This window comes from Thermicanus aegyptius DSM 12793, assembly GCF_000510645.1.
Classification (GTDB): domain Bacteria; phylum Bacillota; class Bacilli; order Thermicanales; family Thermicanaceae; genus Thermicanus; species Thermicanus aegyptius.
On record NZ_KI783301.1, the window covers coordinates 34,711 to 91,702 of the forward strand.

Sequence of the window (56,992 nt, forward strand, 5' to 3'; positions counted from 1 at the left end):
CGGCAGCAGGATCGGCGGTTTCTTCCGCTTCGTTAAAGAGGGGAAGTGTTAGTTGAGCCTCATCCGTTTTCTCGCTGGATGAGCCAAACCGCTTTTTCTGGTTTAGGAGAAGTCTCTCCTCATACCATTTCAGCTTTAACGTTAGTTCAGCAATTTGCTGATTTTGAAGTGCAATTTGCTGATTCTGTTCTTCTATTTGATTTTGAAGTTGTTCGATGGTTAGGGTCGTCGTTTTGTCCATACTTTCTTTATTCGACATTCCCCCCTTAAACCCTTTTAATAGCGAAAGAAAAGAAAAAATTCTCCCGGGATTTAAAGGATGGTACGCGCCGTAACCGGGGGATGCGCCTGTTTTTGGTCAAGGGAAAGCCCATCGAGCAGCCAGCGCAACTGACGCTTCGTCACATGCATCGTTTGGTCTGTCACGTGATCCGGCCATTGAAACCTCCCCCGTTCAAGGCGCCGGTAATAGAGCCAAAAACCATTGTTTTCCCAATAGAGGATCTTTAGTTTGTCCCGTTTCCGATTACAGAAAACAAAGAGGGCATTGGAGAAAGGATCAAGCCGAAAACTCTCTTTCACAAGTACAGCGAGTCCATCGATCGATTTACGCATATCGGTACTGCCCAAGGCAAGATAAACCTGTGCCGCACTCACGTCTGGGATCATAACGCCTTCAGCACCTTGATTACATCGGCGAGGAAGGCAAGATCAATTCCGGGCCTTACCTCGAGGGCGACATTTCCCACTTTTAAAGTCAAGGCATCATGGGATGATGGACCTTCCATTGGGAGGCGAACCCATTGAGGAGACAAGGCTTTCCCACTTGATTTAGACAGTCTGGTGGATTCAATCTTTCGAACCCAGTACCATAACTGATGTAGCTTTAATTGATGTTCGTCACACCATGCTTTCGCTGTCTTCCCACTTGCCCTAAAGTCAGCCACCCGAGCTTCCCATTCTTCACGTAAAGTGAGTTTCGTCATGAAAAAGCCTCCATTCTATTCTTTTTGGAGGATTATCTCACGAAGGCGGTGAAGATTGTAGGTGGGTTTTATTTGACGCTTACCGCACTGCATCATAGCGGAGAAAATGGCGACTCGGTTTATGATGAAAGAGGGCTGTTGTTTATATAAATTTGCGAAACGCTCGCACATTGAAATACAATTAGGTATAATATATATGCAGAAGGAGGCGTTTTGAAATGGCAAGAACCGCTAATATATTTGCCCGCGTTGAGCCTGAAATTAAGGAGCAGGCCGAAAAGGTGCTTGAGCAGCTTGGCATTCCGATGTCCAACGCAATCGGGCTTTTTCTGCGCCAGGTTGTGCTTCAGCAAGGAATCCCGTTTGAAATGAAGCTTCCTCAAAACAAGCCGCTGTCGGTTGAAGAGCTCAGCGAGGAACAGTTTAACGCGGAAATTGAGAAAGGCTTGGCTGATTTAAATGGCGGAAAGGTTGTCCCGGCGGAAAAAGTTTTTGACAGGATGAGCAAGGATTACAGGCTATGAGCGCTTGGAAAGTGATTTATACCGAACAGGCGGAAAACGACCTGCGCGGGATTTACGAATACATCGCTTTCTCGCTGCTTGAGCCTGAAATTGCAAAGAGGCAGACGAAACGGATTATGGAAGCTGCGGCAAAACTAAATGAAATGCTTTTCCGCTGCCGCTTGTATGAAAAAGAACCGTGGCGCGGCAAGGGGCTTCGGGTTTTGCCGGTTGATAACTACCTGGTGTTTTATTTGCCCGTTGAAGATAAGGAAACAGTTGCAATAATCCGTATCATGTACGGCGGGCGAAATATCGAAAAACAGTTTAAATAAACAGACTGTATTACATCTACCGGCGGGACAGCGAGGAAAGCAGGACAAATCCAAAAGTGGGACTGGTAAAGCGGCTGGGCATACACATATTTTTGGGTCATCACGTAGCTAAGCGCAGAGGGAGAAGCTAAGCTCCCTGGAAATACTGGCGTAGGCATGGGTGCCGTGACGATGGGGGTGTGCGCTTCATGGTGATCTTGAGTGGCGGCAGGTATAAACGTGCCGGACATGCTTTACAACCTTCACTTGAGCAGGAATGACCTTTAACTCTTGCCGGACCTCTACGCTCATTTCATGCAGGGGATTCACACAGGAAGAACAGGTTTGTTCGTTCTCAGGTAAGAGGTAATCGATCACTTCTACCGGCAGGTCTTTCAGCTCTTTCTCGTGCTTTCCACTTTGTTTATGACGGCTGTAGGTAATCGTTTCAATCGTCGGCTCTTCGGCAGCGGGATCGGCGGTCTCTTCCGCTTCGTAAAAGAGGGGAAGTGTAAGCGATCCCTCATTCATTTTCTCGCTGGATGAGCCAAACCGCTTTTTCTGGTTTAGGAGAAGTCTCTCCTCATACCATTTCAGCTTTAACGTTAGTTCAGCGATTTGTTGATTTTGAAGTGCAATTTGCTGCTTCTGTGCCTCTATTTGGTTTTGAAGTTGTTCGATGGTTAGGGTCGTCGTGGAGGATTATCTCATGAAGGCGGTGAAGATTGTAGGTGGGTCTTATTTGACGCTTACGTATATATTTAGTCAACTTTTATTATTGTTAAGTCCTAAAAGGCGGAGGGCGACACATCGTATTTGTTCAACACTGTAAACTCAACGCATGTGGAGTGCTGTGTGTTGTTAAAATTGAAGGGGGTAAGTGATGAAGCCCCTTGATTTTAATTTCTTTATGCTTGTTATGGGCGGATTATGATGTAATCAATCATGATGGAACCGTGTGGTTACGCTTATTGCAGTAGCCGGTAGGATCATTCCATCGAAAAAAGGCTTATGTATATCAGACCGTGGGTAAGTCCAATTTGTTTTCGTCATTTTGCTTTGATATAATCATCGAACAATGCAAAAGGAAAGGGACTTAATGATGATTAACAAAATCGGGAAAGTAACCGTATATGTAAATGACCAACAACAAGCGAAAGACTTTTGGATCAATAAAATCGGCTTTGTTTTGAAAATGGAGCAACCTATGGGACCGAACTTTTCTTGGATCGAAGTCGGACCAAGTGAAGACGAATTTACCACCCTGGTTCTTTACTCTAAGTCAGTGATGCAACAACAGAATCCATCTAAAGTTGCACATCCGTCCATTCTTTTCAGCACGACGGACATTGAATCGGCGTATGAGAAAATGAAACGTAATGGAGTAGAAGTAGGGGAAATGATGAAGATGCCATTTGGCACAATGTTTACATTTAAAGACCAAGATGGGAATGAGTATTTGTTAAGGGAAGATAAGTAGGAAAAAAGTCCTTGACGACCTGATAAACTCCGGCGGTTAGAATGCCGGAGTTTCCACTTTTTTTAATCCACCCCCGTTGTAACGAATCTTGATTGAACGGTTTAATCCACAATCCATAAATTGTATAATGAATGAAGAGTAATTCAAATGAAAGAAAGGATGATCAACATTTATTACATCTGAAGGAAGGTTGAACATATAGAATCCATAGGTAAGTGAAAACTTTTTATCATTATTTAATAAGAAAAACAATAAAGGAGAACATCACATGACAAGGAATAATGAGATCAGGAATAAAAAAGAGTTGTCCCCCGAACAACGCGAAAAACTACTTGAAACATTGAAAGCCCGTTTTGAGAAGAACATGAACCGCCATGAGGGCCTAGAATGGGCTAAAGTACAGGCAAAGCTCGAAGCGAATCCTGAAAAACTGTGGTCGCTCAATGAAATGGAGAGAACAGGCGGTGAACCGGATGTGGTCGGTTATGATAAAGAGACGGACGAATATATTTTTTTTGATTGTTCGGCGGAAAGTCCTAAAGGCCGCAGAAGCGTTTGTTATGACCGCGAAGCGCTGGAGTCAAGGAAAGAACATAAACCGGAAAATAACGCAGTTGACATGGCTTACGCCATGGGCATTGAACTTTTAACGGAAGAACAATACCGGGAGCTGCAGAAACTCGGAAATTTCGATACGAAAACATCGAGCTGGGTGAAAACACCCGAGAATATTAGAAGACTAGGCGGGGCTATTTTTGGTGATCGCCGTTACGACACCGTTTTTGTGTACCACAATGGAGCAGAATCCTACTATGCTTCCAGGGGGTTCCGTGGCTCGTTAAGGGTCTAAATTTGGCTGAAAACCGACCGGATTAAGGTGTGATCGCCGTCTCATTTGGCTCGAGAATTTATTTTCCAACTTTAAACAAAATAAATGAAGCAATCGAGGGATAGATGTTTAATCCCTCCTTTTCTTCCAGTATTTTTCAATAAATTCATCCCGGCCTGATTTCTTGCGGTCTTCCTTATAATGCTCGGGATTCTTTTTATAATAATCCTGGTGGTACTCTTCTGCGGGATAAAAGGTTGAAGCCGGAAGTATGGAAGTAACAATCGGTTTATCAAACCTACCGCTCTGTTCAATCTCTTTTTTGCTCTCTTCCGCTAACCGACGTTGTTCTTCCGTATGATAAAAGATAGCGGTACGGTAAGAGGAACCGCGATCGTGAAATTGTCCCCCGTCATCTGTTGGGTCGATTTGGGACCAGAAGATTTCTAATAGTTTTTTATAAGGGAATTGCTCAGGATCAAAGGTAATCTGGACCGCCTCGAAATGACCCGTAGTTTGGGATTTGACCTGTTCATAGGTCGGATTCTCCACATGACCACCGGTATATCCGGAAACCACTTTTATGATTCCCGGCAATTGATCAAATGGAGTTACCATACACCAAAAACATCCTCCGGCAAATGTTGCAAGCTCTGTCCTCATGTCCTGCCCCTCAATTCTATCAAGATAGTCTTTTATAAATTATACCAGAGGGCATAGAGGATATGTCTACAAATTTATACCAAATTGACGCGTTCGATCCTTTTGCGGTAAACTTTTGGGCAAATAAAATAGGGGATAGCAAAATGAGAAATATGAGGGACAGTAGATATGGTGAAGGAGTAATTGCCATTCTCATTTCCACCTTGGGATTTGCACTTTATCCCATTTTCGGAAAGATCGTTTTTGCGGGCGGAGCAAGTCTGGCAACCGTATTGTTTTTTCGTTTTGCGATTGGGGCGTTAGCCTTTTGGGCTTTATTGATCTGGCGGGAAGGCTTCACGCATTTAACAAAACGCAATCTATTCGCCCTTTGGTTGCTCGGGGGAATAGGCTATGCCGGTCAGGCAGGGCTATATCTTTCAGCGGTTAAACTTATTCCGACTTCGATGGCCGCTCTTCTTTTATATGTATATCCGATTCTGGTCACGCTGTTGGCATTAGCAAGTAAGCAAGAAAAACGATCCATTATTAAAATCATCGGTTTATTCTTTTCAACTCTGGGATTGATTCTTGTATTAGGATTGACCATGGAGGGGCTTAACCTACTTGGTATCTTGTTGGCACTTGGTTCGGCTGCGGTATATGCGGTGTATATTTTGGTAAGCAATCACGTGTTAAATTCCGTTAGCCCGTTGCTAAGTTCGGCAGTCATCTCCACTGCAGCTTCTCTAACTTATGGGTTATCGGGTTTAATCCAGGGTTTCACTTGGAACATCTCGGCCTCAACATGGCTGGGCATTTTGGGGATTGCCGTTTTTTCGACCATAATAGCGATCATAACCTTTTTTTGGGGACTTCAGAAAGTCGGACCGACTACAGCCTCAATTGTAAGTACTTTAGAGCCGGTGATGACTGTAGGTTTAGCTTACGTGTTCCTCGGTGAATATTTAACCTTGGCGCAGATGATTGGTGCGGTGTGTGTGGTGTTAGGTGCGATTTTGGCAGCCTTGCCTCGTCCTGAAAAAATCAATTGATCAAAGAAGAAGATATTGCAGATTGTGAAGTGCGTGCTCTCCTGAAAAAGATCTTCTCCGAAGCTAAGGACCAAGTGATTGTTGCGAACCGAGCTTCCAAAGCGCTCCAGGAGACCCACGTGCAAGGCATTGGACACGAGTTTTGGGTGAATGAGACCACCGGTTTTACGAAAGAGGAGTAGGTAGCACTCATCAAGTATATGTTATCCTTAGGTTTTTCCTCTAAACATCCGTGGACGGAGTTGATTTGAGGGGCAGGGAATATGAAGAATAAAAATCTTTAATCACTTTTTCCGCCGGTTTGCCATAAACACCATACCCGCCATCACAAGCAGCTTCTTCCTCGTCATATAATAACGCGCTCCAATCCCACAAGGCGAATCCCTTTACCCACTCTTTTGATCTCGTTTTTTCAAACATCACTTTATAATACTGGGCTTGTTCCTCTAAATTTACTTTTCCTTTTATACTCCAGTCATTGGGAATGGAGGATGAACCGGTTCGGCTCATGCATCCGGCTTCCGCGAAAAAGAAAGGTTTGTTATAGGTCAGGATAACCTTCTCGATTCGCTCTAACTGGTTATCCCAGTCCTCCATAGGATAATATCCGCTTGAAGAGATCACATCAACGGCATCCCACCACTTCACGTGATCCTCTTGATATTTATCCGTGTTGTATGAGATCAGTCCACGATAATTTTTTCTAACCTCCTCGATCAACCTTCTCCACTCTTGTTCCCGGCGTTCGGCTTGCACCATCTCGCAGCCCACAATCAACATCTCACAATGGGTCCCTTCTGCAATGAGGGCATAATGGCATTGGTACCTGGTATAACTTTCAAACCATTCACCCCATGTTGGTTCGTTCGGAACATCCAAATCAAAAAAGTTGATATGGGCCCGCCAAGTCCCGTTTCTAACGTTTACTGTGGGCTTTAAGATGGTTCGTAAACCCAAGGATCGGGCATATTGAATCATGCCGATTAATTCCTCGTCGCTTACCATATGATCCCCGGAAAAATCGATTTCGGTCGATTGGGGGGTATCTTGGAGGGCGGCCAATGCAAAAATAACGGTGTTTATCGCGGTTCTTTCCTTCAACAGACGAAGGGAATCCCTTGCCTCCGGTTTGAGAAAATCACCTTTTTTGCTCATCCAACCGAATGTAAATCCTTTAATGTATTCCATTTTTATCCTCCTCACCTTGTAGAGGAAACGGTTACAGCTGTTTTAATGACTCTTATAAGATTGCGAGATCAAAGCGCCATCTCCAAATCGGCCGCTTACTTCATGCGTTCCCCTACGGTACTTTCATGTCGCTATTATATTAAACTTACTTTATACCATCAATAAAAAAATAAATCGATAACTTTATATAAACTTAAAACCCTAAAACCTTTTTGAAAAAAAAAAGCAGAAGGAGGAACCTATCAAAAATCGGCGCCGCCGAATGAAGATCGTGTCGTCTTCGAAGAGATTGACAAAGGAAAAGAAAGCAACGTATAATTAAGCGTAACGATAAGCTTATATTAATTTATTATCTTAGCTAATATTTTACCTAAAACAGAAAGGGGGACTCAGGCGGCGTGAGGAGACATAAACAATGGAAGAAGGGAGGTATGTATTGAAGTTGCGGTGGGGCATTTTTGTGCGAAATCTAGAAAGCGGTTTCAATGATCGGGACGTTATTTTTTCCAGAATTGGTCTCAATTTAAGAGATACTTACCACTTGTGGGAGGGGATGAAGATGAGAAGTGGTAGGAAATGGATATCCACAGTATTTGCTTTGTTATTGGTATTTTTCACGATTCCTCATGCTTATATGGAAGGAACCGTTCCATCTCTCGGAATATCTTCTCCGTTGATCGATGTGGACGATCACTGGGCTCAAAACAGTATCGAAACATGGCGGGGGTATGGTGTAATGACCGGATATCCGGATGGATCGTTTCAGCCGGACAAGGCCATTACTCGTGGGGAATTTGTAAAAGTGATCAATATGATTTTTGGGCTTACCGCAAAATCGGATCGGCAGTTCTCCGATGTTTCTCCAAACGCCTGGTATGCGGATCAGCTTTCGATTGCCAGAGAAGCCGGTTACTATATAGGATTTCCAAACAATAGGGCGAAAGCAGAATCGGAGATCACGCGGGAGGATGCGGTAACTTTGGCGGCACGGATTTTTCATTTAGAGCCGACGGAGGGTTCCACTTTCGCAGATCGGTTTAAAGATGCCGATCAGATTTCAGGGTACGCCAAGGATGCGATCAATGCCTTGTCGGGGATGATAAACGGTTACGGTGATGGGACATTGCGACCAAAAGAGCCCATGACCCGAGGAGAATTTGCTGCTCTCCTTGACCGATTATTATCCGGATATTATTCTCAGGCAGGAGAACATTCGGGGAGCACATTTAGCGGTAATGTATTGGTAAACTCCGATGGGGTGGCAATGAGGGATACGGCGATTGCCGGAAATTTGTATCTCGCGCCAGGCATCGGTGACGGGGAAATTACACTGGAAAATGTAAACGTTAACGGCAGACTCTTTGTATCGGGAGGAGGGGAACATTCGATTATCCTCAAAAACTCTAACGTTAAATCGATAATCATTAATCGTCCTGACGGCAGAGTCCGGGTTGTCACAGGAGGGAATACTCAAATCGGCGATATTGTGATGAACAGTGATTCACGCCTGGAACTAAATGACCAAACCCGTGTGACCTCTATTGCAGCAAACAAACCGGTGGCGCTTACGATCGCTGAGGGGGTGGAAGTCTTAAGGTTTACGGCCAACCGTTCTGCTCAAGGATCCACGGTCAGCGGAAAAGGGACGATCCGGTTGGCGGTCATTCAAGCCGACCATGTTACACTAAACGGTATTGGCATGGAAAAGGGCAGTTTCGCTATCCGTGAGGGCGAAGCGATACCGACAAGCGGAAACTACTCAAACATACCGAATGGAGACGACATTAGCGGCGGAGGAAGTATTGGTAAGAGACGGGTGGAAGATTTGGTTGACCCGCAAGCGACCGATGAAACAAGATCGTTGTTTGCATATCTAAAAGATATTCGGGGCGAACAGGTATTGTTTGGACACCAGCACTCCACGGATGTTGGGATGACGCTTACCGGGTCGGTTCAACCAGAATCCGATGTGAAAAATGCGGTGGGTGATTTCCCGGCCGTATTTGGTTGGGATACCTTAAGCCTCGAAGGAAAAGAAAAACCTGGTGTACCGGGCGATATTGAGCAGAGTCGGGCCAATCTGGTCGCCTCGGTGAAGGCGATTCATAAACTTGGGGGAATCTTTACGTTCAGCGCTCACATGCCTAATTTCGTAACAGGGGGAAGTTTCAACGATACGACAGGCGCGGTGGTGGAGAATATCCTTCCCGGCGGAGAATATAACGATGAGTTTAACGCTTTCTTGGACAACATCGCCCTTTTTGCTAAAGAGTTACAAGATGATGAAGGCCGTCCGATTCCTGTACTATTCCGTCCTTTTCACGAACAGAATGGCGGATGGTTCTGGTGGGGAGCCAAAACCACGACGCCTAGCCAATACATCGAACTTTACCGATACACGGTTGAGTATCTCAGGGATAGGAAAGGCGTTCACAATTTCCTGTACGTTTACTCACCGAATGGTCCTTTTGGAGGTGATGAAACCAATTACTTGGCCACATATCCGGGCGACGATTATGTAGACATTCTCGGGATGGATCAATACGATAATCAGTCAAATCCTGGAACGGAACAGTTCCTTAACAATCTGGTGAGCGATTTGGCGATGATCTCCAAATTGGCCGACGCCAAAGGTAAGATTGCAACCCTATCTGAATTTGGTTACAGCCCTCAGGGAATGAAGACGACAGGTAATGGGGATCTTCATTGGTTCACTCGTCTCCTAAATGCCATAAAGGGAGACCCGGATGCGAAGCGCATTGCCTATATGTTAACGTGGGCCAATTTCAATCTAAATGGGAACCTTTTTGTCCCGTATAAAGGGGCTCCTGAATGGGGTGATCATGAACTGCTGCCTGACTTCATTGAGTACTACAAAGATCCTTACACCGGATTCCTTCATGAGGTGAGTGGAGTTTATACCAAAAAAGTAGATACCGTGGAGAAAAAGCCATTCATGCATATCGCTTCGCCAACGGATGATGCGACGGTTAAAACGACTACGACTAAAATACGGGCGCGTGTGCTGAATTTCACTCCATCGAAGGTTGTTTACGAAGCGGATGGAACCGATGGCGAAGTGACGATGAGACTGGATGAAGATGGTTATTATACAGCAGATTGGTCTCCGGCTGCTCAGTTGAATGGTAAGACGGCAAAAATTACGGTTAAAACCTATTCCGGAGATAAGATTCTCTTTGAACAGACGGTGACGGTGTTTATCAAAGTTCCAGAGATCTTAATGAAGGAATATCCATTTGACGGTGATATTAACGGTATTCTGAACAACGGCACCTATCCAAGTTCCATGAAAATGAACCTGGCGTATGCCATGCTTAGCGGCGACGGCAAGTTGAAAATCACAGTAACCGGCATGGTATATTCCGACACATGGCAGGAACTGAAATTGGAACTTGCAGGAATTCAGGATTTAGTTCCGCTGACCGATGTGAAACGGGTGAAATTTGAAGTGCTTGTTCCTGTCTCCGCCGGTGCACAGAACTCCAACGCCAGCCTACGGGGAATCGTTATGCTTCCTCCCGATTGGGATACAAAATACGGAATGACGACAACGGAGAAAAAAATGTCTGAATTGGAGAAAGTGACCATCGATGGGATAGAATATGCCAAATATCCCGTTTCCATCGATTTAAACGATCCGGATAAGTTAAAGACTGCAACTGGGTTGGCCCTCTCTGTCGTCGGAAATGGTTTAGGGTTTGAAGGAGAGGGAGTGATATACGTTGACAATATCCAATTGCTGAACACTTATGTGGAAGCGCCTGCCGACCCGGCCCTGGTGGATGATTTTGAGTCTTATCAGGGAAGCGATACGTCGTTGCGCACCAAATTCGTGAAGGCGGGAGGAGATGATATATCGGTTTCCTTGGATGGATCCCATCAAAGTGGCGGGATGTATGCCATGAGGGTGGATTACAGACTGGCGGGTTCGGGGTATGCAGGGGTTACGAAATCGCTGGGCGGGGTAGACTGGTCCGGGTATAACAAACTGAAATTCTGGCTGGTGCCGGATGGAAGCAAACAGAAACTGGTGATCCAGCTTAAGATCAATGGTATCTATTTCGAAGCCTATCCATCGCTCGCTTCCACTACACCGGGGTGGGTGGAGATTCACTTTAACCAATTTTCCGTTGCGCCTTGGGATACGGCAAATCAAGGAAAACAGATCGATAAGGAAAGTCTAAAAAACGTACAGGAGTTTTCCATCTACATTAATTCGGTCGACGGTACCACCAAGAGTAACACCCTTTACTTTGATGATATTAAAGCATTGAATGACGGGACAGGGGGGGTACCTAATGGTGGCACCGGCCCAGGGAGTACGCCCGCAAAGCCGGGAACGCTGTACGATTTTGAAACGGGTGTGGAAGGATGGATCGTAGAGGTGAATCAAGCCGATGCCACATCACCAACCGTCACTTCCGATGCGGCCGCAAAAGGAAGCTACTCGCTGACGTCCAGTTTTAATGTAACCAAGACGGCAGGATTTGAGCTTACAAAGGTGGAGGCCATCGATCTATCCGCTGTTAAATCGATCAGTGCTAAAGTAAAGCTCTCGGCCGGAAAGGCAAATGCACGCCTGTATATTAAGACGGGCCCAAATTGGGAGTGGCACGACAGTGGTTTCGTCATCGTTGATGCCGGTGAATTTAAAACGTTAACGATTCAGCTTGATCCGGCATGGGGGTTGGATAACGTGAAGTCGATCGGGGTTAAAATCGAACCGACGGAGGGGTCCGGTACGGTCAATGTGTATGTGGATGACGTGTCACTCTCCGATGCATAAAGTTGGATCTCAAATCAGATGATGTCGTTTAGGCATCCCCTCGTCACGATCCCTATGGGCTTTCGTGGGGATGCCCCTTCTTTTTTCATTTTACCCTCTTTATTTTAAGTTATCGATTAAGATATAATTAGAGATGCTGTACCGATTAGAAACACAGGATTAAGGTTAGTAGATGTGTAGAGAAAAAAGATCACGGGGAGAAACGATCCATGGAAGAGAATGCGGAAGAAAAAAGCAGGGAACGGAAAGCTTTTTTCCATACCATGCTTTCATATGCCGTCCCCATTACGGTTCAAACCCTCATCATATCCAGTCTCAACATGATTGATACATTAATGGTAGGTCAATTGGGTGTGGATAGCATTGCAGCGGTGGGTGTCTCCAATAAGATCACCTCCATCTTGAACCTTGTTTTGCAAGGCTTCGCCAGTGGGGCGTTGATTTTCTCATCGCAATATTGGGGGCAAAAAGATAAGGTTGGGATTTCCAAGGTCTTTGTGATCACTTTCCTGATCGTTACTCTATTTTCTTTACTGTTTACGGCGATCATCTTTCTCTTTCCCCACCAACTGATCCGCCTTTTTACAGACGAACGGCAAGTGATTCAATTAGCCGCCGGTTTTATTCGCATTTTATCCTTCAGCTATTTATTGACGGCATTTACCGTCCTTTTTTCTGCCATCCTGAAATCGATGGGAATCGTTCAAATTCCCATGTATATTAGCGTTTTTGCGATTTTGCTCAATACAGCACTAAATTATGTCCTTATTTTCGGCCATTTCGGCATGCAGGCCCTGGGAATCGATGGTGCGGCGATTGCAACGGTGGTCGCCCGACTGACCCAAAGCCTCATGTTATTTCTCCTGCTCTGGAAAAATGAATTGATATCAATGTCGTTAAACCTTAAGTGGAAGGAACTGTTTAACCATAGCCTGTTTCATCGCTTTTTTGCGATCACGGCGCCTTCGGTGTTAAATCATATTCTCTGGACCTTGGGAGAGACCGCTTTTTTTTGGATTTATGCTCAAATGGGAACGGAAGAGATCGCTGCCGTTACGCTTATTGATCCATTAACCTTTGTGTTTATGGCTCTTTTTATCGGCGTTGGTGATGCATCCGCGGTGATGGTGGGGAATAGTATCGGTGCCCAGAAGAAAGAGATGGCCTACCTTTATGCAAAGCGATTCCTCGCTCTCACCTTGCTACTGTCGTTGCTCGCGGGTGTGGGGATTCTGTTGATATCACCACGATTTATCTCTTTATACAACATTTCTGCCGAAGTAGCCAGCGTGGCAAACAACCTCCTCATGGTGTACTCTTTGATCCTAACGGCCAAGATGCTTAACATGGTGAATAACATCGGCGTCTTGAGGGCGGGAGGAGATACCAAATTCGTTCTTTATCTTGATGTATTAGGGGTGTGGTTGGTGGGCATTCCCCTTGCGGCTCTGTCCGCATATCTGCATGCACCGATAGATCTGGTCTTTGCGTTGGCGAACTTCCATGAATTGGTACGAGCTTTTTTCGGCATTAAAAGAACGCTCACCCAAAAATGGATCAACCATTTGATCTAACCCCATACGGCATATTGACAAAAGGGGAAAGGTAAAGTACGATTTAATTAAGTTAACGATAAACTAATACATGCGGGGGACTATCCATTGGTTAAACTACAAAAAATGAAAGAGGAAATCAGGGAGGAACTGGTTGGCCATATCCTGCCTTTTTGGATGAAGCTAAAAGATGAGGAAAACGGGGGCTTCTACGGTTTGGTTCATTATGATCTGAGCGTTGACAAACTAGCGGACAAAGGGGCGATTCTCGCAGCCCGCCTGTTGTGGAGTTTCTCGGCAGCGTACCGCGTCACTGGAAACTCGGAATACCTCGATTATGCTCATCATGCCTACCGTTTTTTGATCGATAAAATATATGATCATGAGTATGGTGGCCTTTATTGGATGGTAGATTATCGGGGAAGACCGGTCGATGACCGGAAACATGTGTATTCCCAGTCTTTCGGAATCTATGCCCTAAGTGAATATTACATTGTAACAGGAGCTCAGGAAGCATTAGATTATGCCGTACGGTTGTATCGGCTCATCGAGACAAAAGGATTCCACCATGAACGCAACGCATATAAGGAGGAATTTAGCCGTCACTGGAAAGTAGTACCCAATGAAAAATTAAGTGAAAACGGCCTCCTGGCGGAAATTACCACAAACACCCATCTGCATATTCTGGAAGCATACACGAACCTGTATCGGGTTTGGCCGGAAGAAGAAGTAAAAGATCGGCTCATCAACTTACTCGGCATTTTTTATCATCGGATTTTCCAAAAGGAGACCAAATTCCTGAAAGTTTTTTTTGATAAAGATTGGAATTCCCTGACGGATCTAAAATCCTACGGGCATGATATTGAAGCGAGCTGGTTAATGGATGATGCATTAAAAGTTCTTCATTTGGAAAAAGAAGAGTATAAACAAATGGTGATCGATATCGCCTATAACATCTCGGATCACGCCGTTTTACAAGATGGATCGCTGGCCAATGAAAAAGAAGGAGACCGTACGGATGTTACGAGGGTCTGGTGGGTTCAGGCGGAAGCGGCCGTTGGATTTTTAAACGCCTACGAGCGAACCAAGGATGAGAAATTTCTTGTTTTGACTAAGAACTTGTGGGAGTACATCAAAAATCATTTGATTGATCAAAGGCAAAACGGGGAATGGTTCTGGTCCGTCGAAGCCGATGGTAAGCCTGAACAAAGACCTGTGGTAGATCCCTGGAAATGCCCATACCATAATTCGAGATTTTGCCTTCAAGTGATGGAAAGGGTGGGAGAAGGATGATCCACGAAAAATATTATGAGCTTCTGGAAAAACAAAACGAACTATTAAATCGAAAAAACAGGAAAAAAACCGATTTCTACAATGGAATCTATGACCGCTATGAGTATCCGGTTCTAACACGCCATCATGTCCCCCTCCATTGGCGGTATGATCTCAACAAGGAGACGAATCCTTATTTTATGGAGCGTTTGGGTGTAAATGCCACGTTTAATCCGGGGGCCATCTACCTGAATGGGAAATATTATCTGGTGGTCCGTGTCGAAGGGGTTGACCGTAAATCCTTTTTTGCCATTGCGGAGAGTGACACGGGCATTGACAATTTCCGTTTTTGGGATTATCCGATCCTTTGGGAAGATAAAATAAAGGATGAGACCAACATGTACGACATGCGTCTTGTACAACATGAAGACGGCTGGATCTACGGAATCTATTGCTCCGAACGAAAAGACCCAAAGGCCTCACCCCACGATACCTCAAGTGCTGTCGCCCAAGCCGGACTGGTCAGGACCAAAGACCTGAAACATTGGGAACGATTGCCTGATATTAAAACTCCTTCGCCGCAACAGCGCAACGTGGTTTTACATCCCGAATTTGTTCGGGGGCATTATGCTTTCTATACACGTCCACAAGATGATTTTATCTCCACGGGAACAGGAGGGGGAATTGCCTTTGGGTTATGCCGGGATATCTTACATCCTGTCATTGAGGAGGAAAAGGTCATTGATGAACGAAAATATCACACCATCAATGAAGTAAAAAATGGAGAGGGCCCGGCCCCCATTAAAACCGAAAAAGGGTGGATCCATATCGCTCACGGAGTCCGGAATACCGCAGCCGGTTTGCGATATGTTTTGTATACCTTCGCAACCGCTTTGGATGATCCTGCGAAGGTAATCGCAAAACCGGGAGGGTATCTCATCGCCCCCTATGATGAAGAGCGAGTTGGCGATGTGAGCAATGTGGTATTTAGCAATGGGGCGGTCGTAAACGAAAAGAATGAAGTCTTCATCTATTATGCTTCCAGCGATACGCGGGTGCATGTAGCCACCACGACCATCGATCAACTCGTGGATTATACCTTTAATACCCCTGAAGATCCTCTCCGTTCTTTAGATTGCGCGAAACAGCGGTTCGCATTGATAGAGAAAAATCTGCGCTTGTTAACGGACATGAACCGGCGAAATGAATGAATTCTCAGAGAGATCTGCGGCGAAGGCTTTACCACTTCATCCACATTTCATATAATTTAAAGCAGCAAGAAACCCGTTTAAAAAAATGTGGAGGCGGAAAGTCGGAGGTATCCTCATGAAAACCAATGTGACGATGAAGGACATCGCGGAAAAAATCGGGGTAAGCAGCGTAACGGTTTCAAAAGCGTTAAACGATAAAGAAGGGGTAAGTGAAGAACTTAGGGATCGGATTAAACGGGTCGCCTCGGAGATGGGTTATCGCATTAACACAACGGCGAAATCGATGAAAGAAGGGTACACCTACAATATCGGCGTGATTATTCCTGAGCGGTTTATCGGGCGCAACCAATCCTTCTATCTTCATTTTTACCAACAGATAACCGCAATGCTGGAAGAATATCATTATTATGGCATATTGCACATGTTAAGCTCTGAAGATGAAGAGAATTTAACCCTTCCCAGGATATACTACGAGAAAAAAGTGGATGGATTCATCATTTTAGGTCAAATCAGCAATAGCTACGCTGAGTTATTGAAAAAAACGGAAGTTCCTTTTGTTTTTTTGGATTTTTACACCGACCAGGCGGAAATCGATTCGATTATCTCCGACAGCTTTTACGGTGTATACGAATTGACCAATTATCTAATTGATCAAGGCCACAGAAAGATCGCCTTTGTGGGTAACATTTACTCAACAAGCAGCATCCAAGATCGGTTCTTGGGTTATTATAAATCTTTATTGGAGCATAAGATAGAACTTAATAAGGATTATATTATCCCGGACCGCGATGATCGTGGAGAGTATATCGATATCCGGCTTCCGGCCGACTTGCCCACCGCCTTTGTATGCAATTGTGACGAAGTAGCCTATAACCTGATCAACAAGTTAAAAAAAGCGGGCTATCACGTCCCGGATGATTTTTCAGTGGTAGGGTTCGATAACGACATTTATTCGACAATATCCGATCCGAAAATTACAACCATTGAAGTGAATGTAGCGGAAATGAGCAGGATAGCTGTCAGAACCATCATTCATAAGATAAAAAATAAAGAACGGAAATTTGGCAGGCTAATGGTGAAAGGGAAAGTAATTTACAGGGATTCCGTAAAGAATCTCCGAGCGAGGTAGAGTGATCTACCTTTTTTTATTAGAGTCGATCTCGGTTCCGGTTAGTCACAAGAAGGCTGATAGGATGCAGGTTCCCTCAAATTATTTCTTTGTTGCAGTTGACGGGTAAGCGCTCACATGATAAGATTAACATGTAAGCTAAACGATAAACTAATTGGGGGTGTTCAAATGAGGGGAAAGCTACTTTCTATTACCTTAGTAGCTGTATTCGTCCTCAGCCTAATCGCGGGTTGCGGCAGTACACAAAACGGTAGCGGCACTGGCACGAACACGAACGGAGGTGAACAGGGAGTTTCCCAGAACGCCGGAGGCAATGACATTAAGGGAGAAATTACCGTTATTACTCAAAGGACCGACATCGTGGATACGGTTTTTAAAGAGTACGCCAAGAAATTTAACGAGAAGTATCCTAATGTAACCGTAAAGTTTGAAGCGATAGCCGACTATGAAGGTCAAATTTCCATCCGCATGAATACGAAAGATTACGGAGATGTCCTCCTAATCCCCACCAGTATCCCTATCGCGGATATTCCGGATTTCTTTGAACCGCTTGGGGATTTGACGGATATGCAACAGAACTATTTGGGCATTGAAGAAAGGGCCGTAAATGGAAAGGTTTACGGAATTCCGATCGCAATCAACTATTCAGGGATTGTATACAACAAGAAGGTATTTGAGAAAGCAGGCGTAACCAAAGTTCCGACGACGCCCGATGAATTTATTGCCGCTTTGGAGAAAGTGAAGGAAAATACGGATGCGATTCCGCTTTACACCAACTATGCGGCGGGGTGGCCTTTAACCCAATGGGAAGCGGATTTGCCTACGGTGGCGGGTGACCCTGATTATGTAAATATTACACAAGTTAATGAACAAGATAATTTCGTGCCTGGCAAACCTCATTATGAGCTTTATAAGTTGATGTATGATGTGGCAAAGAAAGGATTAATCGAAAAAGATCCGACCACCACGGACTGGGAGAATTCCAAGAGGATGATGGCACAGGGGAAAATTGCCACTATGGTGTTAGGATCCTGGGCGATTGGGCAGATTCAGGGTTTTGCCGAGAATCCCGATGATATCGGGTACATGCCGTTCCCAACCAATGCGAAACGGATTATTTTCCCATTGGGGGCAGATTATAACTTAGCTATTAATGTGAACAGCAAAAACAAGCCTGCCGCAAAAGCCTGGTTGGATTGGTTCATCCATGAGTCGAATTACGCTACGGAGCAGGCATACGGATTAAGCCCCGTCAAGGATGCCCCGCTTCCGGAAGCCCTTAAACAATTTGAAGGGACAAACATCGAATTTGTATTTAATACTCCAGCAAAACCCGGCCAAGAAGGATTGGTGGATAAGATAGATAAAGCTGCCGAAATCGGTTTATGGCAACCGGATTTCAAAAAGAGGATTATTGAGGCGGCCATCGGCAACACCAACGAAACCTATGATGAGATTATGAAAGATTTGAATGATCGATGGGTAAAAGCGAGAGCGGAGATCATGAAATAGAAGAATGAAAAAACAATCATTCGGGATAAGGGAAGTTGCATCTTTGCAGTTTCCCTTCCCCTTTCTCTATCATTATCCAAATAAAGCCAGGGATGTGTGAAATATGCTACGATTTTCAAATCTGAGTTACAAAACTCAGAGGAAGCTCATTATCATCGCCTTTTCCATCATTCCGGTTGCGCTGCTGATCACCTTCTCCTATTTGCCGGTGTTAAATATGTTTGGCTACAGTCTTACCGATTGGAACGGGATCAGCAAGCAAAAAGATTTTGTCGGCTTAGAGAATTATAAAGTCTTTTTTACGAATCCCAAGTATTATTCGGTCTTTAAAGTGAGCTTGTATTATTTCGTTGCCTCCTTTGTGCAATTAGGGCTCGCTCTCTATTTTGCAACTCTATTAAGTTTTAATGTGAAATTTAAGAACTTTTTCAAGGGAGTTTTGTTTTTCCCCTATTTGATTAATGGCGTGGCGATCGGTTTTATCTTCCTGCTCTTCTTCAGACCTGACGGTACACTGGACACCCTACTGCGATGGCTCGGATTGGGCGACTACATCCAGCTTTGGTTGGGGAATCCGGATATCATTAATATCTCACTGTCGGGGACATCGATCTGGAGATACATGGGATTTAATTTTATCATTTTTTTAGGAGCGATTTCTTCCATCCCACGGGATTTATATGAAGCGGCCGAACTGGATGGTGCGAACAGGTGGCAACAATTTACTCACATCATTCTTCCAAGCATTAAGCAGATTATCCAACTCAATTTAATTCTGTCCGTTAGCGGCTCCATCAGCGTTTTTGAAATCCCGTACATCATGACGGGTGGTTCCAATGGGAGCAATACTTTCGTCATTCAGACGGTTGACCTCGCGTTTAAATACGGAAAGTTTGGATTGGCCTCAGCCATGGCGGTCATCTTGCTCATTATCGTTGTGGTGGTAACCCTTATCCAGAAAAAATTGGTTCGGGAGGAGGCATAGGGATGAACTTCAAACAGGTGATTCTAAGCACGCTGAAATACTTGTCATTGCTTCTTGGCGTTGTCTTTGCCCTTCTTCCTCTCGTTGTGGTTTTTTTCTCCTCACTGAAAACAGGGGAAGAGATGGCAAATACGAGCCCTCTCGATCCGCCCGGAAATTGGTTCAATTTCAGGAACTACCTCAGGGCCTTCCTTGAAGGAAACATGTTAACAGGTTTTCTAAACACGGCCTTCATTCTGGCGGTCTCCATAGCGGGGGCAACCTTAATGGGGGCGATGATTGCCTACGTTTTACATCGCTTTAATTTCAGAGGGAAAACACTGCTCACCGGCGCATTTCTGCTGGCGGCTCTTATACCAGGAGTAACGACCCAGGTCGCCACCTTTCAAATCATTAATGCTTTAGGTCTGTTCAACACCCATTGGGCTGCCATTCTTCTCTATATGGGAACGGATATTATCTCCGTCTATATCTTTCTTCAATTCTTGGAAAACATTCCCGTTTCCCTGGATGAAGCGGCCATGTTGGACGGAGCCTCTTATATTACGATCTTTCGAAAAATCATTTTCCCCTTGCTGAAACCGGCCATCGTCACAGTGCTCATCGTGAAAGGGGTCGCTATTTATAACGACTTTTATACACCGTTCCTCTATATGCCAAAGACCGAACTACAAACCATTTCTACCGCCCTGTTCAAGTTTAAAGGGCCGTATGGATCTCAATGGGAGGTTATTAGTGCCGGTATCATGATCGCCATCATTCCGACCCTGATCGCCTTCCTCTCCTTGCAAAAGTATATTTACAACGGATTTACCCAAGGGTCTGTAAAATAAGATAACCATAATCAAGAAACGATCATCCTATGAAAGGAGCAATCTACCATGAAAGAGGTAAAAATCATCGGCGAAAAATTGTCCAATATTCCGTGGCAAGAAAAACCGGAAGGATATGATGGGCCGGTATGGCGTCATTCTGAAAATCCTATCATCCGTAGAAATCCTGTAAAAGGAGTTTCCCGCATATTTAACAGTGCGGTGGCACCGTTTGACGGGAAATTCGTCGGCGTATTTAGAGCGGAAACCGTCAATGGCCGCCCTCATTTGCATTTGGGATGGAGCGAGGATGGCTTACACTGGAAGATTGATGAAGAGCGCATTCTATTTGTGGATGAAGAAGGAAAGCCTTATCAACCCCGTTATGCTTATGACCCGCGTCTCGTAAAAATAGAGGGTTCCTATTATATTATCTGGTGTACCGATTTTTATGGCGCCTCCATTGGATTGGCAAAAACCGATGATTTTAAAACCTTTATACGCCTGGAAAATCCCTTCCTTCCCTTTAATCGTAACGGCGTTTTATTCCCGAAGCGGATCAATGGAAATTACGTTATGTTATCTCGCCCGAGCGACAGTGGCCATACGCCGTTTGGTGATATTTTTCTGAGTGAGAGTCCCGACCTGAAATATTGGGGGAAACATCGTCATGTGATGAGTAAAGGCGGCAAAGGCTGGTGGTCCAATGTGAAGATTGGAGGAGGCCCGGCGCCTATTGAAACGACAGAAGGGTGGCTACTCTTTTACCACGGGGTTACGGGCACATGCAATGGATTGGTTTACAGCATGGGTGCGGCCATTTTGGATCCGGACGAGCCGTCCAGGGTGAAATACCGTTCAGAGAACTTTGTTCTTACCCCGGAAGAATGGTATGAAGAAAAAGGATTTGTCGATAACGTCGTCTTCCCATGCGCAACCTTAACGGATGCGGAGTCCGGAAGAATCGCCATTTATTATGGGGCGGCGGATACCTACGTGGGGATTGCGTATACGACCGTGGATGAAATAGTGAAGTACGTGATAAATACCGGTGAGGAAGTGGCTGACGACCGTGAATTGGGAAGAATGTGATTGTCAACTTGACGCTATGCGATTGACTAGATTTTTATCAAGTTGATAAGATCGTAATAGAGTATGCTGAGAGGAGACCAAATAGGGGGGTTGGCGCATTGATTAATGATATGCCTTTGGATCAGTTGTTCACCTATCAAGGGAGTAGCCCAAAACCGGCCGATTTTGATGAATATTGGCAAAGGGGACTTGATGAACTGAAAAAGCAGCCGTTGGATTATGAATTAATCCCGGCGGAAATACAAACCGATCTGGTAGAGAGCTTTCATTTGTATTTTACCGGAGTGGGTGGAGCAAGAATCCATTGTAAGCTGGTGAGACCGAAACGTTGGCAAAAAAAAGGACCGGGTATTGTCTATTTTCATGGGTATTCGGTGAATAGCGGAGATTGGCTTGATAAGATCGCTTACGCGGCACATGGGTTTACTGTGATCGCGATGGACTGCCGCGGTCAGGGGGGATTATCCGAGGACAATTTGACGGTGAAAGGGACCACCCTTAGAGGTCAAATCATTCGGGGATTAGATGACCCGAATCCGGACAACCTGTATTATAGGAATGTGTTCTTGGATACGGTGCAAACGACCTGGATCCTTATGTCGATGGAACAAGTTGACCCGGAACGTATCGGTGTTTTCGGATTTTCACAGGGAGGAGCCCTTACGGTAGCATGCGCCGCCTTAGAACCAAGAATAAAAATGGCGGTGGCAGGGTACCCCTTCCTCTCTGATTACAAAAGGATGATGGAGCTTGACATGAACCATTCCGCCTATGAGGAGATTGCTTATTATTTTAGGCAGTTTGATCCGAATCACGAGAGGGAAGAGGAGATTTTTCGTAAGTTGGGGTATATCGATATTCAGAATCTTGCCGACCGTATTCAGGCCAAGGTATTATGGGTTACCGGATTGGCCGATATCATATGCCCGCCTTCAACCCAGTTTGCAGCCTATAATAAGATAAAGTCTGAAAAAGAGATTCTTCTCTATCACGAGTATGGGCACGAATACCTGCCCAACATGGCGGATAAAATGTTTCAGAGATTCTTAAGGTTGTAAATTAAGGTTGTAAAAGCCGAAGCGGAGAAAGTTTTATTACGGATGCGCATCGACAGTTTTATAGACCATACCTATAATAGGTAATAGGAACATCCTTCTAAAGAAAAGGGGTTCGTCAAAGAGATTTGCGGGAACATGGATGGTTTAGCGTGGCGATGGACGTCATGCCGTATCCTGTTCTTTTTTTGTTTAATACTTGCAAATTGCAAATAAAAGGAGTATAATCCTCTCCGAGGTGAACATTGTGGAGGATTTAAGACCCATCTTTCAACTTCTCGAACGGAAATTAGGCTTTTTAAACGCAGAATGCTGCGACACCTGCTGCGGGCAAGAAATCTCAGTCATCCAAAGCCATATTCTTTATGAGATTCACCGGCGCCATCATCCCTCCATGCAGGAGGTGGCCGGTGCATTGGGGATGGATATCAGCACCTTTAGCCGTCAGATCAAAACCTTGGTGGAGAAAGGGATTGTGAAGAAGACGCCGAACCCAGACGACCAACGGGTTCAGAATTTATCCCTCACTCCCGAAGGGGTTAGTATGGAGAACCGTATTCATGATTATGTGAATACCCAATTGAATGCTCTTTTTTCCCGAATGACCCCCTTTGAGAGAGAGACGGTCCTCCGCTCCCTTCAGTTGCTGATCCAGACGATGGAGAAGGCTGGTTCTTGTTGTATTCCGCTAAGATAAAACGGTTTTTTCGGAGATATTTGCAATAATCAAGTAAATAGAAAGAGGGGTACCCATGATTTGGGAGATCGTGCAAAACTTCTTTTGGATTGGATTGGAATTAACCGCATTCTTTATTGGCATCACATTTCTCATCCAATTGTTACAAGGACTCATTCCCATAGAGAAGTTGAAAACGTACATGTTTAGCGAGAATGTATTTTTAGGTGCCGCCGTTTCTCTCCTTCTGGCCTTTGTAACCCCATTTTGCTCCTGTTCCACCATCCCGATCGTTGTCAGTTTGCTGAATCAGAAAATAAGATTTGGCTATGTGATGATCTTTCTGTTTGCTTCCCCGCTCCTGGATCCGACCATTTTCACATTAATGGCTGCGACTTTGGGCATAAAAGTATCCGTGGTTTATCTGATCACAACCTCCCTCTTCTCCGTTCTGATCGGTTTCATGCTTGAAAGGTTGAGATTTGAAAAGCAGGTGAAAAAAGTGATGGTTGCCGATCTACCCATGGTCGCGAACAAGTTGGATGCCAAGGGGACATTTATGGAGACAATTCATCTGCTGAAATCTGTCTATCCTTACTTAATCATTGGGGTTTTCTTAGGAGCCGTGATCCACGGCGCCGTTCCTGCCGAGTGGATCTCCATGTATCTGGGGGGAGGGCAATGGTGGCTTGTCACCTTAGCGGCACTGATCGGGATTCCCCTCTATATTCGACTATCTACCATGATTCCTATCTCTCAAATCTTGATTGCGAAAGGGATGGCCTTGGCTCCTGTCATGGCCCTTATCATCAGTTCCACCGGCGCAAGCCTGCCGGAAGTGGCCATGCTACACTCCATCTTCCATAAAAGATTGGTCGCTGCCTTTCTCCTCTCCGTCTTTTCGATGGCGACCCTCTCCGGACTGCTCTTCTATTTGCTATAGGTTTTACCTCTCAAGAAACTGGAATAGGAAGGCATTTCTCATCGTGTTTTTCTTTACTCTAGGTTTTAGTCCCGCAGCTACAGGGATTAAAATAATCGAATATAAAGGAGGATATGACCATGTTTAAATTATTTAAAAAAGAGCTTGCTTCTTCAAAGGACTCCTGTTGTAACGTGAAGATCCTGCCCGTAACAGAGGGATATCCCTCGGATAAAGTGAAGGTCGATGGACAGGACTCTTCTAGATCGATGAGGGGAGAAGGGGGATCAAAAGAAGTTACCAAAAGTTGTACAAGTTGCTGTTGTGTGGGATGAACGATCTTGGTGATGATGATTCAATTTTAAAAAGGGGGAAAAGCGAAGGCCTGCGCTTATCCCCCTTTTTGGGTCAGGAAATCGTCATCTCCCCAAACGATAATGAATCAGGAAAGACCGAACGCGCGGCTGAGCTCTTCCTTCTCCTCCGAGTTCAAGATGTTTTCCGCCATCGGAAAGAGCACGGTTTCTTCTTTCATGAAATGATCCGTTAAGACGGCATGAGCCTGAAGCGCATAGGAAGCGATCTCTTTCGCGCGGGCGGTATTTACCGGCTCCTTCACTTGTTCCACCGATTCACGAAACATCTTCAGGTTTAGCTTGGCCTGTTCATGTTCAAATTCCATCACGGCAATCGGCCCCGTTTCACTCCCGATGTATTTGGCCATGAGCGGAAAGAGGTATTCTTCCTCCCGTTCTGAGTGAGGGTCAAGCCCCCGGACAAAGGCATCCACCTTTTCTTTCAATCCGGAGAGCGCACGGCTCCAATCGGCTATTTCGTAAGACATCCCAATCTCCGCTGCCTCCCGGGCAAAGGAATTCATCTGTTCCCTGAGCGGTCCATGTTCGCGCTTAAGTTGCGCCAGCGGTTCGCAAAGTGTCATTTCTGTTCTCTGTCCTTGGCTTCCCGGCATCGTGCCGCCGCCATGATGAGGGATTTGACTCATACGATTCACTCCTTTGGGTAATCGTTCCATTCCTATGGATTCGCGGGTCACCAGGTCGTTTGAGATGATGTGACGTTGCCACAGTTCAAATTCGGCGCAAACTAGGATGCCCCAACCGTTGGAAAAGTACATTATTTTCCAGATGAATGTGCTGGAACATATCCGATTCCAATTCGACAAGCTTCTGAAACGACAAAGTGTACGTCCGGCATGCGCCCTCCGGCAGCCTGTAGTTGTCGGTGATCTGCCGCATTTCTTTTAATACATTGCCGACAGTGCTATGTTCGGCTTCCAACTTCACAATCGCTTCGGCTGCCTGGGATCGGGCGATTCGGTTCCCCGTCAGTTCGGCTTCTTTGATGAGGGGAAATACGGTTTCTTCTTCGGTGATCAGATGCTGCTCCAGTTCCATTTTCATTAAGTGGAAAAGATGATGGAGTTGGGCCAATTCACGATGTGCAGAGCCGTGAACCTGGAGAATTTTGGTGACAACCTCACTGAGCAAGGGCAATTCTTTGAGCAAATAGGCATGATGGGTTTGCACAATGTGGTCGATCAAATCGCTCAAAGGCGCTTCCCGCCAATCTTTATCCTTCTCCGGTTTTTGTTTGGCGTTGTGAAACAACCGATTCAATCGTTCCAAAAAAAGCCCTTCATCAATCTGTTGTTCACGCAGCGCTGTGGATAAGATGCGGTTTCCGCCACAGCAAAAATCGATCCGATATTCCTTAAACAAATTGCTTGCGCCGGGAAAAGAGGAAACAATGTCGCCAATCGTTTCGGATCCGGTAAATGGATACTCCATGTTTGGTCCTCAACCTCCTGAAATGCGATTTCAAAGAGTTGAATACGTCTGTGATAAGTTTACCTGGATCGGACTATAAATGCTGTGATGCGTATCACATAATTCCTTTTTTATTTTCAAATTTGAAAAGGCGTTAAAGGATCACTTTCATCGATTGACGATCCTCACCAATTCCTTTTCCATCACCCTGAGTTGACCGAAAAAAATAGGTTTTCCTCGGAACTGTCGACATCCCAAAGAGAGGAGAACCTACTTATGTCATCTGCGGAAAAGAAAGCAGCACAGAACCACCCTATATATAGCCACGAAAAAGAATCAGGGAGGTATTGAGCAAAACATGAAGAAAATCTAGCAAGCCGAAACCTATGATGACACGAGAGAGCTCTTCAATCAGATCCCACCATGTCACTCCAATCGAAACCCTTGCCCTTCCAGGAAGGAGCGCAGGTGCTTGCGGTTCGGTTGGCGCATGATGGCGGCCATTTCCTTCGACCATGTGGTATCCCGGCTATGATGGGTCCGATTCAAATAATAGCGCCTCATCATTTGGTCATATTCTTCAATCCCCTTTTTCGCTTTTTCAGGATCATAGCGGTTTTCGTGGTAAATCAACTCCAGGGGCAATCGTGGACGTTGTCCCGGGTCATGGTCGGGCATGCCAACGCACATGCCGAAGACGGGATAGACCAACTCCGGCAGATGAAGGAGCTTTGCCACCTCTTTGGGGTTATTGCGGATCCCGCCGATGTAGACAATCCCTAATCCCATCGATTCGGCAGCGATTGCGGCGTTTTGAGCCGCCAGCGCCGTGTCAACGGTGGCCACGATAAAGTTCTCCGTCGTACCGGCCACCATCTCCGTATCTTGCAGGGAACAAGCCACCTTGAGACGATGTAAGTCGGCACACCAAACGAGGAATAACGGGCACCGTTCGACGTATACTTGGTTACCCGCCAGGATGGCCAGTCGTTTTTTTACATTTGGGTCAGTTACGCCAATGACACTGTACGCTTGCATATGGTTGGAGGAAGAGGCCATCTGAGCCGATTGGATGATCGTTTCCACCTGCTCATTTGTCAAAGGGGTATCTTTATATTTTCTGATCGATCTGTGACTTTGGATTAGTTCAATGACTTGGTTCATGGGGATCACTTCTCCTTTTCCAAATGGTAGCTTGTCCCGGAAAGAATAGGTTTCAGATGTACCATACCCTCTTTTACGAGAGATGCTTCCCAAAATCATTTTCTTCTGCCTTCATTATCCTAATATTTAACAACCTGGTCAACATGCTTATATTTTAACGTGAGCTTTGATCGCTCGATCCGTTCATTCGCATATGCCCCGAGAGCGGATATGCATATTTTAATACCACGAATGAAGGGAATATGGTAAAATGATGGTACTGCAAATTGGATCTGGCCATCCGGTCATGAAATGTCACGACTTTTTTTCCTCATTTTAAAATCTTTTCATGTGGGGGAGTGCGCATGCCCTATTCCTTCGATGAAAAAGTGGAGATGAGACAAACCGGTTCCATCAAGTGGGAGCATCTCCATAAAATTTTTGGTGCCGAGGATTTGACCCCCATGTGGGTGGCCGATATGGATTTTAAAGGTCCGGAGCCTGTGATCGAGGCCGTGAAGCGGAGAGCGGAGCTTGGCATCTATGGCTATACCAAACCCCCGGAGTATCTCTTCGAGTCCGTCTCCCGTTGGATGGAGAACCGGCATGGTTGGTTTGTGTCGACCGAGTGGCTGAGCTACTCGCCGGGGGTTGTAACGGCGCTAAGCGCGAGTGTCCGGCTCTTTACCTCCGTGGGGGATCCTGTCGTCATTCAGCCTCCCGTATATCCCCCGTTCTTTAAGGTGGTAGAGGAGAACCGGCGGCAATTGGTCTTAAATCCGCTGAGATGGGTTGACGGGAAATATCGAATGGACTTTGATGATTTGCGGGAAAAGGTGAAGGTGAGCGGGGCGAAAATGCTTATTCTATGCAGTCCCCATAACCCGGTGGGACGGGTTTGGGAGAGAGAGGAATTGGAGGAGTTGGCCCAAATCTGTCTCGAGCATGATCTGATGGTCGTATCCGATGAAATCCATGCCGATCTGGTCTATAAACCGAACCGGCATATCCCGTTTCTTTCTCTTTCTGCGGAATTGGAAGAGAGAACCATCGTCTGTACGGCTCCCAGCAAAACCTTCAACATGGCGGGTCTTCAAGCCTCCTTCATCATCATCCCGAACCCGAACCTTCGGGAAAGTTTCAATGCCTATATGGAGAAGGAGCATCTGGCTGTCATCAACCCTTTTGCCGTGGTTGCCGCTGATGCGGCATATCGGCATGGCGACGAATGGTTGGATCAAGTGTTGGACTATCTCCGGGGCAATCTGGAGTTTCTGGTCGATTTTGTGGAAAAACGAATCCCCCCATTGAAGGTGATCCTCCCTGAAGGGACGTATTTGGTCTGGATCGATTTCCGACCCCTGGGACTTGCACCGGGTGAGTTACAAGAATTTCTGGTGAAGAAAGCGAAGGTCGCTTTAAACGCGGGCAGTACTTTCGGAGAGGAAGGAAAGGGATTTATGCGGATGAACATAGCCGCTCCCCGCTCCATCCTGGAAGAAGCCCTCATGAAGATCGAAACGGCCGTCGCATCAATAAAGCCTGCGGAACGGTAACAAAAGAAGAGGATGTATCAAGAAGGATGATGATAACTGGGGAAGGCTTTATACTTGTATGCACTTCCCCATCTTTTTTTTGTATGATATGATAAACAAAATAGGATTTATTTGTATTTATGTGGAATGGAGAGTAGGAGAGAGAGGAGATTTGGAGTGCTGGCATCGGAAAGGCATAGAGAAATCCTGGAGGAGCTGCGAAAAAATAAATCGGTGAAAGTATCCCAGCTGGTGGAGCGATTTAATGTATCGATTGAGACCATTCGCAGGGATTTGGAGTATCTTGAAAAAGAAGGATTGTTAAAAAGAGTTCATGGGGGAGCGGTCTTAGATGAGGTGAACAGTAGAGAGTTAAGCTATCTTGATCGCGAGACCAAAAATATCGACGAAAAAAGGGAGATCGCAGAACGGGCGATCCGGTTTGTCACCGAGGGACAATCGATTGCATTAGACGTGAGTACCACCAATACCGAATTTGCAAAAGCATTAAAGAATCACTTTAATCGATTGACGATCCTCACCAATTCCCTTCCGATCACCCTTGAGTTGGCCGAAAAACCCCATTTTACCGTTATACTCATTGGAGGCGTGTTGCGGAATGAGGAATTATGTACGGTTGGGGATATGGCTGCTCAGTTTCTATCTCAATTCAGGATCGATACTTTTTTTATGAGCATGAGCGGCATCTCTCTTTCCGAGGGATTAACCGATTATGGAATTGGAGAGGTACAGATTAAAAAGAAAATGATGGAAATTTCTCAGAGAAAAATCGTGTTGGCGGATAGCAGCAAATTTGATGTGATTTCCTTATTAAAGGTATGTGATTTTGAGCAGATCGACCAAATTATTACAGATTCTAAAGTGAATGAAAAGATTGTTGAGAAATACATAAACAGAGGGATTGAGATCATTTATAAGTAGCCATCTCCTCCTCCTATACTAAAAAACAATTAAAAACACGCTTTACATCATAAATACATGATGTAAAGCGTGTTTTTGTTTGTAAAAATATGCATTTACAATTTATTAACCATAAATTCACTCATTTTCAATACAGAAAAAGTAAAATGGAGGGGAGGTCAACGAGGGGGTCTTGGCGAAAAGTAGAACTTCGCGAGTTGGATTTATGTGGATATACACAGAAAGGAGGGTGGACATTGATTTCCGAAAAACAAAATCACTCATTCTTTACGGTGCTCATATATATCTCACCTGCCTTGGTGCCGTTAAGTCTCTTTTGGTTTTGGCCCATGCTCTATTCCCTCTATATAAGCTTTACGAATTGGGATTATATGAGTCCCACGTATGATATCGTCGGATTTCGGAACTACCTCAATCTATTCGGAGATCCGGAATTTTACCGTGTGCTGGGGAACACGTTTTATTTCACCGCGGGAACGGTGTTCCCGACTATGGTGGGAGGATTATTCTTCGCGGTCTTATTAAACAAGGAATTTAGAGGAAACCACCTGTACCAGGCGATCCTCTTCTCCCCGTGGGTTACGCCTACCGTTGCCGTTTCCATTGTATGGTCCTGGATTTTTCAACCGGAAGTTGGTTTGGCCAATTGGCTGCTCTCCCTTTTTCATCTTCCTAAGTTGGAATGGGCCGGCAGTTCAACTTGGGCCATGCCCATGATCCTCATCGTTACGGTCTGGAAGGGGGTGGGATGGGCCATGATCTTTTACCTGGATGCGTTAAAAAAAGTGCCGAAGGAACTCTATGAGTCTGCTGAGACGGATGGGGCATCCTGGTGGAGTAAATTAATCCACATTACCATCCCCCTCATTTCACCCACCTCTTTTTTCCTGGCGGTTATTCTCATGGTCGATGCATTGCAAGCCTTTGACCAGATTCAGATTTTAACGCAGGGGGGACCGGCCGGGAGCACCCGTACCCTTCTATATCTCTATTACCAGTCCGCCTTTGAGCAATTTAACATGGGAGAAGCAACAGCGGTTGCAACCATCTTGGTACTGCTGACGGCCATGTTATCCCTCGTTCAATTTATCATGGCGAAGCGTTGGGTTCATTATGAGTAACAGGAAGAAGAGGGTTCGAAGAAAAACCAACGGGCATGACCCATGGAACCCTTCATGATGAGTAAACGATGGGAAGGAGGTCTCCACCTGATGGTAAGCACATTGTCAAAAAATGTATTGCGACACATCCTGCTCTTTCTTTTATCCTTCTTCATTGCCTTTCCATTTTTGTGGATGGTAAGTAGTGCGATCAAAACGAAGGAGGAGATATGGCATTTTCCTCCCACATGGTGGCCGAAGGTTCCTCAATGGCATAATTTCATCGAAGCATGGAATTCCGCTCCTTTTGGATTATACATCTTTAACAGTACTTTTACCGCGCTCATAATTGTATGTTTACAGGTAGTCAATTCCTCCATGATGGCTTATGCCTTGACGCAATTGAAATTTAAGGGGAAAGAGGTTCTCTTCTTTAGCATTCTCGTCACCTATATGTTGCCGGTAGCCGCCACCTATGTACCCAGCTATATCCTTCTTGCCCATCTGGGCATGTTGGATTCCTATCAAGGAATTATTGTATCAAATGCCGTTAGCGTCTTTGGCATCTTTCTCATCAGGCAGGCATTCATGCAAATCTCGAAGGAGGTGATCGAAGCGGCCAAACTGGACGGGGCCGGGCACTGGACGCTTTTATGGAGAATTATGTTCCCATTAGGAAAATCAACCATAATCACGTTTGCATTCATCAGTTTTGTTCAGATGTATAACAACTACTTATGGCCATCCCTGATTCTGAGCAGCCAGGAGAAATTTTTAATTACGATCGGACTACGGCAATTTTTTATTGAGGATGGCGCCTATGGGATTAAATGGCCCCTCGTGATGGCCGCAAGCACATTTGCCATTTTTCCTTTATTGGTACTATTCTTCGTCGCGGAAAAGTGGTTCATCAAGGGGATAGGGGATCGGGGTGTGAAAGGCTAAAAATGAGGGTTGGTCACATGTTCAATGGGCAAACGAATTCCGAGTGGTATTTGATGGGGATTAAGAAGTGAGGATATTAAGGAGGTTTTAACGAGATGAAGAAAATGATTTTGTCTATGCTGACCCTTGCGTTGGTTCTCTCTATTTTGGTTGGATGTGGTTCCAATGTTCAGACGAGTAGTTCTCAAAACATCCAAGGAGACTCATCGAATCGTAACGCACCCGCCCAATCCAACACCTCAACCAATGCCACCGTATCCGAAAAACCTGTAGAAATTGAGTTTTGGTACGGTTTGGGAGGGAAATTGGGAGAGAATGTGGAGAAATTTATTCAGGAATTTAACGCCATGCAGAATGAAGTGAAAGTAAAGGGAGTTGCCCAAGGGAATTACACCGAGACCTACCAAAAACTGCAAGCCGGCATTGCCTCGAGAAAGGTTCCGGCGGCGGTTCTTTTAGATGCGAGCACAATACATGCCCTGGCCAATAAACAGGTGCTCGCATCCATGGATTCATTGATCAACGCGGATCAAAACTTTCATCCGGAAGATTTTGTTCACGCATTCTACAGTTTAGGAACGATCAATGGGTCGCAATATGCGTTACCGATTTACGGAACGACACAGGTTCTCTATTACCGGAAAGATTTCTTCGAGAAGGAAGGGATTTCTCCCGATGTGTTAAATACCTGGGAGTCCCTGAGCAAGGCGGCGGCCCAATTAACCAAGAAGAATGGGAATGAAGTTCAACGTTATGGCTGGGAGCCGATGTGGGGCAGTGGAAACTTAATTGATGCCGCCTTAAGCAACGGCGCAAAATTCGTAAGCGACGACGGAAAGAAGGTGCTCATCGATTCCCCCGAGTGGGTGGAGGCATGGGAATTTTTCCGCAAAGCGATTCATGAGGATAAAATCATGCGGATTCATTACGGTGGACAAGGCTGGGAGTACTGGTACAAGACCATTGATGATGTGATGCAGGGAAGGGCCGCAGGATATACCGGTTCCAGCGGGGATCAGGGAGATCTTGATTTCTCCATCATTGCCGCCCATACGCAGCCCGGTTGGGAGGGGAAGCCGGCCAAACCCATTGCAGGAGCTTTAATGGTAAGCATCCCGGCTCTTGCTTCTCCTGAAGAGCAGGCAGCCGCATTTCAATGGATCAAATTCTTTACCAGTCCGGAGAAGACGGCGGAGTGGTCCATGAATACCGGATACATCGCCGTTCGCAAATCGGCTCGTGAAGTAGAAGCTTATAAGAAATTTGCAGAAGAGCATCCCCAGATCCTCGTTCCTCTCAAACAGGCGGAAACCGCAAGCCCACTCTTTACTGATCCCACCGGTGGAAAGATTACGGATGCTCTCTCCAAAGCGGCGGATCGGGTGGAAATTGAAGGTGTGCCTGCCGCCGATGCCTTACGGGCCGCAAAAGAAGAAGCGCAAAAAGCATTGGATCAAGTGAAGTGAGGCGGAGATTCTTCATGGTTCATGAGATTTTTCATCAGCAAATTGGCGGTAGTCAGCTACCGCCCGTGTATACCCATTCGTTTCGGTTGGACGAGAAGGTAGATTGGCTCTCTTTCCAAGTCTCTCTCTTCCGGAAATGTTGGTTTGGGTTTTATGTGTGGGATCCTGACAGAGTTTTGCGCGTGCAATACCTGTATGGGCAAGCTCCCCCCATCCTTCTCCTTCACAGAGAACCGGAGAAATCAAGCGGTTTAACGTTATCCGGTGACCTTCCCTTGGGGGAATGGAAAATCGAAGTGACCGGTGTAGATACCCCGTTAAGCGAAGGTTCTCATCATCCCATTGAGTATCGAATCGAAATGAAGGGTGGCAGGGGAGAGCCTGAAGGGGGGCTCTCCATCCTTCCCCAGGGGTCACAGGTATGGGCGACAAAGGAGAAACAGAAGAATGGATTTGAACTTTTTGATTATCCATGGGAGCGGGAGATCGATAGCGATGAACGATGGTATAAAGGAGATTTTCACACCCATACCCGGTTTTCCGATGGGAAAATGAGTCCCAGAGAGGGGATGGATCAGGCGCTTAAAATGGGTTTAGACTTCTTTGTCGCGACGGATCACCATGTAGTCCCGACAGGCTGGATTGAAGATAAGGTGCTGGTTATTCCAGGAATCGAAGTCACTTCGACGAAGGGGCATTTTAATGCCTTGGGCATTCGCAAGTGGTTGGATTACCGTATTACTTCCCCTGATGGAGGGATGGAAAAGGAAGAAGGAATGATGAGGCTTCTGCGGGAGACGAGGGAAAATGGAGGACTCACATCGATTAACCATCCCCGGTTGGAACCATGGCATTGGCAATTTCGGGATACCCCATTGGAACTGATCGACACCATCGAGATCTGGAACGATCCCACCTACCCCTTCAACCCGCAAGCAACGGAAGAAGCGCTAAAGCTATGGAATCTTTTATGGAACGAGGGCTATCGGATCTGGGGGATTGGCGGGTCTGATTCCCATCTAAGGCCCGATGAAAGCTATACGGAAGGGGGAGAACCTTCCCTGATCGGGGATCCGGGAACCTACGTCTTTGCGGATGGGTTATCGGCTTCTAAAATCCTGGATGCCGTGAGGAAGGGAAGAGTCTACGTGTCGAGAGGCCCGCTCATGGACGTTTTTGTACAGATTGGCGAGAAGATCTTTCCCCTTGGCAGTGATATAACGGAGGGGCTAAACCGTTCGGAACAGGGCCGATTTACCTATGGGGTTCAACTTTCTTATTCTAGTTATCCCGTTATACTCCGGTGGGTTGTAAATGGGGAAGAGGTGTTTCACCAGGCGGTTACCGGCGATGGACTCTACCGGCAGAGTTTTGAATGGGGGGAGCGCGGGTACGATTGGATGAGGGTGGAGGTACGGGATGAGGAGGGAAGACTTCTCGCCTTTACCAATCCGATCTATCACGGAGAAAGGAAACCGCAGATTTTTACATGGGGAGAATTGCTAGAAAGGGCTAGGTAATCACTTGAGAGAGATCAGAGGAATCTTATTCGATAAGGACGGCACGCTATTAAACTTTCACACCTTTTGGCCGCCGATTGTGCTAGAGGTAATCGACAGGCTTTTGGAACGAATCGGGGCTCAAAAGAATGAAGGACTTAAGGAAGAATTGTTGAAAAGGATCGGATATGTGAACCACCAGATAGAGGAGTATGGAATTTTAGCCTCCGGCACAACAAAAGACTTGGCCGTAGCCTTCCAGAATGTCCTCGGCAACCGATCTGTTTTCCAGAGTCATTTAACTTTAGAAGATTGGCTCTCTGAGCAATTGAGAAGGTTGACACGTCAAAATCTGCACCGAATCAGACCAACCGCATCTTTTTCTAACCTGTTTCAACGTCTTAAAGGGGAAAAAATGCGCGTCGGCCTTTCCACCGCGGACGATTACGTGGCGACGATCTTAAGTTTAAAGCAATTAGGGATTTATTCCTTCTTTGACTTTATCGGCACCTCTGATCGGTATAAAGGCAAGCCGGATCCGGAAATGTTTTCCGCTTTCTGTGAAAAATTAGGATTAGCTGCTTCCGAAGTAGCTGTGGTAGGGGATACCGTGACGGATCTGTTGTTTGCCAGGAATGGCGGAGCCGGGCTGGTGATCGGCGTCTTATCCGGGGTTGGGAACAAAGAAGTTTTAGAGAAAGAGGCCGATTTTCTTCTCCCTTCCGTCTCCGGTTTAATCAGAGCGGATGGGCGTTTCATCTGGGACGGTGTATGAATTGTCCAATAAAGCAGTTCATCTTTTATTGACGATGGAAAGATCATCCTTAATAATGAATATATTCCTTCACTTTCAACACGAGAGGGATGATTCAGCTCAGTTTTAATACAAAAGGGAGAGAGTGTACGATGAAAAAACTGATTTCCATCGTCGTGATAGGGTTGGTATGGCTGTTGCCCGGCTGTGGAGGGAACCCATTGCTTCAACCTGATTCGCCGACGAACACCTCTTTGCTTGTGATGCAAGCGGTGAGGACCAATGACTTCATGTCATACCGGTCCCTTTTTAGTGAAAGGCGCAAGGAGTACGCCTCCCGCGAAACGTTTGACCGGTTGAGAGGGATGTATGGTGGCGGTGCGGAATTTTCCCATTATGAGCTCGTCACCCTTGCTAGCGGGGAGATGGCTTTGGTTCGCCTCACGCCGAAAAATAACGCAGGAAGAGTGGAGGTCGAGGATGTGATCATCGTTCCGGAGGAAATGAGAAAACTGTTCCGTTTGGAATAAGGGGTACTCAAGCGAAAGAAAGCATCGGCGGCAGTTAAGCACTTATCCACAGAATGTGCATAACGAGTTGTGGATTTTGTGGATAATGGTTCTTTTTGAGGCGAGCCGCTTAAAAGCGGATAGGATGTATCCGGCTTAGCGATGAGAATAAGAGTGCAGAATCCCTCTCCCTTCTAGGAACCTTGTGCCGGGCGCATCCTCCAATGAAATGCATCGATCCCAACATACCTCTTCACAAAGTTTGCAGGCGAGGCAACGGAAAGGGGTTAGGTAGACCAGGGTTTCCTCTTCCGTCTCTACCTGTTCCAAAGCCTGAGTGGGGCAGAGAAGAGAACAAGCGTGGCAAGGTTCGCACGTTTCGCGGATCATGGGGAGCTGGACGGAAATCTTTTGGGCCACCTCCTCATCCTCGTGAAGGATTTGGAGGAGGAAAGCTCTTCGTTCTCCATATGGCCGGTCATCTTTGCTGAAAAGGGTTTGGTGGAGTCCGGTTTCTTCTTTTATCATCGGCAATAGATTAGGAGATTTCATCCATTCTTTTATTGCTTCCTTCGGAGTCTCTTTGATTTCGTGGAAGAAGGAGGTGAGGAATTGGCGCCGGCCGAGGTCCAGTGCTTTTTTCTCTTCCTTTTTATTCCTCTCTTTTATGGGAGGGGAGAGGAGAATGGGGACCTCTCTCCCCATAATCTCTTCTGCTCTATTCATCCTTTCTTTCCAGATTTGTTCACCCTCAGGCGTTGGGCATGTTGTGCAAGTACCTGGAGGCAGATAGATGGAGAGGGACGGGAAGCTCTTCATGAGTCCGACCCATATCTCCCAGGAGAGGAGGGCGAGGCAGGGGAGCCGGATAACCGGGAGGGAATGAGGGAGGACCGGCGAGCGGGAGCAGGCCAGTATAAATCCTCCCTCTTCCTGTACGGCCTCCTTAGCCAAGTCGATGATTTCCCGAAGGGAGGGGTGTTTCCATGTCAGAGCTTCGGTGGGACAGACGGCGGCGCATAAACTGCAGACCAAGCAGTCGGTTATATGAATCTCCCCATCGGATATTGAGATTCCCTGGGTGGGACAAACCTCCTGACAGGCGTGGCATGAACTGTTGTCGGAACGCACCCGGGCGCAGCGCTTCGGATCAATGGAAAGAGGCGACAATTTTTGTTCCAAAAGACTCAACCACCCTAGCCCAAACATCTTTCTTCCTCCTTTCTTCACCGGGAAGGATTAAAGACGAGCAGATCTCACCGCTCGGGGGTTCGCTTCGACACGAATTGTGTCGGCATTCAGCTCTGACCATTTTCCATCCTCGACGCCCATATAAGTTCGCTTCGATACGATTGTTGTCGGCATTCCCGGTCTTCTAGCCTGTTTTCCGGTGAATTTGGTAAAATCTTACAAGTGAATTGCCGTTTCATAGAAAAGGATTCGCCCCATAACCTCACTGATCAGGAGAAGGGTAAAGGGAAGGCCCATTGCGACCAGGGAGCCTCTCTTCATTACGTTCACCCGGATGAGCAGGAGATAGGCAAGGATAAAGGTAAGTCCCCGAATCCAGAAGAAGGGGTCATTCAGCATCAGATGGGCGGCTAGGTTTGCTTCCGGGAGTCCGGCAAGAAGGGCGGTTACATAAAGGACGAAGAGGAGAAAGGCAAGGGTCATCCCTCTGAGCACCAGGGATGAGAAGGAAACCTTTGGTTCCCGGCGCCAAGTCAGAAATACGCCTGCCGTAAAGGGTCCCAACATGAAAGCTGTGAGAAAGAAGGAGAGGGTCGGAAAGGCGTTGTTCCAGGCCGGAACGGCCGGGATGGTGTAAATCATGGCCGAGGAGATGAGGGTCGCCACGCCGAAAAATGCGGAAAGAATGCCGGACCATCTCCTCAAGATCCTTCTTTCCCACCGCCAGGCGAAGGTGTAAAGGAGAACAAACAGGATGAAAAGTGCGAAAAAGGTGACTTCCCGGCTGAGCCAGGATTCTCTAAAGTTCGCCAATGCCCGATAAGCTTCAAAGGGATGGCCCAGATGGAAGAGGGAGGCGAGCACAGCCGCCATTGAGATTCCGGCAAAGATGCCGTTGAGCAGGAACCCGGTTTTTAGGGAGGGGCTTTTCCCTTTCAAATCGAGTATCCACAGCGTGATAAATCCCCCGATGGCGATTTGTGAGAGGATGGTGAATAGGACAAGGGGCATTTCATTCATGATTTAACCCTCCTTGGAAATTGGATTGTAGGAATTGCAACCCGGTCTTCGGCAGGACGAAACGGGTGCTGGGGTGGGTGATGGACGGATCGGCATATCCGGGAACCCGATCCACCAGATCCCCCCTATTTTCCTTCTCCATATCTACGATCTCGATGGCTTCCATGGGGCATTTCAAAACACAGATGGGCAGTTCCCCTTTGTCTAGTCGCTCGAAGCAGAGACTGCACTTATCCGCCTTCTTCTTCACAGGATCGAACTGGGGCACACCGTAGGGACATGCTTTTATACACATCTTGCAGCCGATGCAGCGGTCCTGATGGTGGACGACGATGCCGTCTTCTCTTTTGGAGTAAGCGCCCACAGGACATGCCTTTTTACAAGCGGGGTCATCGCAGTGATTGCAGGCGGTGGAGAGGTAGGCACGCGTAGGTGCGCCGGTAATGGTTTCGGGCATTTCTTTAACCCTTCTCCGTACCATGCCCGGCTGAAGCCGGTAATAGCTCTTACAGGCGAGGGTACAGGCACTGCAGCCAATACAACGATCCATGTGGATGACAAATGCATACCGTTTACCCATTTTCTCTTCCTCCTTACGCCTTTTCAATCGTTACGAAATTGTCGTGAAAGGCGATGCCGGGCATCCCGGTTTGGAATCTTCCCATATCGGCAGGTATCGCTTTTACGGTGTAATTCACGTTGTAATCCTTTCCCTTGTACCAGGCCTCATAAACGGCAATGGTATCCATCGGCACGGTTTGGGTGATCTTGGCCGGGGCGATAAAGTAACCCAGGTCGTTATACACCTTCACGAAATCTCCTTCGCGAATCCCTTTTTCCCGGGCGAGAACGGGGTTCATCTCAACAAAAGGAGTATCATGTATGTTTTCCATCCAGTCCAGGTTTTGGAATTGACTGTGCAGTCCGTATTTCCAATGGGGCGAGATGAGGCGGATAGGGTATTCTTTCGGTTTTTTCATCTCTTCTACATAGACGGGGAGAGGATGGTTCCCAAACTGGACGGCTTTATCCGACCAGAATTCATATTTTCCCGATGGGGTGGTAAATTTCAGATCTTTCCATGCCGTTTCCATCCCGATGGCTTTCGCCGTCCCGTTTTTATAGAGATCCTTCCAGCTTGTCAAACCAAACATCTTGCAGATGTTATCGTTAAATTCTTTCCCTACCCATTCTTCCAGATCGCCGGAGGTGGGGTAGGTGCAGGAGCCCGGTTCAAGCTCATTTAGTTTCTTGGAAAGTCCCATAGCAATCTCCACATCGCTTTTCGTTTCGTGGAGGGGCTTAATCGCCTGCTGATTTAGGTTGATCCAATAATGCCAGTAACTTACGTTAATACCCGGCGTTTCAAAAGGGGTGGTCACCGGAAGGACGATGTCGGACATGGCGACGGTACGATTCATGAAGAGATCGGCGGTCACGACGAGGTCCATCGCTTCGAAGGCTTTCTTTACCACTTCGGCTTCCGGATCCTGAGAGAGGGGATTGCGGCAGGCGATCCAGAGCATTTTTATGGGAGGATCGTCGGCAGCCAAAACTTCCGCGCCGAAATTGTTAATGTTGATCAAGCGGTCCTTTTCCCCTTGGCTCCCTTCCGGAGGTTTTTGTCCCATGGCGTGATAATTAAATCCCCAGGTGACGAGCTGGGCGTAATTTACTCCCCCTCCGAGAATCCCGATATTGCCGGTCATGGCCCCCAGGGCGTCGATGGCCCGGACGTTGGCACCGCCGTTGGTGTGGCGCTGCATGCCATAGCCGATCCAGATGTTGGCCGGTTTCGTCGTTGCATATTCCCTGGCTAAACGTTCAATGACCGGGACAGGGACCCCCGTCTTTTCCGCAGCCCATTCTACGGTGATGTTTTCTTTCAGGTAGGCAAAGAATTCCTGGTACCCCTTCGCATTCCGCTTAAGCCATTCGCTATCGTAGAGGGCGTGGTCCAGGATATAGCGGGCCATCCCTAGGGCCAAAGCGCCATCGGTACTTGCCCTGATCTGGATATATTCATCGGCTTTGGCGGCCGTCTGGGTGAGCAGGGGATCGATCACCACCACTTTGCATCCCTTTTCCTTTGCCCTCTCCACGATGGCCATGGAGTGAACGGCGCACCAGGCCGGGTTCGCGCCCCAGATGATCAGATATTTGGAATGAACCATCTGTTCCGGATCCGAATTGAAGATCATTCCCATGTCGAAAGACTGGGAATCGATCCCTGCCGGCCAGCAAGGAGTTCCGGTAGCCCGGGTGGTGTAACCGATGCTGGACATCATCCCCTCTATCCCGTAATTCAGGATGTTAAAGTTGCCTGAGTATTTGTTGAGGCAGATGGGCAGGGTGCTGCCGTATTTTTTCTTAATATCCAATATTGTAGTGGCAATCTGGGTGAAGGCTTCGTCCCAACTGATCCGCTCCCAATTTCCGCTGCCCCTACCCTTTTGCCGCATAGGGTATTTAATCCGGTCCGGAGAATAGACCATGCGGGGATAGGAATTTCCTTTGACACAGAGCCGACCGTTGGTGTAGGTGTTCTTTTCGTTTCCGGTTACGAAGGTGATGACCCCATCCTTTACGGTGGTTACCATGGAACAGGTATCGTAGCAATTGCGGGGGCAAGCGTTAAAAAACGTCATTTCCTTGCCTGCCGCCCTTCCCTTATTGGGAGCTAGTCCCATCAGTTTAAATTCTTTCGCCGCCCCCATACCGGCCATGGCTCCTAGGGTTGCGCCCACCGCCGCCCCTACTTTTAAAAATGTGCGCCGGGTTAATTTTTCATTTAGCATGTGTTGATCCTCCTTTCGCTTCGTTGTGAGACACTCAAGCGGTCTTGCCGTGTTTCTTCCTCCAAAAATCCTTCCAGGAGGAAGGCCATCGCTTGGCAGATGGGATGTTTTGTGGATGCGTGAATCAATTCACAATGTGCGGGGCACCAAGGAAGAAGATGTTCCTTCACGAACCGGTTATACAAGACGGGGAAGTGTTCTTGGTCCCCATGAGCCAAAAGGTAGCAAAGAAATTCCAGCTCCAGGGCCAGGTGGTCGTCGGGATCTCTCCCCTCATGGGCAACTTGAAGCCCCGCCTGGGAGTAAAAGGAGCGTACCGCCAGGGTTTCTTTCTGCATCAGGCTTCTCTCCGGATTCCGGTAGCTGGATTCATAAGGGGAAGCAAGTAGCCTGCCGGGGCCCACAAAGAGCCGGTTAAATTCGAAGGGGAGCGATTCGGTCTCCTCATCCGTCACCTGTTGCAAAAGTTCCAATCCCTTCATAATGGAAGCAGGGACGGGTTCTTCACCCTTCCATAAGGAAACGTATTCCTTTAGGGAGGAGGCCGTTATTCTCCATCCCTCCGCGTTCCACGACAGCAAGATCCCGGAGTAATAGCGCATCAGCAGGAAGAGAAGGGGGAAAGGATCGCGTGGATTAAATGTTTGGCTTTGTTCCACTTTCACCGCCTCCACTCTGAACATATTTTTGGATGAGAGATTCAAAAACCCTCTGTTGCGCTTCCGTAATCTTGTAGATTTTCTCCACGTGAGGCAACGGATTTCCTTGATACGTTTGATTCATGGAACCACTTTCGATTCTCGGCGAGGAAGGATTCTCACCGGAGCAGGCCGCAAGAAAAAGGAGACCCAGGAGAAGAAATAAGGGAATGATTCGTTTTACGTCCATGTGACTCACCTCCGGTTCTGGGAGAATTGTAGCATGGAGACGATTGTGGAAATCGCTATAAATAGGGGCGATTGGTTGGAGAGAATTCCTTTTCGGCAGGAAAAGAGCCGATTGTTCGCAATTTGGTCAAAAAAAAACCACAAGTTTTTTAACTTGGGTTTTTTCTACGTTCCTGCAAAACATTCGTTGTTTCCTTGCCAACGATGCTGGCTATGCTCATGGTTTATGGACCATCTGAAAGATTTTTAAGGCGGCGAATAAATTAAGCAGGTCCTCATAGGAGTTTAGATTTAGATGTAAGAGGTGTTCGATCTTCTTTAGGCGATTCCGCAACGTATTGGGATGGATATAGAGGAGGTCGGCGGTCCGGTTGATATCTCCATCGGATCGGAAAAAGGCCTCCAGCGTTTTCATCAGAATTCCATCGTTTTCCCGGTCGTATTCCAGTAGTTCCACCAGGTATTCCCGATAGAAATCGTTGAGAATTTCTTGATGGATATAGGAGAGGAGACGGATCAGCCCCAGTTCATCAAAGGAGATGACGGGCTCTGTTTTATTGAGAAATTTCCCCATTTCTAAGGCGATTTTTGCTTCCTGGTAGCTGCGGTAAAGGTCAAGGTTGGAAGGATAAATTCTACCGATGCCGACGGAAAACGATGTTTCCGGAAATAGGGGCGTGAGATATCTCCTCAAGTCCCTTGCCGTCATCTTCAACCATTCTTTCTCTTCCTTCCTTCCCCGTTCCAAGGAGTCAAAGAGGAGAATCACCAGTTGGTTTTGCAATGGAGTAATGACGGTGTTTAATGAAGACCTCCTACAGAAAACCTCAGCTTCCGATTTTATGCCTTCCCATTCGATTTCTCTCTTCCTTGTTCCTCCGAAAGGCTTTGCTTCCAGGACCATCAGGAGAACCGGCTTGGTAAAATCCCAACCCCAGTACCTGCCCTGGGTGATGAGCGTCTCTTCCGAATCAAATTGGTTAAAGAGCAGGTCGTGAAGGAAATGATTTTTATATTTTTTATGGGTCTCGGCGATTTCCGCATCCAGGAAAAGACGAAATGAAAGGGCCGAAACCGCCTGCCGGACGAGTTCAAGGGTAAGGTCCGTTATGCTTCCCTGTTCCTGTCGGATGAGGAGAAAGCCCAATTCTACCCCCTCCTTTTTGATCGGGAAAAGATAGTAGCTCTTTCCCCCATTCTCGAGATAGACAAAGGTGTAATTTTTCTCCTGTTTTTCCCACCTGAGATATTCCCGCCTCATAGGATGAAAGGAAGTAAATTCTTCCGCATTCTCCATGGAGGGGTGAAGTTGAAAGGAGGGGGTGAGGAGGAGAAGGGGATGGCCGATCAGGGTTTCCAGGCGGCGCAGCATCTCATGCAGGGGATTACGATTCGCCATCTCCAACCAATAGCGGAGCGATTCTTCCCAAACGTAATGAAAAAGCCCCAGGGCTTTCATTCTGGACATTTCCTCAATTTTTCGCTTCAGGTTTTCCTCGTCTCTCTCTCGAAGGAAAAGAAGAGGTTTTCCTAGGTTATCGATCTTTTCCCGAATGGAAACGGGAATGTAGATTGTCTCGTGCTGGTACAGAAGAATCCCCTTTACTTCCTCCAACTGTAAGAAGTCAGGCAGTTCTTGCCGGTTTACCTTCTCCGCCGCCAGGAGAAGAAGGGAGGCTTTTCCTTCTTTTTTCAGGGGAGGAGGGAGCGTCCCGTTCTCCCCGGCTAGGGAGGGAGGCTCCTCTGGGAGACGATGGGGGTCTCTTTTTTCCGGAGGAAGGAGGGAATTTGTTTTCTGAAAAGAACAGGGACTGCCGGCCTGTTTGGAGTTCGGGAGCGAATCGGTGATGAGGAGGAAGGATTTCTCCTTTCCGCTCCAGCCGGCCAGGATCTCCACATGATGAAAGGGGGATCCCATGAGCAGTTCCTGAAACGTAAGGGGGGTATCCATGGTTTCCTCTAATCTCCTTTCTCTGCCCAAAAGCAAACGGGTTCATCCTTCTTTTCGACGAAACGGATGGAGGGGCGGGTGAGGCTCCGCATTTCGTAATCATGAAGGATCTCTTGGTAGTTTAACGCCTCCGCGCTGTTTAAATCGATAATGGAAATAGCTCCCATAATACAGTTGGCGACGCAAATCGGCAGTTCTCCCCTCTTCTGCCTTTCGGCACACATATCGCACTTATCCGCTCTTCCTGTCTCAGGTAACATGGAGATGGCTCCGAAGGGACAAACGGTGACACATTTTCCGCATCCTGAGCATAGGGAAGAGTTTAAAATGACAATTCCATTCCGGTCTTTCCGGATAGACCGTTCCGGACAGATGGCCATACAGGCAGGATTGGCGCAATGGTTACAGGCCATGGAGAGGTAGGCGAAGATATTCCCATCCTGGTGAGCCAGAGAAGTTACTCTTCTTCGGTGCGTTTCCTTTCTTCCCCGCTCATTCCTGCAGGCAAATTCACAGGTTCTGCAGCCAATGCATTTTTCGGTATCGATGAGAAAGCCCAGCTGTTTATCCATTTTTCTTCATTTTCTCTCCATTATTTCTTCGCTATAATGATTATAAGGGATTCCGGATCGGTTTTGTGTCACAGAATCGGCAACTTTTCGGGAGGGGAGAGCGTGGAAGAGGCCTATCGGATCACCAGGCATGTATGCCCACGCAATTGTTACAGCAACTGCAGCCTTCTTGGATTTACCAGGGATGGCAAATTGGAGAAAGTGAGCGGAGACCCCTTGCACGGTTATACGAAAGGGAAGCTTTGCCCCAAAGGCTTTAACTATGTGAATTTGGTTTATCACCCGGAGCGGATACAAACCCCCATGATTCAGGAAAGGAGGGGAAGTGGAAAGTGGAGACGGATCTCATGGGAGGAGGCGATCGAGAGGATTACCGGAAAGATGATCGAACTGTACCGAAGGTATGGTTCACATCTCTCTCGCTCTGAATAAGTATTCGGGGAACTTCGGCATTTTGCATCAGGCGGTGGAAGGGATGTTTAACAGTTTGGGCCCGACGACCCGGGCGGTGGGTTCCCCCTGCTGGTCCTCGGGGCTCGATGCCTTCTATTATGACTTTGGCGAGCACAGGACCTCGGATTTGGAGGAGATGATGCAGGCGGATACCATTGTGTTGTGGGGGATCAACCCGGTCTGGACTTCGATTCATGCTCTTCCCTTTCTCTATCGAGCAAAGGAACGGGGAGCCACACTGATCACCATCGATCCGATCTATACCGCGACGGCGAAGAAGTCTGATCTTTACATCCAGGTAAAGCCTGGAGGAGATGGAGCTCTCGCCATCGCCGTCGCCAAAATGCTGATGGAGAAAGGCGAGATTGATTTCCGTTTTATCGCGGAGCATACGGTAGGGTGGGAGGAGCTTCGCTTCGAACTGGAGAACATTTCCATGGAGAAAGCTTTGCTTCAGGCGGGTCAGCGGCGGGAGACGGTGGAAAGATTAGCCTCCTTCATGGGGAAGGACCGCAATCTGTTTATTTGGATCGGCTTTGGATTACAGCGCCACCGAAACGGGGGACAGAATATCCGTTCCATCAATGCGTTGGCGGCCATGACCGGAAATATCGGAAAGAAGGGGAGCGGAGTCCATTTTGCCCACGATCCCGCATGGAAGTTTCCCCATCGGATTACGAAACATATTCCTGCAGGGTTTGAGGAGAAAGAGATCATCCGGCCCGTCGATATCAATAATTTCGCAGAGGAGCTGCTTCGCATGGAGGATCCTCCGGTGAAACTTCTCTGGATTTCCTGCCGCAATCTTCTTACGCAAAATCCGGACCGGGCCCTTCTGGAAAAGGTTCTTTCCTCGATGGAGATGATTATCACGGTCGATCTCTTCCTCACACCCACGGCTTCCATTTCCGACATCGTGCTGCCTGCTGCGACCCCTTTTGAGGAGTGGGATTTGGTTGCAAGCTATTGGCATCATTGGATCAGCATCAACCAACCGGCCATCGCCCCTTATGGCGAGAGCAAAAGCGATCTGGAGATTGCAAAGGCGATTGCGAAGCGGCTCAATGAACGATCTCCCGGAATGAGCGCCTTTCCGTGGTGGAAGTCGGCAGAAGAGTTTATCGAGGAGGAATTTACGGAGGAAATTTGTGCTAAGCTTCACATCTCCCATTGGCGTGAGCTGTTAAATGGCCCCAGGAAGATTCTCGGAGAAGAGACCGCCTGGGAAGGCCATCGTTTCTCAACCCCGTCCGGAAAATTTGAATTCTTCTCAAGCCGGGCGAAAGAAGCGGGTCTTCCGCCCCTTTCCATGCAATTATCGGAGAGTAAGGTGGAGGAGAAGTATCCTTATGTGCTCCTCATCATCCATGATCCCTACCGATTAAACTCCCAATTCCAGAATATCCCGGCGTTAAAAAAGGCAAGCGGGGAACCCTTTTTTCTAATTCACCCTTCGCTGGCGAAAAAGAAGGGGATCGAACCGGGCAGGATGGTGCGGATTTATAACGATTACGGAGAGGTCTTGTTACGTGCCTATCCATCGATAGAAATTTCTCCGGATACACTGCAATTGATCAATGGGAGCAGACTTCCCATTAATCGACTGATCCCTTTTATTCCCAGTGATATGGGAAGGGCGGTAACCGGGGCGAGCGGCATGGCTTTCAATGATACCCGGGTAGAAATCGAAAAGATATGAAGAATTGACACGGGAGATTAGCAGGATCCGGAACGATATCATAATCATATGGTTGCTTCATAGGGGAGTGAATGGATTTTCCCCGAATGAGAATGAATAATTTACTCTTCTAAAAAACATGGGAGATCGTGAGGAAAAAGTATATACTAGAAAACATAGGGATTACCATTCTTTAAAAAAGCCTGAAGAAAGGGGGCTTGGAGGTGGCCAACACCCATACCTATTCTTTGAAAGAGGAGATTGCAAACGCCATTACCCACGGAATCGGCGTACTGCTAAGCATCGCCGCCTTAGTCCTCTTAATCGTTTATGCCAGTATGAATGGAACGCCCATGCATATTGTCACCTTTGCCATCTATGGAGCGACGATGCTCCTGCTCTACCTGAACTCCACCATTCTCCACAGTCTGCCGCATGGGAAGGCAAAAAACCTCTTTGAGATTTTTGACCATTCCTCCATTTATCTCTTTATCGCAGGGACATACACCCCGATCGTCCTTACCGTGATAAAAGGGGCTGTGGGATGGTGGCTCTTCGGGATTGTCTGGGGATTCGCCATCTTTGGTGTGGCATTTAAAGCCTTCTTTGTGAAACGTTTTTTGTACACATCCACCCTTGTCTATGTGTTGATGGGATGGATCATCGTTTTCGCCTGGGACTCCCTGGTCCGGAATCTCTCACCATCCGGAGTGGTCCTTCTGGTGATGGGAGGAGTTCTCTACTCTTTGGGGGCCATCTTCTATGTATGGCGAGGATTTCCCTTCCATCATGCCGTTTGGCACCTCTTCGTCCTGGCAGGTTCCGCCTTCCATTTCTTCGCGATTCTCTTTTTGGTACTCTGAGCTTCCTTCCCGCTAAAGGGATCACCTCTCCCCACTTGATTTGGCCTCCTGCGGCTTGCGCCGTAAAGATGGCGCCGGGGAATTGCCGCGTGGAGGAATATTCACCATCTGTTAAAAAGAACAAAAAAATCCTGTCTTGGGCGACAGGATTTTTATGGCCTGCATTCTCTCCGGTTCAGGCAGGGTAGCGCATGTTATGCCACCCCGCTGTAAGCCACTCCTATTCGAGTGCCTTTATTTGTTCTTCAGCTTCTCTTTCATCCGTTCAAACTCCTCATCGGTAATCTCCCCACGGGCATAACGTTCCCGAAGAATGGAAAGCGCCTGATCTTCGCCAGGATTTTCATTTCTAGGAGCTGGTGGATACGGATTCCGGCGTGTTGCGGTGATGAGGAGATAGATACCGACGCCGATGAGGATGAGCCAGAGGATCCACCCCCACCCCATGCCGAATCCTCCATACCAGCCGTGCATGCCCATCAGAGGCTACCTCCATTTCCGCTATTCCCAAAATTTACAGATCCCTTTTGCATAAAACCATTAGGCCCGTGGCAATCATTATACATCTCGTTTAATTGATCCGTTGACCAATTGGGATGCATCTGCTTCATGAAGGGAAGCATCTGGTCGAAGTTAAGGTTCCAGGGAGCAGTGGGATTATTTCCTTGGGCGAAAGCCACGGTGCCAATTCCCAAAAGCCCCACCACAATGAGTGCGATTGCCAATGTTTTTTTCATCGTTTCATCTCTCCTTTCGTTTTACACATTTAGAGTATCAGGAAGAAATGAAGATCCTATGTAGGAGATATAAAGAAGTTATGAAGAATTACGGGGGGAGAAACGTTCGCCTCCTATTTGTGGTATATTCAGGGAAGGGAACTTCATTTGAAATCGGCTGTTCCCGTTAGGATCGTGAAAAGAGAGGGAATCTTCTTATGAAAATTTGTGTGATTGATGATGAGCCCCTCATTGTAGAGGTACTGAAAGCTTATCTAGAACGGGAAGGGTATGAGGTGTGTTCCGCCTTAAATGGACGGGAGGGACTCTCTCTGATCGAGAAGGAGATCCCCGATTTCCTCATCCTGGATCTCATGCTGCCGGATTTGTCCGGAGAAGAGATCTGCCGCATTGTACGAGAGAAATCGGAGATCCCCATCCTGATGCTGACCGCCAAAACGGCGGAAGAGGAACGTATTCAAGGACTTCTCCTCGGTGCGGATGATTACGTAACCAAACCTTTCAGTCCACGGGAGGTGGTGGTCCGGGTTCAGACCATCCTGCGCCGGTTTCACAAAGGGGAAGTTCCCCGGGATCTCCTTTCCTTTGAACAAGGAATCCTTACGATCGATGATCACAAGAAAGAGGTAAAGGTAGAGGGGAAGGAAATCTCCCTTACGCCGATCGAGTATAAGCTTCTCACCGGGATGGCTCGACATCCTGGGCGGGTATTTAGCCGGATGGATCTATTGGCCTTGGTCGAGGTGGACCCGTATGAAGGGTATGAGCGGAACATCGATGTTCATATTAAGAATCTTCGCAAGAAGGTGGAGAAGGATCCCAGGCGTCCCCGGTTCATTATAACGGTTTTTGGAATGGGATATAAGTTTGGAGGGAAGCCGGATGTTCCGCACGCTGCACAGTAGGCTTCTCCTCGCCTTTCTCATCGTCTCTGTAAGCGGTGTGGTGATTCTAACCCTGATCATCCAGATCGGCGTGAGGAACAGTTTCAATCAATATTTGGATGTTCGCCGCGAGGAGCAGATGAATCGCATGGTAGAGATTTTGGAGGGGGAGTATCGGCAAAAAGGGGAGATTACCGGCGAAGCAATCGGCAGTCTTCTTCACCAGCAAGGAATGACGGAAGGACTCTTTTACCAAATCTATGATGAGAAGGGCCGTCTCCTCGCCGATTCCACCCGTATGATGGAGATGATGGGAATGATGGGAAAGATGGGAGGAGTGGGGAGAACGGAAACGACCGGGGCTACCGCTACGATCCCCCTGGCGGTAGAGGGGAAGCCGATCGGAAAACTGGTGGTTTATCAGGTGGGAGGAAATGTTGAGAGTCAGACGATCTTTCTTCACTCGTTTTACCAATCCCTTTTCCTCTCCGCCCTGGTCATGCTTATCGTCTCTTTTCTTCTGAGTTGGCTCTTTTCCAAAGAGCTTACATCAGGCCTTCGTCGTCTGGGAGAGGCGGTCCGGGAACTAAAAGGGCATAACTATGCGGTGGAACTAACAGGGAAAGGTACACCCCAGGAGATGCAGGACCTTATCTTATCCTTTAATGAATTGGTTCACTCCCTCAATCGGCAAGAGAGGTTGAGAAAAGAGTTTACCAATGATCTCGCCCATGAGTTAAGGACCCCCTTATCGACCCTTCGCTCCCAGATTGAGGCGTTTCGGGATGGGGTGTGGGAGCCGACACCGGAGCGTCTCGCCGAGACCCATGGGGAGCTGATGCGCTTGGTACGGTTGGTGAACGAGATGGAACAGCTTCTCATGGCGGAAAATCCCAATCTCCCGCTGAGAAAGGAAAAGATAGATCTCCATCATTTCCTATCTCAACTTGTCGCACAAATAAGTCCCCTGTTTCAGGAAAAGGGGGTTTCGTTTCATTACGAGAGCCCGGGAAAAGGGGTTTCCATCTGGGCGGACCGGGATCGCCTCATGCAGATCATGATGAATCTCATCAATAATGCGTTGAAATATACCCCTCCGGAGGGAAAAGTAACGCTTATCCTGAGGAAAAAGGAGGATGAAGCGGAAATTGAGGTGAAGGATACCGGCGTAGGGATCTCTGAAGAGGATCTTCCCCATATCTTTGAACGCTTCTATCGGGGAGATAAATCGCGGGATCGGCGCACAGGAGGAATCGGGATCGGTCTTTCTATCGTGAAGGCCCTGGTTGTCGCGCATAAGGGGCGCATCGAGGTAAAGAGCAAGCCAGGGAAAGGGAGCCGCTTTATCCTTTCTTTTCCCTCTATCTCTTATCATGAAAATCGGTGAATAAAGCTTTATTTACCACCTCTTTTTTCATAAGGGGACACCACCTAGGAACCGTGAGAATTGCCATTCCCATGAATTGTTGCGGAGGATCTTCTTCGCTCCCATTTTCTCTAGCAGATTCTTTGTAGAGGTAAGGATGCGTTGAATCAGCCCTTCCGGATCATGCAGGATGATACAATGATCCACCATGTCGGGATAGATCGCTTGGAAGGTTAGCGCTTCCTCTTGGGTCAAAATGATGGGGGATAAATCGCATATCATTTCTTCCCGTTCATAAAGCTCCTGCGCGACCGATTCATGCTTCATTTCAATTTGGGTGATAAATTCATTCAGTCGCTCTCTTCTGCCTGGTCCCTTTTTCAAAAGGATGAGCAAATCAAAATCAGAATTAAGTCGATTTTCCTTTCGTGCATAGGATCCGAAGACGGCTAAACCGATCAAATTCTCTTTATAATGGTTCACAATACTTTCTACGACCCGAGTCAGATAAGTTTTATGAAGAGAAGAAAAGGTACGCAATTGGCTTATTTTTTGTTCCAACATCACCTCACCCCATTTCATTTTTATTATAATCAACTCGTTGTCGAAAAGAAAATCATAACCCGCGTTTGGGCGGCTTCACGAGCCATGATGGGGAGCGGGAAAGAGATGGAGAAGGGCTAAGAAAAAATAGGCGAGGATTCCCCCGACCAAAAGGGTGATGATCCCCAGCCCTTTTCGTTTTTCTCTTTCCCATAAGGGGAGAAAGATTTCGGCGTAGGTGACATAAAGGATCGTGCCGATGGAGAAGCCGAGGAGGAGACTGACTGATCCGGGGACGGCATGCCCGAAAAGAGAGCCTGCGTAGGCACCCAGTCCGATCGGGATGGCGACGAGGGTAGAAATAAGAAAAAAAGCGAATACGCCGATTTCCGCCAGGACGAGGGGGATCCCGAGGGCGATTCCTTCCGGAACGTTATGCAACATCAGGGTGATGGATAAACCGTGGGCTAAAGAAGGGGAGTGGGTAAGGGTGGAGCCTAAAGCGATGCCGCTGGGGAAATTGTGAAATCCTATGGCGATAGCAAGGAGAAACCCCGACTTCATGAAAGCATCCCATTTCTTAGAATGGGTAGGGAGATGGAAGTGATGGGAGAAGGATTCCAGCCAAAAGGCAAAAAGGGCCCCTAAGGCAAACCCGATGATTGTCATCCCGAATCCTCCTAAAGCGAGACTCTCAGGGAGGATCTGGGAGAAGACGATCGTATACAAAGCTCCCACCGTCATAAAGACGAGGAGGTGAAGAATTTCCTGTTCAAATCTCCCCAGTGAATAAGCCAAGATGCCCCCCATATTCATCCCGACCCATCCCAGAAAGAATCCATATCCGACTACGGTCCATACCTCCACGAGGATCCCCCCATTCTTCAAAAATATATGAAAGGGGTGGACAGGATATGCGGAGGTTGGGCTGAAACCTTTTTCCGGACCCGGAAATGATGCAAAGATTGACTTTGCTGTAAAAATGATGGTAACATGGAAAGGGTAAGATCAATCGGTTTTTTAAACATGGAAGAGGGGATGAAAATGAAGGCCTACAATATCATCTTTCCCGTTTGGTTTATATGGCTTCTGCCGCCGGTAGTGCTGATCGCCCTTACAGGCAATTTCATCATAGACAGCCTGGTTATTCTGATCGCCTTTCGTATCTTTAAAGTTACGGAGTTGACTCATCTATCTTTAAAAGAGTTATATACGAAATCGATTTTGCAGGTCTGGGGTTTCGGTTTTTTGGCGGACTTCATCGGAGTTCTCCTTCTTATTGCGGTCTCTTTTCTCCCCATTCCGAATCCGGTTGCTGGAGCGGTTTTTTTTAATCCATTTACGAATTTATTGGGCTTCCTCATCATTTTGGCGGGAATCGGTTTGGCCTCCTTTTTTATTTACCTTTTCAATTTTCATTTCACCTTTAAAAAGATCATAGAGGAAAAAGCGCTGCGGGGCAAAGTATCCCTAACCCTGGCGATGGTCACCGCGCCGTGGACCTTTTTGCTGCCGACCCAATGGTATTACCAATGGTTTAATTGGGGGTGAGGAGATGAAGCCTAAAGTTATTCTCTCTCTTATCATGATCCTCTTGTTGGCATTTCTGTTACCCGGCTGTTTTGGAGGACGACAATCCCCGCTTCAGCAGGCGAATCCTCCCTCTCCCGTTACGGAGGAAACGGCAACGAGAACCATAGAGATTACCGACCCGGAGGAAATCGAATATCTCTGGTCTCATTACCTATATGACGGAATCTCCACGGTACTCAATGGCGAGTTCGACGACCCCGTCGAGATGAAAGATCAAGGTTATTTGGTTCATTTTGCGCTGGTCCGGCTGGTGAAGGATGGGGATGTTCCATCGAACCCGTCCGATGCACAGGACACGAGAGAAATTGAGATTCCCTCGGGTAGGCAAGTGGAGCAAAAAATAAAAGAATATTTCAATATTGATGTCCCCGTAGATCCGGAGAAACTGATCAAGCAGAGCTATATCTTGTCTGATGATGGCCGGATGATGAAGATTCCCACGGAAGAGGTGGGGTATGAGGAAAAGCCGTGGGGATTCTCCATAGACAAGATCCTCTATGACCCGGCAAAAGGGGAGTATCGGGTGGCGATGGATCATATCGCCAATCTGAAAACGGGCAGGGTCGATTATACCATCCAAGTCACCCTGAAAGAGAGGGGAAAAAGGGATCTCTATTATGGGAGTGTAAAACGGGAGTACAAGGAAGAGAAGGTGGTGGAGCTCCTGGGAGAATATACTCCCCTTCGCGCGGAAGACTTTGGCGCTGAGGTGGTGGAGAATGTCACCCCACTATCCATCTATGGATTCGATGTCGGCAGGAACCTGCTCCTCATCGCTTCGTCCGACCGTATGGATACCGTCACGCTCTATCATCCTGAGAGCCATCGGATGGAGCGGCGTCTTGAATTTCCGATATCTTCGGGAAGTCTGTTCCGGGGAATCCGGAAGTTACCCGATCGGTTGATCTTCAAGATGAACGATTCCTTCTTCGTCACCGATCTCAATTTAACGAGGATGGGCGAAGCGGCCACGAAGCTTCCCGATTCGGTGAGAAAGGTCTTGGCAAATCCCGAATATCTATCGGAATACGATGTAAGTCAAGATTTAAAAAAGATCGTTTATACGGATCGAAGCGGATTATATCTCCATGATCTGGAGAGCGGGAAGACGACAAAGCTTTCTTCCCACATCCTGGTAAAAAGTACACTTTTGGACACCTCCTATATTCGGACTCCTTATTTTAGCAAGGATGATCAGATGATTATTGCCAAACTTTCCGGTTATGAAGAGGATTACGGTCTATTGGTGCTTCCCCTCGACCAACCCGCGAAGAGATACATCGAGCGAAAGATCAGCCGTTTTGAAAGCATGGATGAAACCAATGTGATGTTCCCCATCCCTTCGATCGAGTATATTGATGCCGAAGAGATGCCCGATGGCGAAAAGGCGGAGGGAAGACGTACTTTTGCCATCCGGATGGTGGATTTAAATACAAAGGATCCTTCTTCCGCCGTAGAAACATCGGTGGCGCGGAAAGTAGATTTTCAGGATGAATGGAACCAGCAGCCTTGGAATCTCAACACCGAGGGAATTCCCCGTTATAATGGCAAGTATATGGCTTACGTGGCTGCCGAACATGAGGAGGGAATCGTTTATCCCGATGAGAGGGTCTATCATCTTGTCCGGATCAACCTGGAGACGATGAAGGCGGAGACGGTCTTATCGGTCAAGGCAGGATTCCCTTCCATCCGTGCCCTCACCGGAGACGGACGCATTCTATTCTCTTATGCATTTGAGCGGGAGCAGGGACTTGCCATCACAGGCAAATAGGATCAAGGAAAGGATCAGGAAGGGACTTGATATGGGGCGGAAACCGATTTTACCTATTCACCATTTAGATGCATGAATCCTTCTTTCATCTACTCATCATTATGTATTTCTGATATAGTAGTAGAGTTGAACAGAGACCTGATTGGATGATCGGGGATTTCTTGGTGAAAAGGGATGGGGTGTACCGGTGAAAGAAAGTGGAATGAAGAGCGGGAAATTATCCCTCTTTTCTCTTACTTGGCCTTTATTTATAGAAACCCTCTTCGGGATGCTGATAGGAAGCACCGATACGTTCATGCTTTCCTCCCTCTCCGATGAAGCGGTGGCGGCGGTGGGCGTGGCGAACCAACTGATCAACTTTACGCTGCTTCTTTTTAGCGTTATCGCCACCGGGACTTCCGTGGTGATCGCCCAATACTTGGGGGCAGGAAAACCGGGAGAGGCGGGTAGAGTAGCCGCTATCTCCATTACCCTAAATTTCTTCATCGGGCTTTTGGTGAGCGGATCCGTGGTGCTGGGACGGGGCGGATTTCTGGGACTCTTTCAATTAAGCGAAACCGTTCATGCGTATGGGGATGTATACCTCCTCTGGGTGGGAGCTACCCTCTTTACTCAATCCCTTCTTGTGACCGCCTCTTCCATATTACGAGCTCACGGATTTACGCGGGATGCCATGCTGGTCTCCCTCTTCATGAATCTCGTTCATATTTTCGGCAACTCCACCGTGATTTACGGTCTTTTTGGTATGCCCAAACTAGGCGTCTTTGGGGTGGCGCTTTCCACGGGGATGAGCCGAACATTGGCGATGCTCCTCATCTTTTATCTCATGTTTCGCCGCCTTCCCTATTCGTTTACGATCAAAGATCTCCTCTCCATCGATGGGCGGCTGCTGAAGCAGATCCTCCACGTGGGGCTTCCCAGCGCAGGGGAACAGATCTCCTACAATACGAGCCAGATGGTGATTACAGGGATGATCGCCCTTCTCGGGACCGCCGCCCTCTCCACCCGCATCTACGCATGGACCATCATGTCCTTTATTTTCCTGGTTGGGATTTCCATTGGACAGGGGACGCAGATTTTGATCGGACATTTGGTGGGAGCGGGAGAGTTTAACCGGGCGTATAAACAACTTCTCAGGAGCTTACGGATCAGTTTCTTCGTAACCCTCGCCGTGGCAGGATTGGTCGCCTATTTTCGTTTGCCCCTCCTTGATCTTTTCACCGATGATCCTGTGATCCTAGGCATGGGCGGGGTTCTCCTTCTCCTCACCCTCATCCTAGAACCGGGCCGAACCTTTAATCTGGTGGTCATCAGTTCACTTAGGGCGGCGGGTGATGCACAATTTCCGGTCATGATGGGCATTTTATCCATGTGGGGGGTGAGCGTCACTCTCTCCTATCTTTTGGGGATTTACTTCGGCTTGGGACTTGTGGGATTCTGGATTGCATTCATGGCGGATGAATGGCTTCGGGGAATCATCATGTATTTCCGCTGGCGGAGTCGGATTTGGGAAAGAAAGTCTCTCATTGCGAAAATGGAACCGGAATACGGTTCCTCCTCCGTTCCGTTGGAGAAACCGCAGTAAACGTGGGGCGAATCCGATCCTGGATCACTGAGAGAAGGCAAAAATCGATTAAAAGAGGAAAATGAACGGTCGGTACGCAAGACCGTCGGAATGGGCAAAACCATTTGTATTCTTCATATACCTCGGGTAGTATATAAGTATATAAGGAGAATACAATTGAGGGGGGTTGGAAAGATGGGTAAGCGCTTCATCATCATCGGTGGGGATGCGGCGGGCATGAGTGCCGCAACGCAGATCCGCCGTCTTAAGCCGGATGCGGAGATTCTCGCATTCGAGAAGGGGAGTACCTTATCCTATGCGCAATGCGGGCTCCCTTACTATATCGCCGGCGTGGTGCCGGAGGCGAAAGACTTGGTGGCCCGCACACCGGAACAATTTCGGGAGAAGTATGGGATCCAAGTTTTTATCCGCCATGAAGTGATCAAGATTGATGCTGATGAACGGCGCGTGACGGTAAGGGCCCTTGATGAGGGTTCGGAAGAAAAATTCTCCTATGATACTCTGCTGATCGCCACAGGGGGGCATGCTATTTTTCCCAACTGGGAGGGGCGGGAACTGAATGGGGTTTTCCCTCTGAAGGACATCGAAGACTCCTATCGGATTAAAAAATGGCTTCAGGCAGAGATGGTGGAAAAAGTGGTGATCATCGGGGGAGGTTATATCGGTCTGGAGATGGCGGAGGCTTTTCACCTGCTGAAGAAAGAGGTGACCGTCTTGGACCTGGCACCCCAGCTGGCAGGCACCTTCGATCCGGAGATGGCTCTGCTCGCCAAAGAAGAACTGGAACGAAACGGAATCAAAGTAGCCCTGGAAGAAGAGGTAACCTCATTCAGGGGGGAACGTGGACGCGTCATCGGGGTGGAGACGAAGAGGGGATTTTATCCGGCCGATCTCGTCCTCGTGGCCATCGGGATCCTACCCAATAGCGAATTGGCGAAGGAGGCGGGGATCGAGCTCGGAATCAAAGGGGCGATCCGGGTCAATGAGCGGATGGAGACGAGCATGCCCGGCATCTATGCGGCCGGAGATTGCGCGACACAATACCATCGGATTAAAGAGCAGGAGGACTATATTCCGCTAGGGACGACTGCAAATAAGCAAGGGAGGGTTGCGGGAACCAACATGGGCGGTGGAGAGGCCCGTTTCGCCGGGGTGGTGGGGTCAGCCATTATGAAGGTTTTGGACATGGCGATGGGACGTACCGGGTTATCGGAGAAAGAGGCGAAAGGGTTGGGCATTCCCTATGAGATCGTCTCCATTCGTTCCCGGGATCACGCCCATTATTACCCGCATGCAGAACGCCTTCATCTGAAACTCCTTTACCATCGGGAGAATCGGAAGCTCCTGGGAGCCCAAGTCGTAGGCAGGCACGGGGTGGATAAGCGGATCGATGTCCT

General features: G+C 47.4%; 57 protein-coding genes (2 of these 57 running past the window's edge). 36 read left to right on the forward strand and 21 right to left on the reverse strand.

Annotation, left to right across the window (positions count from 1 at the left end; genetic code table 11):
- The 3 genes from tnpC to tnpA all read right to left on the reverse strand — a co-directional run.
- Nucleotides 1-241: the beginning of an IS66 family transposase gene (gene tnpC / locus THEAE_RS0100220; protein WP_039944592.1), read on the reverse strand. It extends 1,352 nt beyond the left edge of the window; only the first 241 of its 1,593 coding nucleotides appear in the window; the start codon lies at nucleotides 239-241; its stop codon lies beyond the left edge, outside the window.
- A gap of 71 nt (nucleotides 242-312) precedes the next feature.
- Entirely contained in the window at nucleotides 313-669 is a 357-nt protein-coding gene (gene tnpB / locus THEAE_RS0100225; RefSeq protein ID WP_028986163.1) for an IS66 family insertion sequence element accessory protein TnpB, read from the reverse strand.
- Nucleotides 666-986 (reverse strand): IS66 family insertion sequence element accessory protein TnpA, encoded by a 321-nt coding sequence (gene tnpA, locus THEAE_RS0100230; protein ID WP_028986164.1) that lies wholly within the window; start codon nucleotides 984-986, stop codon nucleotides 666-668. The genes tnpB and tnpA overlap by 4 nt, the downstream gene beginning before the upstream one ends.
- A 218-nt stretch (nucleotides 987-1,204) precedes the next feature.
- Between tnpA and THEAE_RS0100235 the strand changes: the two genes are divergently transcribed.
- Together THEAE_RS0100235 and THEAE_RS0100240 are read left to right on the forward strand one after the other, a co-directional pair.
- Nucleotides 1,205-1,510, forward strand: coding sequence for a type II toxin-antitoxin system RelB/DinJ family antitoxin (locus THEAE_RS0100235; protein ID WP_005585230.1), 306 nt, complete (start codon nucleotides 1,205-1,207; stop codon nucleotides 1,508-1,510).
- Nucleotides 1,507-1,824 (forward strand): type II toxin-antitoxin system RelE/ParE family toxin, encoded by a 318-nt coding sequence (locus THEAE_RS0100240; RefSeq protein ID WP_005585229.1) that lies wholly within the window; start codon nucleotides 1,507-1,509, stop codon nucleotides 1,822-1,824. The genes THEAE_RS0100235 and THEAE_RS0100240 overlap by 4 nt, the downstream gene beginning before the upstream one ends.
- A gap of 186 nt (nucleotides 1,825-2,010) precedes the next feature.
- On the opposite strand, the gene THEAE_RS19495 is transcribed toward THEAE_RS0100240, so the two are convergent.
- Complete coding sequence (locus THEAE_RS19495; RefSeq protein WP_425426411.1) at nucleotides 2,011-2,484, reverse strand: IS66 family transposase zinc-finger binding domain-containing protein; 474 nt, start codon at nucleotides 2,482-2,484, stop codon at nucleotides 2,011-2,013.
- Between the two features lie 421 nt (nucleotides 2,485-2,905).
- Here THEAE_RS19495 and THEAE_RS0100250 point away from each other — a divergent pair, with 421 nt between their 5' ends.
- A complete protein-coding gene (locus THEAE_RS0100250) occupies nucleotides 2,906-3,283 on the forward strand; it encodes a VOC family protein (RefSeq protein ID WP_028986165.1) in 378 nt (125 codons plus the stop codon).
- Nucleotides 3,284-3,551: 268 nt separating this feature from the next.
- Nucleotides 3,552-4,133, forward strand: coding sequence for a DUF4256 domain-containing protein (locus THEAE_RS0100255; protein WP_028986166.1), 582 nt, complete (start codon nucleotides 3,552-3,554; stop codon nucleotides 4,131-4,133).
- Between the two features lie 108 nt (nucleotides 4,134-4,241).
- Here the strand turns inward: THEAE_RS0100255 and msrA are convergent, their stop codons facing one another.
- Nucleotides 4,242-4,775, reverse strand: a complete 534-nt coding sequence (gene msrA, locus THEAE_RS0100260; RefSeq protein WP_039944151.1) for a peptide-methionine (S)-S-oxide reductase MsrA — start codon at nucleotides 4,773-4,775, stop codon at nucleotides 4,242-4,244.
- 62 nt (nucleotides 4,776-4,837) lie between these two features.
- Here msrA and THEAE_RS0100265 point away from each other — a divergent pair, with 62 nt between their 5' ends.
- Together THEAE_RS0100265 and THEAE_RS0100270 are read left to right on the forward strand one after the other, a co-directional pair.
- Nucleotides 4,838-5,809, forward strand: coding sequence for a DMT family transporter (locus tag THEAE_RS0100265; protein ID WP_211233454.1), 972 nt, complete (start codon nucleotides 4,838-4,840; stop codon nucleotides 5,807-5,809).
- Nucleotides 5,806-5,991, forward strand: coding sequence for a hypothetical protein (locus tag THEAE_RS0100270; protein ID WP_005586390.1), 186 nt, complete (start codon nucleotides 5,806-5,808; stop codon nucleotides 5,989-5,991). Before THEAE_RS0100265 ends, THEAE_RS0100270 begins: the two co-directional genes overlap by 4 nt.
- A 40-nt stretch (nucleotides 5,992-6,031) precedes the next feature.
- On the opposite strand, the gene THEAE_RS0100275 is transcribed toward THEAE_RS0100270, so the two are convergent.
- On the reverse strand, nucleotides 6,032-6,997 hold the full coding sequence (locus THEAE_RS0100275; RefSeq protein WP_005586392.1) for a glycoside hydrolase family 113: 966 nt from the start codon (nucleotides 6,995-6,997) through the stop codon (nucleotides 6,032-6,034).
- 559 nt (nucleotides 6,998-7,556) lie between these two features.
- Here THEAE_RS0100275 and THEAE_RS0100280 point away from each other — a divergent pair.
- The 13 genes from THEAE_RS0100280 to THEAE_RS0100340 all read left to right on the forward strand — a co-directional run bounded on the left by THEAE_RS0100280 (nucleotide 7,557) and on the right by THEAE_RS0100340 (nucleotide 24,358).
- Nucleotides 7,557-11,804: a glycosyl hydrolase gene (locus THEAE_RS0100280; RefSeq protein ID WP_211233455.1), complete on the forward strand. Its 4,248-nt coding sequence runs from the start codon at nucleotides 7,557-7,559 to the stop codon at nucleotides 11,802-11,804.
- Between the two features lie 209 nt (nucleotides 11,805-12,013).
- On the forward strand, nucleotides 12,014-13,378 hold the full coding sequence (locus THEAE_RS0100285) for an MATE family efflux transporter (RefSeq protein WP_005586395.1): 1,365 nt from the start codon (nucleotides 12,014-12,016) through the stop codon (nucleotides 13,376-13,378).
- A gap of 105 nt (nucleotides 13,379-13,483) precedes the next feature.
- Nucleotides 13,484-14,650 (forward strand): AGE family epimerase/isomerase, encoded by a 1,167-nt coding sequence (locus THEAE_RS0100290; RefSeq protein ID WP_039944594.1) that lies wholly within the window; start codon nucleotides 13,484-13,486, stop codon nucleotides 14,648-14,650.
- Entirely contained in the window at nucleotides 14,647-15,840 is a 1,194-nt protein-coding gene (locus tag THEAE_RS0100295) for a glycoside hydrolase family 130 protein (protein WP_028986171.1), read from the forward strand. Before THEAE_RS0100290 ends, THEAE_RS0100295 begins: the two co-directional genes overlap by 4 nt.
- Before the next feature lie 115 nt (nucleotides 15,841-15,955).
- Nucleotides 15,956-16,969, forward strand: coding sequence for a substrate-binding domain-containing protein (locus THEAE_RS0100300; protein WP_039944153.1), 1,014 nt, complete (start codon nucleotides 15,956-15,958; stop codon nucleotides 16,967-16,969).
- 168 nt (nucleotides 16,970-17,137) lie between these two features.
- The gene (locus THEAE_RS0100305) at nucleotides 17,138-18,481 is read left to right on the forward strand and encodes an ABC transporter substrate-binding protein (RefSeq protein WP_028986173.1); all 1,344 of its coding nucleotides are present in this window, start codon (nucleotides 17,138-17,140) and stop codon (nucleotides 18,479-18,481) included.
- A 103-nt stretch (nucleotides 18,482-18,584) separates the two neighbouring features.
- A complete protein-coding gene (locus tag THEAE_RS0100310; protein WP_028986174.1) occupies nucleotides 18,585-19,466 on the forward strand; it encodes a carbohydrate ABC transporter permease in 882 nt (293 codons plus the stop codon).
- A gap of 2 nt (nucleotides 19,467-19,468) precedes the next feature.
- Nucleotides 19,469-20,299, forward strand: a complete 831-nt coding sequence (locus THEAE_RS0100315; protein ID WP_028986175.1) for a carbohydrate ABC transporter permease — start codon at nucleotides 19,469-19,471, stop codon at nucleotides 20,297-20,299.
- Between the two features lie 48 nt (nucleotides 20,300-20,347).
- A complete protein-coding gene (locus THEAE_RS0100320) occupies nucleotides 20,348-21,370 on the forward strand; it encodes a glycoside hydrolase family 130 protein (protein WP_005586402.1) in 1,023 nt (340 codons plus the stop codon).
- Nucleotides 21,371-21,468: 98 nt separating this feature from the next.
- Complete coding sequence (locus tag THEAE_RS0100325; protein ID WP_028986176.1) at nucleotides 21,469-22,428, forward strand: acetylxylan esterase; 960 nt, start codon at nucleotides 21,469-21,471, stop codon at nucleotides 22,426-22,428.
- A 244-nt stretch (nucleotides 22,429-22,672) separates the two neighbouring features.
- Nucleotides 22,673-23,122: a MarR family winged helix-turn-helix transcriptional regulator gene (locus tag THEAE_RS0100330; protein ID WP_028986177.1), complete on the forward strand. Its 450-nt coding sequence runs from the start codon at nucleotides 22,673-22,675 to the stop codon at nucleotides 23,120-23,122.
- Nucleotides 23,123-23,177: 55 nt separating this feature from the next.
- Nucleotides 23,178-24,044, forward strand: a complete 867-nt coding sequence (locus tag THEAE_RS0100335) for a permease (RefSeq protein WP_028986178.1) — start codon at nucleotides 23,178-23,180, stop codon at nucleotides 24,042-24,044.
- Nucleotides 24,045-24,163: 119 nt separating this feature from the next.
- Complete coding sequence (locus THEAE_RS0100340; protein WP_028986179.1) at nucleotides 24,164-24,358, forward strand: hypothetical protein; 195 nt, start codon at nucleotides 24,164-24,166, stop codon at nucleotides 24,356-24,358.
- A gap of 107 nt (nucleotides 24,359-24,465) precedes the next feature.
- Here THEAE_RS0100340 and THEAE_RS0100345 read toward each other — a convergent pair whose 3' ends face one another.
- The 3 genes from THEAE_RS0100345 to nfsA form a co-directional block, all read right to left on the reverse strand.
- The gene (locus tag THEAE_RS0100345) at nucleotides 24,466-25,026 is read right to left on the reverse strand and encodes a hemerythrin domain-containing protein (protein ID WP_425426362.1); all 561 of its coding nucleotides are present in this window, start codon (nucleotides 25,024-25,026) and stop codon (nucleotides 24,466-24,468) included.
- Nucleotides 25,027-25,111: 85 nt separating this feature from the next.
- A complete protein-coding gene (gene ric, locus THEAE_RS0100350) occupies nucleotides 25,112-25,831 on the reverse strand; it encodes an iron-sulfur cluster repair di-iron protein (RefSeq protein WP_005586409.1) in 720 nt (239 codons plus the stop codon).
- A gap of 405 nt (nucleotides 25,832-26,236) precedes the next feature.
- Entirely contained in the window at nucleotides 26,237-26,974 is a 738-nt protein-coding gene (nfsA, locus tag THEAE_RS0100355) for an oxygen-insensitive NADPH nitroreductase (protein WP_028986181.1), read from the reverse strand.
- Between the two features lie 344 nt (nucleotides 26,975-27,318).
- Between nfsA and THEAE_RS0100360 the strand changes: the two genes are divergently transcribed.
- The 8 genes from THEAE_RS0100360 (at nucleotide 27,319) to THEAE_RS0100395 (ending at nucleotide 35,724) form a co-directional block, all read left to right on the forward strand.
- Nucleotides 27,319-28,509, forward strand: coding sequence for a MalY/PatB family protein (locus THEAE_RS0100360; protein WP_028986182.1), 1,191 nt, complete (start codon nucleotides 27,319-27,321; stop codon nucleotides 28,507-28,509).
- Nucleotides 28,510-28,665: 156 nt separating this feature from the next.
- Complete coding sequence (locus THEAE_RS0100365; RefSeq protein ID WP_005586412.1) at nucleotides 28,666-29,430, forward strand: DeoR/GlpR family DNA-binding transcription regulator; 765 nt, start codon at nucleotides 28,666-28,668, stop codon at nucleotides 29,428-29,430.
- A 239-nt stretch (nucleotides 29,431-29,669) separates the two neighbouring features.
- Complete coding sequence (locus THEAE_RS0100370) at nucleotides 29,670-30,551, forward strand: carbohydrate ABC transporter permease (protein WP_028986183.1); 882 nt, start codon at nucleotides 29,670-29,672, stop codon at nucleotides 30,549-30,551.
- A gap of 90 nt (nucleotides 30,552-30,641) precedes the next feature.
- The gene (locus THEAE_RS0100375; RefSeq protein WP_211233456.1) at nucleotides 30,642-31,475 is read left to right on the forward strand and encodes a carbohydrate ABC transporter permease; all 834 of its coding nucleotides are present in this window, start codon (nucleotides 30,642-30,644) and stop codon (nucleotides 31,473-31,475) included.
- A 95-nt stretch (nucleotides 31,476-31,570) separates the two neighbouring features.
- Nucleotides 31,571-32,941 carry an ABC transporter substrate-binding protein gene (locus THEAE_RS0100380; protein WP_005586416.1) on the forward strand — a complete coding sequence of 457 codons (1,371 nt, stop codon included), beginning with the start codon at nucleotides 31,571-31,573 and terminating at the stop codon, nucleotides 32,939-32,941.
- A 14-nt stretch (nucleotides 32,942-32,955) separates the two neighbouring features.
- Entirely contained in the window at nucleotides 32,956-34,461 is a 1,506-nt protein-coding gene (locus tag THEAE_RS19500; RefSeq protein ID WP_052329644.1) for a CehA/McbA family metallohydrolase, read from the forward strand.
- Between the two features lie 4 nt (nucleotides 34,462-34,465).
- The gene (locus tag THEAE_RS0100390) at nucleotides 34,466-35,215 is read left to right on the forward strand and encodes an HAD family hydrolase (RefSeq protein WP_005586419.1); all 750 of its coding nucleotides are present in this window, start codon (nucleotides 34,466-34,468) and stop codon (nucleotides 35,213-35,215) included.
- A 131-nt stretch (nucleotides 35,216-35,346) separates the two neighbouring features.
- Complete coding sequence (locus tag THEAE_RS0100395) at nucleotides 35,347-35,724, forward strand: hypothetical protein (RefSeq protein WP_005586420.1); 378 nt, start codon at nucleotides 35,347-35,349, stop codon at nucleotides 35,722-35,724.
- A gap of 135 nt (nucleotides 35,725-35,859) precedes the next feature.
- Here THEAE_RS0100395 and THEAE_RS0100400 read toward each other — a convergent pair whose 3' ends face one another.
- The 8 genes from THEAE_RS0100400 to THEAE_RS22325 all read right to left on the reverse strand — a co-directional run bounded on the left by THEAE_RS0100400 (nucleotide 35,860) and on the right by THEAE_RS22325 (nucleotide 44,122).
- Nucleotides 35,860-36,912, reverse strand: a complete 1,053-nt coding sequence (locus THEAE_RS0100400) for a hypothetical protein (RefSeq protein WP_005586421.1) — start codon at nucleotides 36,910-36,912, stop codon at nucleotides 35,860-35,862.
- A 198-nt stretch (nucleotides 36,913-37,110) separates the two neighbouring features.
- Nucleotides 37,111-37,914 carry a dimethyl sulfoxide reductase anchor subunit family protein gene (locus THEAE_RS21800; RefSeq protein WP_005586422.1) on the reverse strand — a complete coding sequence of 268 codons (804 nt, stop codon included), beginning with the start codon at nucleotides 37,912-37,914 and terminating at the stop codon, nucleotides 37,111-37,113.
- Nucleotides 37,907-38,494, reverse strand: coding sequence for a 4Fe-4S dicluster domain-containing protein (locus tag THEAE_RS0100410; protein ID WP_039944154.1), 588 nt, complete (start codon nucleotides 38,492-38,494; stop codon nucleotides 37,907-37,909). The genes THEAE_RS21800 and THEAE_RS0100410 overlap by 8 nt, the downstream gene beginning before the upstream one ends.
- A gap of 13 nt (nucleotides 38,495-38,507) precedes the next feature.
- A complete protein-coding gene (locus tag THEAE_RS0100415) occupies nucleotides 38,508-40,712 on the reverse strand; it encodes a molybdopterin-dependent oxidoreductase (RefSeq protein ID WP_028986184.1) in 2,205 nt (734 codons plus the stop codon).
- Complete coding sequence (locus THEAE_RS19510) at nucleotides 40,706-41,371, reverse strand: TorD/DmsD family molecular chaperone (protein ID WP_052329646.1); 666 nt, start codon at nucleotides 41,369-41,371, stop codon at nucleotides 40,706-40,708. Before THEAE_RS19510 ends, THEAE_RS0100415 begins: the two co-directional genes overlap by 7 nt.
- Nucleotides 41,349-41,600, reverse strand: coding sequence for a hypothetical protein (locus THEAE_RS23205; RefSeq protein ID WP_028986185.1), 252 nt, complete (start codon nucleotides 41,598-41,600; stop codon nucleotides 41,349-41,351). The genes THEAE_RS19510 and THEAE_RS23205 overlap by 23 nt, the downstream gene beginning before the upstream one ends.
- Before the next feature lie 216 nt (nucleotides 41,601-41,816).
- Entirely contained in the window at nucleotides 41,817-43,550 is a 1,734-nt protein-coding gene (locus THEAE_RS0100430; protein WP_028986186.1) for a PucR family transcriptional regulator, read from the reverse strand.
- A gap of 8 nt (nucleotides 43,551-43,558) precedes the next feature.
- Complete coding sequence (locus THEAE_RS22325) at nucleotides 43,559-44,122, reverse strand: 4Fe-4S dicluster domain-containing protein (RefSeq protein ID WP_005586429.1); 564 nt, start codon at nucleotides 44,120-44,122, stop codon at nucleotides 43,559-43,561.
- Between the two features lie 102 nt (nucleotides 44,123-44,224).
- Here THEAE_RS22325 and THEAE_RS23325 point away from each other — a divergent pair, with 102 nt between their 5' ends.
- From THEAE_RS23325 to trhA, 3 genes are all read left to right on the forward strand, one after another.
- The gene (locus tag THEAE_RS23325) at nucleotides 44,225-44,554 is read left to right on the forward strand and encodes a molybdopterin-dependent oxidoreductase (protein ID WP_211233457.1); all 330 of its coding nucleotides are present in this window, start codon (nucleotides 44,225-44,227) and stop codon (nucleotides 44,552-44,554) included.
- A gap of 43 nt (nucleotides 44,555-44,597) precedes the next feature.
- Nucleotides 44,598-46,274 carry a molybdopterin-containing oxidoreductase family protein gene (locus tag THEAE_RS19515; RefSeq protein ID WP_211233458.1) on the forward strand — a complete coding sequence of 559 codons (1,677 nt, stop codon included), beginning with the start codon at nucleotides 44,598-44,600 and terminating at the stop codon, nucleotides 46,272-46,274.
- 203 nt (nucleotides 46,275-46,477) lie between these two features.
- Nucleotides 46,478-47,116: a PAQR family membrane homeostasis protein TrhA gene (gene trhA / locus THEAE_RS0100445; RefSeq protein ID WP_005586431.1), complete on the forward strand. Its 639-nt coding sequence runs from the start codon at nucleotides 46,478-46,480 to the stop codon at nucleotides 47,114-47,116.
- Between the two features lie 234 nt (nucleotides 47,117-47,350).
- Here the strand turns inward: trhA and THEAE_RS0100450 are convergent, their stop codons facing one another.
- Together THEAE_RS0100450 and THEAE_RS0100455 are read right to left on the reverse strand one after the other, a co-directional pair.
- Nucleotides 47,351-47,596, reverse strand: coding sequence for an SHOCT domain-containing protein (locus THEAE_RS0100450; RefSeq protein ID WP_005586432.1), 246 nt, complete (start codon nucleotides 47,594-47,596; stop codon nucleotides 47,351-47,353).
- Nucleotides 47,596-47,853 (reverse strand): hypothetical protein, encoded by a 258-nt coding sequence (locus THEAE_RS0100455; RefSeq protein WP_028986188.1) that lies wholly within the window; start codon nucleotides 47,851-47,853, stop codon nucleotides 47,596-47,598. The genes THEAE_RS0100450 and THEAE_RS0100455 overlap by 1 nt, the downstream gene beginning before the upstream one ends.
- A gap of 197 nt (nucleotides 47,854-48,050) precedes the next feature.
- Between THEAE_RS0100455 and THEAE_RS0100460 the strand changes: the two genes are divergently transcribed.
- Nucleotides 48,051-48,758 carry a response regulator transcription factor gene (locus THEAE_RS0100460; protein ID WP_005586433.1) on the forward strand — a complete coding sequence of 236 codons (708 nt, stop codon included), beginning with the start codon at nucleotides 48,051-48,053 and terminating at the stop codon, nucleotides 48,756-48,758.
- A complete protein-coding gene (locus THEAE_RS0100465) occupies nucleotides 48,736-50,124 on the forward strand; it encodes a sensor histidine kinase (protein ID WP_028986189.1) in 1,389 nt (462 codons plus the stop codon). The genes THEAE_RS0100460 and THEAE_RS0100465 overlap by 23 nt, the downstream gene beginning before the upstream one ends.
- A 27-nt stretch (nucleotides 50,125-50,151) precedes the next feature.
- On the opposite strand, the gene THEAE_RS0100470 is transcribed toward THEAE_RS0100465, so the two are convergent.
- Together THEAE_RS0100470 and THEAE_RS19520 are read right to left on the reverse strand one after the other, a co-directional pair.
- Nucleotides 50,152-50,667 carry a nucleotidyltransferase domain-containing protein gene (locus THEAE_RS0100470; RefSeq protein WP_039944156.1) on the reverse strand — a complete coding sequence of 172 codons (516 nt, stop codon included), beginning with the start codon at nucleotides 50,665-50,667 and terminating at the stop codon, nucleotides 50,152-50,154.
- A 75-nt stretch (nucleotides 50,668-50,742) separates the two neighbouring features.
- Nucleotides 50,743-51,513: a ZIP family metal transporter gene (locus THEAE_RS19520; protein WP_052329649.1), complete on the reverse strand. Its 771-nt coding sequence runs from the start codon at nucleotides 51,511-51,513 to the stop codon at nucleotides 50,743-50,745.
- 177 nt (nucleotides 51,514-51,690) lie between these two features.
- Here THEAE_RS19520 and THEAE_RS0100480 point away from each other — a divergent pair, with 177 nt between their 5' ends.
- The 4 genes from THEAE_RS0100480 to THEAE_RS0100495 all read left to right on the forward strand — a co-directional run.
- Nucleotides 51,691-52,197 (forward strand): hypothetical protein, encoded by a 507-nt coding sequence (locus THEAE_RS0100480; RefSeq protein ID WP_052330177.1) that lies wholly within the window; start codon nucleotides 51,691-51,693, stop codon nucleotides 52,195-52,197.
- Nucleotides 52,198-52,201: 4 nt separating this feature from the next.
- A complete protein-coding gene (locus THEAE_RS0100485; protein ID WP_028986192.1) occupies nucleotides 52,202-54,010 on the forward strand; it encodes a hypothetical protein in 1,809 nt (602 codons plus the stop codon).
- 187 nt (nucleotides 54,011-54,197) lie between these two features.
- A complete protein-coding gene (locus THEAE_RS0100490) occupies nucleotides 54,198-55,595 on the forward strand; it encodes an MATE family efflux transporter (RefSeq protein ID WP_039944605.1) in 1,398 nt (465 codons plus the stop codon).
- Between the two features lie 174 nt (nucleotides 55,596-55,769).
- Nucleotides 55,770-56,992: the 5' portion of a CoA-disulfide reductase gene (locus tag THEAE_RS0100495; RefSeq protein WP_005586446.1), read on the forward strand. 127 nt of this gene lie beyond the right edge of the window; 1,223 of the gene's 1,350 nt are visible here — the first part of the coding sequence; the start codon lies at nucleotides 55,770-55,772; its stop codon lies beyond the right edge, outside the window.

What these genes read in the sequence shown, in the direction of transcription:
- THEAE_RS0100275 (WP_005586392.1), bottom strand. Translation starts at nt 6,997, where the DNA reads ATGGAATACATTAAAGGATTTACATTCGGTTGGATGAGCAAAAAAGGT.
- THEAE_RS19515 (WP_211233458.1), top strand. Translation starts at nt 44,598, where the DNA reads ATGTTTAACAGTTTGGGCCCGACGACCCGGGCGGTGGGTTCCCCCTGC.
- THEAE_RS0100455 (WP_028986188.1), bottom strand. Translation starts at nt 47,853, where the DNA reads ATGAAAAAAACATTGGCAATCGCACTCATTGTGGTGGGGCTTTTGGGA.
- THEAE_RS0100310 (WP_028986174.1), top strand. Translation starts at nt 18,585, where the DNA reads ATGCTACGATTTTCAAATCTGAGTTACAAAACTCAGAGGAAGCTCATT.
- THEAE_RS0100395 (WP_005586420.1), top strand. Translation starts at nt 35,347, where the DNA reads ATGAAAAAACTGATTTCCATCGTCGTGATAGGGTTGGTATGGCTGTTG.
- tnpA (WP_028986164.1), bottom strand. Translation starts at nt 986, where the DNA reads ATGACGAAACTCACTTTACGTGAAGAATGGGAAGCTCGGGTGGCTGAC.
- THEAE_RS21800 (WP_005586422.1), bottom strand. Translation starts at nt 37,914, where the DNA reads ATGAATGAAATGCCCCTTGTCCTATTCACCATCCTCTCACAAATCGCC.
- msrA (WP_039944151.1), bottom strand. Translation starts at nt 4,775, where the DNA reads ATGAGGACAGAGCTTGCAACATTTGCCGGAGGATGTTTTTGGTGTATG.
- THEAE_RS0100380 (WP_005586416.1), top strand. Translation starts at nt 31,571, where the DNA reads ATGAAGAAAATGATTTTGTCTATGCTGACCCTTGCGTTGGTTCTCTCT.
- THEAE_RS0100460 (WP_005586433.1), top strand. Translation starts at nt 48,051, where the DNA reads ATGAAAATTTGTGTGATTGATGATGAGCCCCTCATTGTAGAGGTACTG.
- nfsA (WP_028986181.1), bottom strand. Translation starts at nt 26,974, where the DNA reads ATGAACCAAGTCATTGAACTAATCCAAAGTCACAGATCGATCAGAAAA.
- THEAE_RS0100465 (WP_028986189.1), top strand. Translation starts at nt 48,736, where the DNA reads ATGTTCCGCACGCTGCACAGTAGGCTTCTCCTCGCCTTTCTCATCGTC.
- THEAE_RS0100480 (WP_052330177.1), top strand. Translation starts at nt 51,691, where the DNA reads ATGAAGGCCTACAATATCATCTTTCCCGTTTGGTTTATATGGCTTCTG.
- THEAE_RS19500 (WP_052329644.1), top strand. Translation starts at nt 32,956, where the DNA reads ATGGTTCATGAGATTTTTCATCAGCAAATTGGCGGTAGTCAGCTACCG.
- THEAE_RS0100305 (WP_028986173.1), top strand. Translation starts at nt 17,138, where the DNA reads ATGAGGGGAAAGCTACTTTCTATTACCTTAGTAGCTGTATTCGTCCTC.
- THEAE_RS0100345 (WP_425426362.1), bottom strand. Translation starts at nt 25,026, where the DNA reads ATGAGTCAAATCCCTCATCATGGCGGCGGCACGATGCCGGGAAGCCAA.
- tnpB (WP_028986163.1), bottom strand. Translation starts at nt 669, where the DNA reads ATGATCCCAGACGTGAGTGCGGCACAGGTTTATCTTGCCTTGGGCAGT.
- THEAE_RS0100430 (WP_028986186.1), bottom strand. Translation starts at nt 43,550, where the DNA reads ATGGATACCCCCCTTACGTTTCAGGAACTGCTCATGGGATCCCCCTTT.
- THEAE_RS0100315 (WP_028986175.1), top strand. Translation starts at nt 19,469, where the DNA reads ATGAACTTCAAACAGGTGATTCTAAGCACGCTGAAATACTTGTCATTG.
- THEAE_RS0100235 (WP_005585230.1), top strand. Translation starts at nt 1,205, where the DNA reads ATGGCAAGAACCGCTAATATATTTGCCCGCGTTGAGCCTGAAATTAAG.
- THEAE_RS0100470 (WP_039944156.1), bottom strand. Translation starts at nt 50,667, where the DNA reads ATGTTGGAACAAAAAATAAGCCAATTGCGTACCTTTTCTTCTCTTCAT.
- THEAE_RS0100415 (WP_028986184.1), bottom strand. Translation starts at nt 40,712, where the DNA reads ATGCTAAATGAAAAATTAACCCGGCGCACATTTTTAAAAGTAGGGGCG.
- THEAE_RS0100485 (WP_028986192.1), top strand. Translation starts at nt 52,202, where the DNA reads ATGAAGCCTAAAGTTATTCTCTCTCTTATCATGATCCTCTTGTTGGCA.
- THEAE_RS0100450 (WP_005586432.1), bottom strand. Translation starts at nt 47,596, where the DNA reads ATGGGCATGCACGGCTGGTATGGAGGATTCGGCATGGGGTGGGGGTGG.
- THEAE_RS0100265 (WP_211233454.1), top strand. Translation starts at nt 4,838, where the DNA reads ATGTCTACAAATTTATACCAAATTGACGCGTTCGATCCTTTTGCGGTA.
- THEAE_RS0100280 (WP_211233455.1), top strand. Translation starts at nt 7,557, where the DNA reads ATGAGAAGTGGTAGGAAATGGATATCCACAGTATTTGCTTTGTTATTG.
- THEAE_RS0100410 (WP_039944154.1), bottom strand. Translation starts at nt 38,494, where the DNA reads ATGGGTAAACGGTATGCATTTGTCATCCACATGGATCGTTGTATTGGC.
- THEAE_RS0100400 (WP_005586421.1), bottom strand. Translation starts at nt 36,912, where the DNA reads ATGTTTGGGCTAGGGTGGTTGAGTCTTTTGGAACAAAAATTGTCGCCT.
- THEAE_RS0100295 (WP_028986171.1), top strand. Translation starts at nt 14,647, where the DNA reads ATGATCCACGAAAAATATTATGAGCTTCTGGAAAAACAAAACGAACTA.
- THEAE_RS23205 (WP_028986185.1), bottom strand. Translation starts at nt 41,600, where the DNA reads ATGGACGTAAAACGAATCATTCCCTTATTTCTTCTCCTGGGTCTCCTT.
- THEAE_RS0100335 (WP_028986178.1), top strand. Translation starts at nt 23,178, where the DNA reads ATGATTTGGGAGATCGTGCAAAACTTCTTTTGGATTGGATTGGAATTA.
- THEAE_RS0100255 (WP_028986166.1), top strand. Translation starts at nt 3,552, where the DNA reads ATGACAAGGAATAATGAGATCAGGAATAAAAAAGAGTTGTCCCCCGAA.
- THEAE_RS0100290 (WP_039944594.1), top strand. Translation starts at nt 13,484, where the DNA reads ATGAAAGAGGAAATCAGGGAGGAACTGGTTGGCCATATCCTGCCTTTT.
- THEAE_RS0100375 (WP_211233456.1), top strand. Translation starts at nt 30,642, where the DNA reads ATGGTAAGCACATTGTCAAAAAATGTATTGCGACACATCCTGCTCTTT.
- THEAE_RS0100285 (WP_005586395.1), top strand. Translation starts at nt 12,014, where the DNA reads ATGGAAGAGAATGCGGAAGAAAAAAGCAGGGAACGGAAAGCTTTTTTC.
- THEAE_RS0100320 (WP_005586402.1), top strand. Translation starts at nt 20,348, where the DNA reads ATGAAAGAGGTAAAAATCATCGGCGAAAAATTGTCCAATATTCCGTGG.
- THEAE_RS0100250 (WP_028986165.1), top strand. Translation starts at nt 2,906, where the DNA reads ATGATTAACAAAATCGGGAAAGTAACCGTATATGTAAATGACCAACAA.
- THEAE_RS0100360 (WP_028986182.1), top strand. Translation starts at nt 27,319, where the DNA reads ATGCCCTATTCCTTCGATGAAAAAGTGGAGATGAGACAAACCGGTTCC.
- THEAE_RS0100240 (WP_005585229.1), top strand. Translation starts at nt 1,507, where the DNA reads ATGAGCGCTTGGAAAGTGATTTATACCGAACAGGCGGAAAACGACCTG.
- THEAE_RS0100340 (WP_028986179.1), top strand. Translation starts at nt 24,164, where the DNA reads ATGTTTAAATTATTTAAAAAAGAGCTTGCTTCTTCAAAGGACTCCTGT.
- THEAE_RS0100300 (WP_039944153.1), top strand. Translation starts at nt 15,956, where the DNA reads ATGAAAACCAATGTGACGATGAAGGACATCGCGGAAAAAATCGGGGTA.
- ric (WP_005586409.1), bottom strand. Translation starts at nt 25,831, where the DNA reads ATGGAGTATCCATTTACCGGATCCGAAACGATTGGCGACATTGTTTCC.
- THEAE_RS22325 (WP_005586429.1), bottom strand. Translation starts at nt 44,122, where the DNA reads ATGGATAAACAGCTGGGCTTTCTCATCGATACCGAAAAATGCATTGGC.